Here is a 57,671-nt window from a genome sequence, read left to right as displayed (position 1 = left end):
CACCCCCGATAGGGGCAGGTCGCCGCGATACCTCTCACGGTTCATAGCGATGAGTCCTCTGTGTATGCCCGCTTCGGCAGGCAGATCTGTTGAACGGATTTATTATACCGTGCAGCACGGACGCAAATCGCCGCAGCACGCCGCGGTTTCGGTAAACGATGCCGGTAATAGCCTCGAAATATTCGAGCGTTTCTGACGCACGGACGCATGCGAGCGTCTAGCATATCCATTCAAAACGGATTCACGAGCAAAGGGAGTCGCAAGCGCATATGAAGCAATGGGTTGGACTGGGCAAATTTCTCGCGGGATACATGCAGGTCATCGTTCCGATTTGCGTGGCGCTCGGTGTGCTCTTTCCCCAGCAGATTGGCGTACTCAAGCCTATCGTTCCCGCCCTGTTTGCCTTTATGACGTTTCAGGGTGCGCTCAGCAACACCTTCCACCAGGTAACCGAGGTGTTCCGCCGTCCGCTGCACCTGGTCTTGGCGTTGCTCGTCTCGGCGGTGCTTATCCCTATCGCAGCCTATGCCATGGGATCGTTATTCTTTGGCTCCAATCCCAACCTTGTCTGCGGTATCGTGCTCGAGTACAGCGTACCTGTGGCAGTCACTGCCTTTATGTGGATTAGCATGTTCGGCGGCAACGGCCCGCTCGCGCTCACCATCATCCTGACGTCCTCGGTCATCTCACCTGTGACGATTCCTCTTACGCTCAAGCTCTTGCTGGGCGCCACCGTCTCGATCGATGTGCCGAGCATGATGCAGGACATGGCCTTTATGATCGCCATCCCCGCCGTGCTCGGCATCGTGATCAATGAACTCACGCGCGGCTGGGGTCATGAGAAACTCTCCCCCGCGCTCTCGCCCGCCTGCAAGTTCATGATGATGGGGGTCATCGCGTCCAACTCCACCGCCATGAGCGAGTACGTGCTGCACATGAACGCGGTGCGCCTGGAAGTCGCCCTCTTTATCCTTTCGTTCGCCATCAGTGGCTTTATCATCGGCATCCTGGTCGCACGTGCCCTGCATCTGCCGTATAGCGAGACGACCACCATGTGCTTTACCTGCGGCATGCGTAACATCTCTTCGGGCGCCGTCATCGCCACACAGTACTTTCCCGGCGAGGTCGTATTCCCCGTCATGTGCGGTACGCTGTTTCAACAGGTGCTGGCCTCGATTATCGGACATCTCTTTGAGCGCCTGACCGGCGAGGAGCGCGCCAAACAGCGCAAGCGGGTCAAGGCCGGCCGCGACGCGATGGCAAGCTAGGCAGCACGCTTTTCTCAGGCACTCGCCTTGCTACGCGAGCGTTTCCAGATGCGCGCGTAGGCGCTCGGCATCGACATCGAGCGTTGTCTCGGCATTGACCTGGGCCAAACGATAGCCCACAAAGTAGGGCGAAACCACCCAACGTGGCAGCGCCTTGGCAATGGTCCGGCCGTCCATGTGGTAGAAGAACAAGTTGTACGACTCCGCACGACCGCCGTGGTGCTCGTGCAGGATATAGCACAGAGCTACCTGGATCGCATCGGCAAACAGGCCCGCTTCGGCTTGGTCGCGGGCGTCGTCGCTGGCGGCGATTCCCTGTGGAGCCGAGACGTTGACCTCAAAGAATCCCATGATCGGCTCGGTTGAGATGTTGACCGCGACCCTCCCGTGTCGCCAAACATCGATGCCTTCAAAGTTGGCTGAGGTCAGCGCCGCATAGCCGTCCTCCTGTTCCAAGCCCACAATCTGCATGTGTGGATGGACGAGGCTGCCGCCCGAAAGCGGGCCTTTGTTCTTGTACATGAGCACACTGCGGTACTGTTGGGAATCGATCATCTGCTGCCAGCAGCCCAGGGCAAACCGCATCACATGATGCAGCTCATCCGGTTCATAGGTCACCAGGTCGGCGTCGTGATTGGCCGACTCGATCAATACGGTCTGACGGGTGGCCCGCAAGGTCTTGAACTTATTCTCGAGCCAGATGCAGTCACCATCGCGCTGGATGATGTTGGCGAGCCCCTCCGTGTCGCAAAAAGGGCACGCGGTGCCAAGGCGACGATTATCGTCGGGCTTGCCGCTCGCCTGCTGAACGTCAAATACCAGCGCCACGGGTTATACCTCCAGCGGCACGATCTTGGTGCCATGGAGCTCGGAGACGCCTAGCGCCGCCGCGACCGCGTCGCGATTTGCCGTAGTAATGCCGCCGCCGGGAAGGATGGTCAAACGATCGCCCGCATACTCGATTAAACGAGCCAGGTGATCGAAATTATCCTCGATCGACGTGCCGGCAGCGCCGCCATGCGTGAGGATGCGCGTAACGCCGCAGTCGGCAAGCGTATCAATCGCATCGAGCTGAGCCTCGGGCGAGAGCTGGTCAAATGCCATGTGGAAGGTGATGTCGATGGGCTCACGCTTGCACTCCTCGGTCGCGCAGCCCGCAGCCATCACGAGAGCGCCCAGCGTAAGATCGTCGAGCGCCCAGCCGCTGGCACAGGGCTTGCAGCAGCCAAAGACCAGGCCGTCAACGCCGGCGCTCACAGCAAGGCCCAGGTCCATCTCCATCATGCGCAGCTCGTCCTGGTCGTAGTGAAAGTCGCCGCCACGCGGGCGAATCATGCACATCACCCGTGCATCGTGCTCGTGGACATAGTTGGTCGTAGCGCTGATAACGCCGGCCGAAGGCGTGGTGCCACCAACGGCAAGGTTGTCGCACAGCTCGATACGCCTTGCACCGGCATCGATAGCCGCCGGCACCCGCTCAAAGTTCTCGGCACAAAACTCGTACACCATAGATAGACCCCCAGATGACATTTCTATTTCCACACGGCATTGTCGCACTTTAAAAACCAACCCGCATGACAGAGCAAAATGATTTGGTGGGGACGAAGGAAAACGTCCCCAACGACTACCTCCAACGCCGCAGGCAGAGGACGGACAGCGAGCGGGCACCAGAGCGAACAGATTGGCATGAAAAGAGGGCGGCATAGACCTTCTGGTCATGCCGCCCTCTTTGAATGACAAGCTGTCGCTCTGGTGCCCGCGCAGCGTCGACTGGTCCGCCGTTCGGTAGAACGGCGGAACCGCCTAACCGCCCAAGTAAGCTTTGCGGACGTTGTCGTCGTGCAGCAGCTCTTGACCAGTGCCGGTCATGGTGATCTTGCCGGTCTCGAGCACGTAACCGCGTGTGGCGATGGAAAGCGCCATCTGCGCGTTTTGCTCGACCAGAAGCACCGTGGTACCGGCCTTGTGCAAGTCCTCGACAATCTGGAAGATCTGTTCGATCAGAATCGGTGCCAGACCCATGGAAGGCTCGTCGAGCATGAGCAGTTTGGGGTTACTCATAAGGGCGCGCCCCATAACGAGCATCTGCTGCTCGCCGCCTGAAAGGGTGCCGGCGACCTGGCGACGACGTTCCTTCAGGCGCGGGAACTGCTCGTAGACGCGCTCCAGGCCCGGAGCCACCGTGGACTTGGGCTGCGTATAGGCACCCATCTCCAGGTTCTCCTCGACCGTCATCTGCAAAAAGGCGCGACGACCCTCGGGAACCTGAGCCAGGCCCTTACCAACCAGCTTATCAGCGGGCGTATGAGTAATGTCCTCGCCCATAAACTTGATGGAACCGGTCTTGGAACGCAGCAGGCCCGAGACGGTCTTGAGCGTTGTGGACTTGCCGGCACCGTTGGCACCAATCAAGGCCACGATCTCGCCCTCGTTAACGTTAAAGGAGATGTCCTTAATGGCGTGGATGGCGCCGTACCAGACGTTGATGTTGTAGACGGAAAGCATCAGCTCTGCCATTTAGTTCTCCCCCTTATCCTGCTTGCCCAGATATGCCTCAATAACAGCGTCGTTGTTCTGGATTTCCTCTGCCGTGCCCTTGGCGATGACCTTACCAAAGTTGAGCACGCAGATGCCCTCGCAGATGTTCATAACGAGCGACATATCATGCTCGATAAGCATGATGGCAATGCCGAAGGTGTCGCGAATCTTAACGATGTTCTCCATGAGCTCCGCGGTCTCGGACGGGTTCATGCCGGCGGCAGGCTCGTCGAGCAGCAGCAGCTTGGGGTTGGTGGCAAGCGCGCGGACGATCTCCAGACGACGCTGAGCGCCGTAAGGCAGCGATCCGGCCTGTTCATTTGCCAGGTGCTCCATGTCAAAAATGGACAGCAGCTCCATGGCACGCTCGTGGGCGGCCTTCTCGTGCTTCCAATACGTCGGCAGGCGCAGCACGCCCTCAAAGCCGGAGTAGCGCTCCTGGTTGTGCAGGCCGACCTTAACGTTGTCCTCCACCGTCATGGTGTTGAACAGGCGAATGTTCTGGAAGGTACGGGCGATGCCCATACGGTTGACCTGATAGACCGACTTGCCAGAGGTGTCCTCGCCGTCGAGCAGGATGGTGCCGTGCGTGGGCTGATACACCTTGGTGAGCAGGTTGAAGACCGTGGTCTTACCGGCACCGTTGGGGCCGATGAGACCGGCGATCTCGGTCTTGCCGATAGTCAGGCTAAAGTCGTCGACTGCCTTAAGGCCACCGAACTCAATGCCCAGGTGGATGCACTCGAGTGCCGGGCGCTCGCCCAGGTCGCGGTCGGGAACGATGGCGCCAGAAGGATACGGGACCATCTTGCCCTTGTTGAACTCAAACTTACTGGGCATCGGCTGCCACCTCCTTCTTGGAAGCAAAGCGGTCCTTGACGCGACCGAAGAACGCCTTGAGCTGCGGGTTGTTGGTAAAGATCATGACCAGGATCAGCACGATGGCGTAGATGAGCATGCGGTAGTCCGAGAACTGACGGAGCAGCTCGGGGAGCACCGTGAGCAACGCCGCCGCGATGACGGAGCCGCGCATATTGCCCAGACCGCCCAGGACCACGAACACCAGGATGAGGATGGACGTGTTGAAGTCGAACTTGGTGGCGGAGAGCTGCGAGAAGTTACCGCCGAAGAGAGCTCCGGCAGCACCGGCGAGGGCAGCGGAAACCACGAAGGCAATCATGCGGTACTCGGTGACGGAGATGCCTACGGACTCGGCTGCAATCTTGTTATCGCGCACGGCCATAATGGCACGGCCGGTACGGCTGCGAACCAGGTTGAGCACGATCACGAGTGCGACCATGACCAGGATGGCACCGGCGAGGAAGGTCGAATAGGTCGACACGCCCGATGCGCCCTGCGCGCCCTTGATGATGGCGGTGCCGTCCTCGAGCAGATGCAGGTCGTCGATCGTAGAGTTGCCCGTGATGTTAAAGATCACGTGCAGGCCGCGGGAGTCGACGCCCACAATAAGGCAGGTGACGATCTCTTTGATGATCTCGCCAAAAGCCAGGGTCACGATGGCCAGATAGTCGCCGCTCAGGCGCAGGACCGGGATACCGATCAAGAAGCCCAGGATGGCGGCAGCGATGGCGCCGACCACGATGCTGATGATAAGGCGCACAGGATCGGAGGGAACGGCGCTCTCGAGGGCGACCGCGGTGACGATGCCCGTGTAGGCACCGACACTCATAAAGCCCGCATGACCCAGCGACAGGTCGCCCGCGATGCCGACGACGAGGTTGAGGGAAATGGCCATGACGATATAGGCCGTGATGGGAACCAGCTGACCGGCGATCATGCGCGGAATCATGTGGTTCGACTGCATAAAGAACACGATGGCGAAGGCCACGATGCACATGGCGTACGTAACAAAGTCGTGACGCGTCTGCTTGTCTTTAAGAAACTTCATAACGCTCACCTACACCTTCTCGGGGACGTACTTGCCCAAGAGGCCGGCAGGCTTGACGAGCAGGACGATGATCAGAACACCAAAGACGATGGAGTTGGCAAGGCTCGTGGAAATGTAAGCCTGTGCCATCGCCTCGATGATGCCGATGAGAATGCCACCGACAAAGGCGCCGGGGATGGAGCCGATGCCACCGAAGACGGCGGCGTCGAAGGCTTTGATGCCAGGCATGGCACCCGTCGTGGGCTGCAGCACCGGCGAGTAGGAGCACAGGAGCACACCGGCGATGGCGGCAAGGGCAGAGCCGATGGCGAACGTCATCGAGATGGTACGGTTGACGTTGATGCCCATGAGCTGAGCGGCGGCCTTGTCCTCGGACACGGCGCGCATGGCTTTGCCCATCTTGGTCTTACCTGTAAAGAACATCAGGCCGGCCATGATAACCAGGCAGGCGACGATGGTGACGAGCGAGACGGCGCTTACGTTGAACTTGGCCAAGAACTCCGGCACCTGGAAGGTGACGAGCGAAGTAAAGTTCTTGGGCGTGGCGCCCCACAGAAGCTGCGCGGCGTTCTGCAGGAAGTAGGACACGCCGATAGCCGTGATCAGAACGGCCAGCGGGCCTGCTTGGCGCAGCGGCTTATAGGCCAGACCCTCAATGAGAACACCGAGAACCGTGCAGACCACACAAGAGAGAACTACAGATGCCCAGCCCGGGAGGCCGAGATACGACGTGGCACAGAACGAGACATAGGCACCGACCATGATGACGTCGCCGTGAGCGAAGTTGAGCATCTTGGCGATACCGTAGACCATGGTGTAGCCCAACGCGATGATGGCGTAGACGCTGCCCATGGACAGGCCGTTGACCAGGTATTGGATAAAGACCGTCATGTTCCACATCCCCCTTTCGAATAGGTTTCCAGTTGATGTATGAAACAGGGACGTTACATCGTCCCTAGATACCAAGCAAGCAGGGAAGGCCAAAACCTCCCCTGCTTGGGATCAAAACCGCTCTATGTAAGGCGGCCAATTAGGCCTGTACGTACTTGCCGTCGGTGATGACGTAAGCCGTGGGCTCCTTCTGGACCTGGCCCTTATCGTTCCAGGTGAGCTTGCCGGTCAGACCGTCAACGGTAATCTTGAGCATAGCCTTGGACAGCTTCTCGGCGGCCTCGGTCGGATCGGCGTCGACGCCAAGACCGGCCTCCTTGAGGGCCTCGGCCACCGCGTGCACGCCATCGTAGGCATCGGCGGCAAACTGGTCGGGGGTATCGCCGTACTTATCCTTGTAAGCGTTGACGAAGTCGGCGTTCTTCTCGTCGTCGGCGGAGAACGGGGTCATGAGCAGCAGACCCTCGGCAAGAGAGGTATCGAAGCCCTCAACGCCCAGGATGCCGTCCATGCCGTCGCAGCCCATCATCTTGACGTCGTAGCCCATGTCCTTGGCGTTCTTGAGCAGGACGGACGCCGGCGTGTAGTAGATCGGCGCAAAGATCATGGTGGCGCCGGCCTGCTTGGCCTTGGTCAGCTGGTTCGTAAAGCTCGTGGCGGAGTCGTCCTTAAAGGTCTCCTCGTCAACAATCTCGAGCTTGGACTCAGCGGCCTGGGCCTTAAAGGAATCTGCGATGCCCGAAGAATATGCGTCGCCGGAGTTATAGAACAGCACGAACTTCTCGTCCGCATACTTCTGCGCCAGGAACTTGGCAGCGTTGACACCCTGGTTGGGGTCGGTGAAGCAAACCTGGAAGACACAATCCTTGCCGTCGGTGACGTCCTCGGAGGACGCGGACGGGGTGATCATGAACGTCTTGGGGTCGTTACCACACTCGGCGGCAACGGCAACCGACGCACCCGTGGTGGTCGGGCCGACGAGGGCCTGCATGCCCCAGTCGAGCAGGGTGTTAAAGGCGTTGACGGCCTTCTCGCCATCGGCCTGGTCATCCTCGGCCTTGCTAGCAAGCGGCAGCTCCTTGGTCGAGAAATCCTTGCAGCCAAGCTCGACACCCTGGGTAACGGACTTGCCGTAGGACGCGTTGGCGCCGGTCAGCGGGCCGATGGTGCCGATCTTAAACGAAGCGTCGCCCGACGCGGAACCGCTGTCGCCGCCGTTGGAGGAGCAGCCAGCTAGAATGGACATCGCCCCCAGACCTGCTGCGCTCGCGATAACGCTCCTGCGATTCATAACAGGGTTCAATGACTTACCGGTGAGGCTCGACATGCGGCTCTCCTCTCAAATCTCGTCGGGTTTCGGTTACCCGACAGGCCATCCTTCGCCGTGTTCGGCGTTCGCAAAATAGTAGACGCTTTAGTTGAGAAAAGTGACGATTATTTCAACTTTTCTTTTGTTTTGTCCATTTATCCATAATTATGCGTATTTCTATCGATTTATGCAGTTTAGCCACTTTATTGTGTGAAAGTAATATTTCCATTCTGTTACAAGCGCCCCTGCCCTGATTAAAACACCCTCACCGGTCGCGTTTTGTACGCACCTAGGCGGCGATGTACTTGCCGTCCTGAATCACATAGGCCGTAGCGGGCTTTTCAACCTGGCCCTTGTCGTTCCACGTCAACTCGCCCGTCAGGCCCTCGATCTTGATCTTGCGCATGGCCTTGGCAAGGTCGCCGGCAATGTCGGCGCCGTCGGCCGTAATGTCAATGTCTGCCTTATCGATGGCCTCGACAATCGCGTGGACGCAGTCATAGGCATCGGCGGCAAACTGGTTGGGCGTCTCGTCGTAGGCATCCTTATAGGCCTTGACGAAGTCGGCATTCTTCTCATCGTCAGCCGAAAACGGGGTCATGAGCAGTACGCCCTCGGCAAGAGAGGTATCGAAGCCTTCCACAGAGAGCAGGCCGTCCATGCCGTCGGTACCCATGAGGGTCATGTCGTAGCCCATGTCCTTGGCGTTCTTGAGCAAAACGGACGCCGGCGTGTAGTAGATCGGCGCAAAGATGAGCGTGGCGCCGGACTCCTTGGCCTTGGTGAGCTGGTTGGTAAAGCTCGTGGAAGAGTCGTCCTTAAAGGTCTCGGTATCGACGATGTCGAGCTTGGACGCCTTGGCCTGCTCGGCAAAAGCGTCGGCAACGCCCGAGCTATACGTATCGCCGGAGTTGTAGAACAGGGCGATCTTGGCATCCGCGTACTTCTCGGCCAAGAACTTTGCGGCGCTGGCGCCCATGGTGGGATCGGTGAAGCAAACCTGGAAAACCGTGGTCTTGTCCTTGGTGACGTCGAGCGACGAGGCCGAGGGCGTGACCATGAGCATATCGTCGGCGATCTCGCCCGAGACGGCGACGGCAGCACCGGTCGTGACGGGGCCGACGAGCGCCTGCATGCCCCAGTCGCACAGGGTATTGAAGGCGTTGATGGCCTTCTCGCCGTCAGCGACGTCGTCCTCGGACTTAAGCGAGAGTTTGAGGTCCTTGGTCGAAAAATCCTTGGCGGCGAGCTTGGCACCCTTCTCGGCCGAAACGCCATAGGTTGCCGCGGCGCCGGTCAGAGGGCCGATGACACCAATCTTGAAGGTCTTGCCGTCATCGGCGGAGCCGCCGTCCGAGCCACCCGACGAGCAACCAGCGAGTGCCGCGGTGCTACCGAACGCCGCGGCACCAGCCAAGAAACTCCTGCGGTTAAGTACGTTATTGATGCTAAACATGGTATCCCCCTTTTCGCTGGCCGCGGTGCGGCCGTCTTGCGGTACAGGGCAAACCTTATGGTGCAAACGTTGACAGTTTGTTACGGAGTTCCGTTTGTAGCGAGCATGTTTCCAATGTTTCCGCAGCGTTTCGGGGGTGCCGTTTTGTGCGACTCCTGTTGCCTGGCGAGCACGCGCTCTCGGTTCACGCTAGAATGCACTCAACCTTTAAGCGGTTAATCCATCCATAAGATGCACCAAGGAGCTATCTATGAGCGAACCCCTGCGCACCGTGAACGTCGGTCTGATCGGTCTGGGAACCGTCGGCGGCGGCGTGGCCCGTCTGATCAAGAGCCACCACGATGAGTACCTGGCAGCCTACGGCATCGACCTTAAGCTGACCCGCGCCTGCGCGCTTGCCTGGGAGCAGGCCGAAGCAGCCGGTATTGAGCGCGAGGCCTTTACGAGTGACTGGCATGACGTCGTCGCCGACCCCGCCGTCGACATCGTCGTCGAGCTGATCGGCGGCGAGCATCCCGCAACCGAGATCTTCACCACTGCCTTCGAGAACGGCAAGCACGTCGTCTCTGCCAACAAGGCCCTGCTGGGCCGCCATGTCGAGACGCTCGCCGAGAAGGCGCGCGCGTGCGGCGTGCAGATTAAGTGCGAGGCCAGCTGCGGCGGCGGCATCCCCATCGTGAGCACGCTCGAGCACGACCTGGTGGGCAACAAGATCCTGACCATCGCCGGTATTCTCAACGGTACCACCAACTATATCCTGTCGCGCATGGATGCCGAAGGCGCCGATTACGCCGATGTGCTCGCCGACGCACAGGCCAAGGGCTATGCCGAGGCCGACCCGTCCGCCGACGTCGACGGCTTCGATGCCGCCAGCAAGACGGCGATCCTCGCTTCCATCGGTTTTGGCACCCGCGTTACCACCGACGATGTGTACCAGCAGGGTATCCGCACCATCGGCGCCGAGGACATCGCCCAGGCCCGCGAGCTCGGCTACACCATCAAGCTGCTCGGCATCGCCCGCAACACCGACGCCGGCGTCGACGTCCGCGTGCATCCCACGCTGATCCCCGCCGACCACATGCTCGCCAAGGTCAACGGTGCCATGAACGCCGTCTACGTAGTAGGCGACGCCGTGGGCGAAACCATGTTCTACGGTGCCGGCGCAGGCTCCTTCCCCACCGCGAGCGCCGTCGTGGGCGATATCCTGTCGCTCTCCGAGCAGATCAGCCGCGGCGTGGCTCCGCTGCCCGAGATTGAGCCCTATGGTCACAACCTCGCCTTTAAGCCTATGGACGAGCTCCAGACCAAGTACTATGTGCGCCTGAAGGTCGCCGACCGCGTGGGCGCCCTGTCCGAGACGGTCGACATCTTTGCCAAGCACAACATCTCGATCTCGCTCATCAACCAGGTCGAGGACGGCAAGCCGGGCGTCAGCGATGCCTGCTCGGTCATCTTCCTGACGCACCGCGCGCTCGAGAAGGACGTCCAGGCTGCCGCCGCCGAGCTTGCCAGCGTCGACTGCGTGGCCGAGGTCGCCAACGTCCTGCGCATCGAGGACGTTGAGGCCTGGACCGAAGGCGTCATGGCCAACTAGTCCACTACTTCGAACCTCAACGAAGCTCAACGCAAAAGGCGCGCTGCCTGCATCAACCACAGGCAGCGCGCCTTCTTCTGTTTGCAGGGGAAGCTGCGTCCCGGTATTTCAGCTCAGAACGGGGCGAAGCTTCCCTCAGGGCCTTTTTCGGAAACTATGTCCCATTCTGGGCGCGGATTCTGGGACACGCTTTCCGCAACGGGCCTCTCGCGGAAAGCACGTCCCACTCTGGACGCCAATTCCGGGATGCATTTTCCGCGGCGGCGTTGGCTACCTGCCGTCGTCGTCCTCGGCTTCTTCTCTTGCATAGAGCTCCAGCATGCGGCGGCGGTATTCGCGCACGGCGAGCTTGGCGCGCTCCAGACGGCGGCGCTCGCGTGGGGTCAGCTCGGACGGGTCGACCTCGTCTCCATAGGTCTTATCGGCAAGTAGGTGCGCCGCGTCCACGATGCGGGCATCGATGTGGCCGCTCGCCGCCTCGGCGGAAAGACGCTCGGCAATCGCATCGAGCGTAGGCAGGCCCTCGAATACGCGACCATGGCCATGCGAAGTCAGCAGCTCATGCTCGCGCGCGAGCAAGCTCGCTAAGTCGTGGTGGGCGCGCAGGATGTCGAGCGCATCGGATGGATGCTCGGCAACTTCTGCCACGGCGGCGACCGGCGCGGCATCCACCACGCGGTAGAAGAGCTGCGCGAGCAATGGCATCAAGAACACCGTGATGGCGCCGGCGGCAACCATAACCGACGCGATGTCTTGCGACAGCGCGCCCGCGTTGACGGCAACGCTCGTCACGGCAACGATGATCGGCAGCGCCGTGGTGCAGTACAGGGCCACGGTAATGCGACCATACGCCGACACATCGCGCGTCGCAGGGCAAATGCTCATAGAAATAAGAATGGGCACGGCACGAATAATCAGCAACGCCACGATAAAGCCCACGAGCAGACCCGGGCGCGACGCCACGGCCGTCAGGTCGATCTTTGCGCCCGATACGGTAAAGAACACCGGAATCAAAAAGCCGTAGGCCAGGCCGTCGAGCTTGGTCTCGAGCGTATGGTTGCCCTCGGGGATGATGTAGCGCAAGACAAAGCCGGCGGCAAAAGAACCCAACACAATGTCGAGATCAAAGACGGCCGAGAAAGCCACGAGTGTGACCAGGATGAGCACCGTCAGGCGCACGAAGGTCTGCGACGTGGTATCGGCGCGTTCCTCGACAAACGCAAAGAAGCGGCTGCCGACGCGCTTGGAGCGGCTTGGGACCACGGCAAGCAACACGCAGACCACCGCAAACAGGCCAAGGATTACGAGCGTTTGGATGCCAGTGCGGGCAGACAGCAGCACCGACATGGCGAGCACAGGGCCGAGCTCACCCCAGGTGCCATACGCGAGAATCGAGTCGCCCACACGCGTGCCAGTGAGCGAGCGCTCACGCATGATGGGCACGAGCGTGCCGAGCGCCGTCGAAGTGAGGGCAAGCGTCACGGCGATACCGTCGAAATGACTGACCGAGAACCACGGGGTAAAGCGCACGGCAAGCCAGGCGATACCAAACGTGACGGCCCACGTCGCCAAGCCGTAGCGCCCCTCGACGCCCGTGATGCTCTTGGGGTCGATCTCAAAGCCGGCAAGCAGGAACAAAAAGGCCAGGCCCAGCTCGGACACAAGCGAGACCTCGGCATCTACATGGATGACGCCGAGCATATGGGGTCCCAGCACCGCGCCGAGCACGAGCAAAAAGACCGTCTCGGGAACAGGTTTTCCGGGAATCGCCGAGGCGATGAAGGGACTCGCAAAGGCCACGAGTGCGATGATGGCGAGCGAAACGAATGCCATGTGATGCCTTTCTCTTGTTTGAGCCCCACTGTAGCACCCTCGCCGTCCTCAACGCGCCGCGAGCTGTCGTATCATAGTGAGGTTTACAAACATGTGGCTCAAGGCGACCGCGAGGCTTGCCCCGTAAACCGACCGCTGCCGCATACCGCACCGTACGCCCAACCGATCAGGAAGGCAGGAACCAATGGTCTCTCGTATCTACGTGGAGAAGAAACCCGGGTTCGACGTCGAGGCTCAGCAGCTCAAGGGCGAGCTGACCGAAATTCTCGGCATCAAGGGCATCGAGGCCCTGAGGATCATCAACCGCTACGACGTCGAGGGCATCGACGAGGAGCTTTTCCGCTCCTGCGTGCCGACCGTCTTTAGCGAGCCCCAGGTCGATGTGACCTACGACGAGCTCCCCGCAAGCGGTGGCGCCGTCTTTGCCGTCGAATTCCTGCCTGGCCAGTTTGACCAGCGCGCCGACTCCGCCAGCGAGTGCGCGCAGCTCATCAGCCAGGGCGAGCGCCCCGCCGTGCGCTCCGCCAAGGTCTATATGATCTCGGGCACTCTGGACGAGGCCGCCATCGATGCCATCAAGCACTACGTGGTGAACCCCGTCGAGGCGCGCATCGCCTCGCTCGACCTGCCCGAGACGCTGTACATGGAGACCCCCGAGCCTGCGCCCGTCGAGGTGCTCGACGGTTTCCGCGAGCTCGACGAGACCGGCCTTGCCGCCTTTATTTCCGAGCGCGGCCTTGCCATGGACGAGGCAGACATCGCCTTCTGCCAGCAGTACTTCCGCGATGAGGACCGCGACCCCACCATCACCGAAATCCGTGTGATCGACACCTATTGGTCCGACCACTGCCGCCACACCACCTTCGGCACCGTCCTGGATGACGTGACGATCGACGACGCCGTGGTGCAGCAGGCCTTCGACCGCTACATGGAGATGCGCCACGAACTCGGCCGCGACGCCAAACCCGTCTGCCTCATGGACATGGGCACCATCGGCGCTAAGTACCTTAAGAAGACCGGCGTCATGACCGATGTCGACGAGTCCGAGGAGATCAACGCCTGCACCGTCAAGGTGAAGGTCGATGTCGATGGCGAGGACCAGGACTGGCTGTTCCTCTTTAAGAACGAGACCCACAACCACCCGACCGAGATCGAGCCCTTCGGCGGTGCCGCCACCTGCGTGGGCGGCGCCATCCGCGACCCGCTCTCGGGCCGCAGCTACGTGTACCAGGCCATGCGCGTCACCGGCGCCGGCGACCCCACCGTCCCGGTCTCCGAGACGCTCGAGGGCAAGCTGCCGCAGCGCAAGCTCGTGACCACTGCCGCCGCCGGCTACTCCAGCTACGGCAACCAGATCGGCCTTGCCACCGGTCAGGTCAACGAGCTCTATCACCCCGGCTACGTGGCCAAGCGCATGGAGGTTGGCGCCGTCGTGGGCGCTACCCCGGCAAACCACGTTCGTCGCGAGTGCCCCGCCCCCACCGACAAGATCATCCTGCTGGGCGGCCGCACTGGCCGTGACGGCATCGGTGGCGCCACCGGCTCCTCCAAGACCCAGAACACCGAGTCCATCGAGACCTCGGGCGCCGAGGTCCAGAAGGGCAACGCCCCGGTCGAGCGCAAGCTGCAGCGCCTGTTCCGCCGCGGCGATGCCTGCCGTCTGATCAAGCGCTGCAACGACTTTGGCGCCGGCGGTGTCTCGGTCGCCGTGGGTGAGCTTGCCGACGGCCTGTATGTCGACCTTGATACCGTGACCAAGAAGTACGACGGCTTGGACGGCACCGAGCTCGCTATCTCTGAGTCCCAGGAGCGCATGGCCTGCGCCGTCGCCGACGGTGACGTCGAGGAGTTCATGGGCTACGCCGCCGAGGAGAACCTGGAGGCTACCGTTATCGCCGAGGTTACCGCCGAGCCGCGCATGCGCATGGCCTGGAACGGCGTCGCCATCGTCGACCTGTCCCGCGAGTTCCTCAACTCCAACGGCGCACCCAAGCACCAGGTCGCCCACGTGTGCGCCCGTAGCGTGTGGCAGCCCAGCTGGGCCGGCACCACGCTCGCCGAGCGCATGACCTCGCTCGTCACCGACCTCAACGTCGCTTCTAACAAGGGCCTTTCCGAGCGCTTCGACTCCACCATCGGCGCCGCGACCGTGCTCATGCCCTTTGGCGGCAAGACGCAGCTCACCCCCAGCTCGGCCATGGTCGCCAAGTTCCCCGTGGACGGCGAGACCACCACGGCGAGTGCCATGGCATGGGGCTTCAACCCCTATCTGATGGAGGCCGACCAGTTTGCGGGCGCCTACCTGTCCGTGGTCGAGTCCATCGCCAAGCTCGTGGCTGCCGGCTTTGAGCACAAGCGCGCCTATCTCTCCTTCCAGGAGTACTTCGAGCGCCTGCGCACCGAGGCCGAGCGCTGGGGCAAGCCCACGGCAGCCGTCCTGGGCGCCCTCATGGCCCAAGTCGACCTGGGTGCCGGCGCCATCGGCGGCAAGGACTCCATGAGCGGTTCGTTTGAGGACGAGACCGGCGAGCTCAACGTTCCGCCGACCCTGATCAGCTTCGCCGTCGCCGTGGGCAAGGCCGCCCGCGCCGTCTCACCCGAGTTCAAGGGCCTCACGCACCGCGTCGTCCGCATCGCCCCCGCCACCTATGGCGAGGACTACCGTCCCGACGCCCAGCAGCTGCTCGCCGCGTTTGACGCCGTCGAGGCGCTCACTGCTACCGGCAACGCCCTGGCCATCTCCACGCCCGGCTACGGCTGCGGCGCCGAGAGCCTCTTTAAGATGTGCGTCGGTAACCAGATCGGTATCGAGCTTGCCGAGGATGTAGACGTGGAGAGCCTCTTCACCCCGCTCTACGGCAGCTTTATCGTCGAGCTCGCCGAGGACGCCGAGCTGCCCGAGGTCGCCGACGGCGTTGTCGTCGAGCCCCTGGGCACCACCGTCGAGGGCTATGTCATCGACACCGGCTCCGAGGTCATCGAGCTCGCCGAGCTCCAGGAGGCCTGGGAGAGCGGCATCGAGGGCGTCTTCACCTACCGCAGCGCCGGCGAGACCCCCGAGGTCGAGACCATCGACTTCCGCGCCAAGGATATCCACGTGTACGGCGGCGCCAAGATCGCCCGCCCGCGCGTGATCATCCCCGTGTTCCCCGGCAACAACTGCGAGTACGACAGCGCCCGCGCCTTCCGTGCCGCCGGTGCCGAGGCCGACACCTTCGTGATCAACAACCTCACGCCCGAGGCCGTCGCCGAGAGCACCCACGAGCTTGCCCGCCGCATCCGTGCAAGCCAGATCGTTATGATCCCCGGCGGCTTCTCGGGCGGCGACGAGCCCGACGGCTCTGCCAAGTTCATCACGGCGTTCTTCCGCGCTCCCGAGGTCACCGAGGCAGTCCGCGACCTGCTCAAGGCCCGCGATGGCCTGATGCTGGGCATCTGCAACGGCTTCCAGGCCCTGATCAAGCTCGGCCTGGTGCCCTACGGCGACATCGTCGACGCCACGCCCGATGCGCCCACGTTGACGTTCAACACCATCGGTCGCCACCAGAGCCGTCTGGTGCGCACCCGCATCTCGTCCAACTTGTCCCCGTGGCTGTCGCAGTGCAGCCTGGACGACCCCTACACCGTCGCCATCAGCCACGGCGAGGGCCGCTTTGTCGCCAATGACGAAGTGCTCGCCCAGCTGATCGCCAACGGCCAGGTCGCCACGCAGTACGTGGGCGAGGACGGCAAGCCCAGCATGGATCTCTCCGTCAACCCCAACGGCTCCGCACTCGCCATCGAGGGCATCACGAGTCCCGACGGTCGCGTCCTGGGCAAGATGGGCCATGCCGAGCGTCGCGGCGACAACCTGTACCGCAACGTGCCCGAGCATGTCCCCGGCGATAAGTTCATGCCGATCTTTGAAAGCGGCGTGGCCTACTTCGCTTAAACCTTTCCCATCGGGTACAATCCCTTCGGGTAACAACACCCGCCACCGACACATCCGGTGGCGGGTTCTTTTTTGCTTCGCGCATGCAGGAAGGACATCATGGAAAGCCACAAGCCGTATCTCGCCACCCTGCCCGGACTTATCCTGGGCTGTCTTGTTTGCTGTGCACTCTGGGGATCGGCCTTTCCCTGCATCAAGATCGGCTACGCACTCTTTGGTATCCCGGCGCACGATAGCGCCTCGCAGCTGCTCTTTGCGGGCTTGCGCTTCACGCTTGCCGGCATGCTGGTCATTGTTGGCATGAGCGTGGCCCAGCGCCGACCGCTCGTTCCGCAAACGCGCGATATCAAGCCCATCTTTGTCTTGTCGCTCTTCCAGACCATCGGCCAGTACTTCTTTTTCTACCTTGGTCTCTCCCGTGCAAGCGCTATGTCGAGCTCCATCATCGAGGCCAGCGCCAACTTCTTGGCTATCCTCTTTGCCGCCCTGGCATTTCACACCGAGAAGCTCAATACGGCCAAGGTGCTTGGCTGTGCGCTGGGCTTTGCCGGCGTCGCGCTCGTCAACCTCTCGGGCGCAGATGGCACCTTTGGCTTCAGGCTCGATGGCGAGGGCTTTATCCTAGCCTCCACTGTCGCGGGTGCTCTTTCGACCTGCCTGATCGGCATCTTCTCGCGCAAGCACGACGGCGTCTTGCTTGCCGGGTGGCAGTTCTTGGTCGGCGGCCTGGTCCTCACCGCCATCGGCTTTTTGATGGGTGGCACGCTCTCCCCCACGACAATTGCCCCCGCCATCGCGCTCATCATCTACATGGCGCTTATCTCCGCGGTCGCCTACTCGCTGTGGTCGCGCCTGCTTGCCGTCAACCCCGTCAGCCGCGTCTCGGTCTTTGGGTTTATGAACCCGGTCTTTGGTGTGGTGCTGAGCGCGCTGCTGCTCGGCGAGGGCGCTGGCACGAGCCCCATTACCGTCATCGTTGCCCTGCTGTTGGTCTGCGGCGGCATAATCATCGTCAACAAACCCAAAAAAGCCTAGCGAGCTCACCTTTTTAGAGAGAGCCTTCACACACTTTAGCTTAATGGAATGCACTGGCTCTCGTTGATTTCGTACCGAGCCGCGGCGGCAGACGCTCGTCTTGCCGCACCGCGCCTGGGCGTTATGGCCGGTGGCCCCCGCAAACGCAAAAAGGGCGCACGACCATCGCAACGGTCGTGCGCCTTTTTTCTAGCGTATCTGGACGCCGGCTTTCTTTTTATCGGCCTTGACGCGGTAGAGCTCCGCATCGGCAGCGCGAAGCAAGTCTTGCCAGGTATCGACACTATCACCGACCCGTGCATAGCCGATGGACATCCGCAACAGATACGGCACCTCGGCATGCGCGAGCTCGTCGTTGATTGTCGCGCACAGGCTTATGATGTCCTGCTCCGCCGCTGCCTTTTGGAGCACCACGAACTCATCGCCACCATAACGCGCGATAAAGCCACCAGACGCCGAGCAGACTTCTTTGAGAGCAGCGGATATGACCTGAAGAGCATGGTCGCCCTCCACATGTCCATAACGATCGTTAATCTGCTTAAAGCCGTCAGCGTCCATCATAAGCAGATACACATCTTCGGCCTGATCCACATTTGAGAAGAGCGACAGGATATAGGTCTCAAAACGGTTGCGATTGTTGAGGCCAGTCAACGGGTCGGTCGAGACGAGCTGCTCCTGGCAGATAATGTAGAGCAGCAACATGCTAATCATTATGCCGACACAAAGGCCAGGCACCGAGTATACGATCTGAAAGGTACCGCCCACCAGGGCCGGAATGGCGAAAAATGCTAAGGTTCGATAGATAGCCTTCGTCTGCAGGCTCTCGACCCTGCGAGATTGCACAAACGCATGCAGGGACGTATGTATAACGTAACAGTAGCTGACAATGGGCTGGATCATATAGGCAAAGCCGCGACGATACACGCCCTGCGAATCGATATAGAACAAGGCGTGCGTCCAGTAACTGGTAAAAGCCAGCACGACCACCAGAGCCGTAGGCAACGTTACAAGCACCACCCTATAGCGCGAGGTCACAAGGCGAGAGCCCTGCATCGTCTCGGAATAGATAAACCAAATGAGACACGCGATGGCAAAGAGCGAAAACGAAACCGCGTTGGAAATCCAGTTGGCAGCAATACCCAACGTGCCGTCCGCACCATCCGAAAGCGTCCAGATCATATCGAATAATATGTACGCGGCAGAGGTGTAGCCAAGCATGCTAAACAATAGCTGCAGGGTGCTCGAGAACAAGGAGCGACGACTTCGCGCGGCAAGCCCGATAAGAACAATCATGCATAGCAGGAATATCTCAATCTTGAGTGCCTTAACCACTAGACGCCATCCCTTCAATATCCGAATGGTCAGAATCGCCCAATTCGAATCAGGGCAATAAACACCCCTTTACTCCGCAGGGGTAAAGGGAATCATAGCAAAGCGCCCGAACATCACTGCAAAACAGTTTCTGTTCGGGCGCTCAGACGGCGCGAATTGCACGCCGGAATCATTGATGGGTATCGATTGCTACTCGCCATCGATGTCGGTCGCGACGGCCTCTTCGATGGCCTCGACACCGGCAGGCGACAGGTCTTCCTTGCCCTGGCAGAACTTCTTATCGACCCAGCCGGTCAGAATCGGGGCCATGATTGCCGTGATGATGACGGCAGTGGCGATCTGCGCATACGCGGTGGGCGCAAGCTCGGCATAGCGCGGAGCGACCTCGGCGAGGGCGACCGGCGTGGTCATAGCCGTGCCGGCGATAGTGGAGCAGGCAACGGCCGCCTTGCCGTTACCACCGCACAGGCGCTCGAACGCAAAGGTGATGGGGCCGACGATAAAGAGCGTGACAAGGCCCAGCAAGATGCCGGAAATACCGCCGGTGATAAAGCTCGAAAGGCTCATGGACGCACCGAGCTGAAATCCGATAACAGCGATCGCGGGATTGGCGCCGGGAACCAGCAGGTTCTTGATAAACGGGAACAAGTTGCCCAGGACCATGCCGATAACAAGCGGCAGGATGGATCCGATGATGGTGCCGACGGGGATGTTGGCGAGACCCGAAACACCAAGGATGATCATCGTGACGGCGGGGCCGGCCGTAAAGAACAGGATACCGACGGCGCCCTGCTCGGACTCATCGCCGAACTCGCCCATGATGCCCGTATAGAGCGCCATGTTGCAAAACGTAATGCCGCCGATGATGGAAACCGAGCTCAGGCCTAAAAAGTTATCGTTAAAGAAGTACGCGACGCCCAGACCCAGCGCGGCTGCCACTACAAGCTTAGGAATCAGCACGACGATGCCGGTCTTGATGGCGCCCGGCGTGGACTTAAAGCTGATGCCGGCGCCCACAAACAGCAGGATCGCGGCGACGATGGTATTGGAGCCACCGCGGCAGGCAGCCGTAAAGAAGCCGCCGATCTCAAAAACCTGCGGGCAGAAGGTGTTGAGCAAAAGACCGACGATCATCGGATAGATCATGATGTCGCCCGGGATGCGCGGAACCTTGAATTTCTTTTGCTCGTTGGCGGTCGCTTCCTGTGCCATGAAACCCCCATTTCCGCTGACGCGGAACAAAAGCCCACGTCATGCTTTGCTACAGTAAAGTTTGACCATGGTACCAGAAGAAATAGACCAGCTCGGTGAAAAATTCGACAAGTTGGGATGGAACGAGATTCGGCGCCCGCGACGTCACCCCTATATAAGGCTCAAGACAATATAGAGTACGATGCCCGAGACGCAGCACCACAGCATCGATTTTGTCTTGACCGCCACGACCACGACGCCGACGGCCGCAATCCAGGGAACCAGGGCAGGCCAGAGTCCCGCGTCGAACGCGCCGGGACTCACCAAGTCGTTGGCGACCAGCGCGGCAAAGGCAGCGGGCGGGATATAGCTCAGGGCCTCGGTAATGCGGGGCGACAGGGTCCGCCCGCGCAAGGCGAACGCCGGCGCAATGCGAAAGAACGCGATAGCAGCCCACGACGACAGCCACAGAACCAAGAACTCGTTAACGGGCATCGCGGGCACCTCTTCCGTCAAATACAGCATCGCACGCCAACGCAATGGCAATGCCGGCCACGACGCTTGCCGGCACGGCAATATTCGCGAGGCCCAAGAACTTGCATACGGCGACGGACACCGCGCCCGAAACCGCCGCGACAACGTTGCCGCGCGACAGCCGCTGCGAAAAGAGCAGGCAGATAAAGAGCGAGGTGCAGACAAAGGCTGCAATGGCGGTGGGAACATCGACAACGGCGCCGACGATGGCGCCCATCGTACACGAAACGCCCCATGTTGCGATGAGGATCACGTTGAGCACAAAGGACTCGCGCGGGCCCCAATCCTCCCCTTCAACCAACTTGGCAAGCGAGATGCCATATGCCTCCTCGGTAAGTGTCGCGGCAACAGCCAGCGTCTGACGCTTCGAGGCACCCGTCAGATGCGGCGCGATCGATGCCGAGTAAAGCGCAAAACGCGAGGAGATGGCGGCAACGCTCGCGATAATCGAAGGTGCCGGTACGCCCGCCAGCCAAAGATTGCAGATCATAAACTGGCCGCTGCCCGTCACAAACGTGCTGCTCAGGGCAAAGACCATCCAGGGCTCCATTCCCGTCTGCCCCATGATCATTCCGCACGGCGCGCCTATTGCAACATAGGTAAGCATCACCGGCCAGACGGTTCTAACGATTTTGAACACCATACGCTTCTCATCCTGACAAGGTCTCCGAGCCGCATGTAGCGATACGGCAGAATCATCATCCGACAGCAACCGAGTTCACCTACAATTGCCACCGGATCGAAAGACACAACTTTTTAGGAAGTCATTATGACAGCTATCGATCGAGACCGGGCGCGCGCGGCCTTCAAAAGCTACACCGATGCCTACGACGCCACCAACCCACGCATCGCGCTCAAAATCGAGCATACGTACCACGTGGCCGAGGCATGCGATGCCGTAGCGCGCGAGCAGGGCTGGTCGTCAGAAGATATTGACCTGGCATGGCTTTGCGGCCTGCTACACGATATGGGCCGCTTTGAGCAGCTGCGACGCTGGGACACCTTTAAGGACGCCGAGAGCATGAGCCATGCGGCGCTGGGCATCGAGGTCCTCTTTGGCGAGAATCCCGCCGATGCACCCGCCACGACAAACATCCGTGACTTTATCGAAACCGGTGCGCATGACGAGCTCATCCGAGCGAGCATCGCCTATCACAGCGACTTTCGCCTGCCGGCACAACTCGACGAGCGTACACGGTGCTTCTGCGATATCGTGCGCGATGGCGACAAGATCGACATTATGCGCACCATCGCCGACAGCACCGTCGATACCATCCTCAAGGTGGATGAGGACGCGTTTCTAGCCAGTCGCTTCTCGGTACCGACGCTTGCCGCCTTTGACGAGCATCGGTGCGTCGCGCGCGACGAGCGCAACGAGCCGGCGGACTACCTGGTGGGACTCATCTGCTTTATGTTTGAGCTCGTCTATCCAGCGAGCCGCACGCTGGCGCGCGAGCAGGGCGATATCTACCGCCTGCTCGACGCGCCCTTTGGCATTACGCGGCCCTTTACCGACCCCGCCACGCAGGCGACTTGGAGCCGCCTTAAGGACGAGATGCGCGACTGGCTGGCGCGCGCCTAGCGCTCAAGCTGGGCCAGCAGTTCCTCGACGACCTCGACGGCATCGCCGACAACCTTGTACTGGGCAGCACCAAAGATGGGGGCATCCGGGTCCTCGTTGATGGCGATAATGCACTCTGCCCCACCGATGCCGGCAAGATGCTGGATGGCGCCCGAAACACCGATACTCACGAGAAGCTTGGGCGAAACCGATACGCCGGTCTGGCCAATCTGATGGCGACACTCCAACCAGCCGGCCTCCACGACAGGTCGCGTGCAACCAAGCTCGGCTCCCAGAGCCTCGGCGAGCCTTCGCATCAGGGGCAGATTCTTCTTGGAGCCAATGCCGCGGCCCACCACGACCAAGCGCTCGGCATCGGCGATCGAGGCCTGCTGCCTCCACTCCTCGGCGGGAATCGAGATCTCGACACGAGCCTTAGCATCATCCGCAAGCGATATCTGGGTGATCGTGCCGGAGCGGTCGTAGTCAAAGTCGGGCGCCTTAAAGATGCCGGGACGAACCGTTGCCATCTGGGGACGATGATTGGGGCAGACGATGGTGGCCATCAGGTTGCCGCCAAACGCCGGACGCGTCTGTTGCAGCAGCCCCGTCTCCGTATCCATCGAAAGTACGGTGCAGTCAGCCGTAAGGCCCGTCTGCAAGCGCACGGCAACGCCGGGTGCCAGTTCGCGGCCAAAAGCGGTCGCACCGTATAGGATGGCCTCGGGTTTGCGTTCGGCTACCAAATCGCAGATCAAGCGGGCGTAGACCTCCGCATCGTTTTGGCGCAGGCGCTCGTCGCGACAGGCCAGGACTTCGTCGGCGCCCGCGCAAACCAGATGCTCCAGGTCGCCGAGAGAACCCTCGGGACCCATACCGATCAGTGCCACCAGACGGCAGTCGCGAGCATCGGCAAGCTCGCGGCCCTTGCCCATAAGCTCATAGGCAACGGGAGTCACCGTATCGTGCTCGTCGGTCTGCGCGAATACCCAAATGTCTCGATATGCATCAAGGTCCACCGCACCAGCGGCCTCGTCACGCTCGATCGAGATAGCGTTGACAGGGCAGGCGTCGACGCACCCACCGCATAGGATGCAGCCGTCGGTTACGCGGGCGCATCGGCTGGGTCGCTCGCCTTCCACTACGATGCCGCCCGAGGCACAGGCGCGAACGCAGCGACCGCAGCCGATACAGGCTTCGCTATCGATAATCAGTCCGCTCATCTATGCCATCCCCTCGATAATCTTGGCAAGCTTTGCCGCCTGCTCGGACGCCGTCCCCTCAACGGCCTCGCACGTTTGGTCACGGTCGGGCACAAACGAGCGCACGACCTGTGTCGGCGACCCGGCAAGACCGCAACGCGCGGGGTCGGCGTTCACGTCGGCGGCACTGACCACGCGCACGTCCGCCTCCTCCGCCGCGCGAATACCGGCAATACTCGGCATACGCAACTGGCCAATCTCCTTGGCAGTCGTCATCGCGCACGGCATCTCAAGGTACACCGTCTCCTCGCCGGCATCGCATCCGTGAACGAGCGCCAGCGAGCCACAGGTCGTAAAGCCCGCGCTCTGCACGCAGCTCACGTCGGTCACGCAGGGAATATCAAAGGCACCGGCAAGCTCGGGACCAATCTGGGCCGTATCGCCATCCACCGCCATCTTGCCGCAGATGAGCAGGTCGAAGTCCTCGTCGAGCGCCTCGATGCCGCACTTGAGGGCATAGGTGGTTGCCAGGGTATCGGCACCTGCAAAGGCGCGATCGGTCAGCAGCAGCGCATCGTCGGCGCCTCGAGCGATGCAGTCGCGCAGCAGCGACTCGGTCGCGGGGATGCCCATCGACACCACCGTCACGCGCACATCCATGCCAAAGCCGATAAAGTCGTCCTTCAGCGCCAGCGCGCATTCCAAAGCGCTCGCATCAAAGGGATTAATGACCGCCTGCTTGCCATCGCGCACGATGGTATTGGTCTTGGGGTCCATCTTGACCTCGGTGCTGCCCGGCACGGCCTTGACGCACACCACCATATGGAAATCGCTCATCTTCACGCGCCCCCTTTCTGGACGAGCTCATCCAAGAGCTTCTCCGAAAACAGGTTACCGCGACCCAGCTGCCCGGCAGGATCGAGCTGGAGCTTGAGCCGCGCCGACTCGACCATGGCCTCGTGACCGTACATCGTCTCCAAGAAGCCCGCCTTGATCTTGCCGACGCCGTGTTCTGCGGAGACGGCACCGCCCATGGCCGTGACCTCGGAAGCCCACTGGGCAAAGAGTTCTGCGCCGCGGCGATAATCCTGTGCATCGCGCGGCAGAATGTTCACATGCAGATGGTTGTTACCGATATGCCCCCAGGCGGCAGATTCAAGCCCACTTTCCGCCAGCGTGCGGCGATAGAGGGCGATAACATCGGCCAAGTGCGCGTTGGGCACCGACATGTCCGAACCCAGTTTGGTGATGGTGGGATCCATGCGGCGGCGCTCGTCGATGAGCATGTTGACGCTCTCGGGCACCGCATGGCGGAAGAATCGCTGACACTCGCGATCGACCTCGGTGCGCGCGACCCATGTCGCATCGTCACTGCCGCCCGCAAGCTCCAGTACCCACCCCAAGTGATACAGCTCCTCAGTCGCCTGGGCTTCGTCGTCGCAGTCGAGCTCCACGTAGACACAGACCTTGGCGTCTTTGTCGAGCGCAGGCAGCGAGGCAAACGCCGTCGACTGCTCGCGCTGGCGACGTAGAATATCCAGGGCGCCAGCATCGAAGTACTCGATGGCAGCCGCATGGGACAGGACGGGACGCACAGAATCGGTGAAGGACACGGCCTTGTCTTCGCTGTCGAAGAAGCAGCTCACGCCCCAAACGACCGCGGGTGCCACCTGCAGGGCAATCTCGAGTTCGGTGATGACACCGATTGTGCCACACGCACCGATAAACAGATCGATGGCATCCATATCGTCAGCAACGAAATAGCCCGAAGCATTTTTTGTCTTGGGCATGGTATAGCCGGGAAGATCGAGCTCGAGTGTACGGCCCGCTGCCGTCACGAGCGACAGGTGGCGGCCCTGGGCAAAAGCCTCGCCGCGCCGAAGCTCAAGCAAATCGCCATCAGCCAGCACGACGTGGAGTCCCGTGATATGTGGGCGCATGGGGCCGTAGGCGTAGCTGCGGGCACCGGAGGCGTTACATGCCGCCATGCCGCCCAGACAGGCAGACGCCTCGGTGGGATCGGTGGGAAAAAACTGCTCGGGAGCCTCTTGGAACTCCTCGTAGGCCTCAAGCGATGCCTGGTCCCAACCAGCGGTCGGCAGCACCTTCTTGCTCAGCTGCTTGCGCAGCTCCGAGAGCACAACGCCCGGCTCCACGCGCAGCAGAAATTGGCCTTGTTCATCGCGGCGAAGGCCCAAATAGCGATTCATACGGGAAGTATTGAGGATATGCCCGCCGTGGGGCACGGCGCCGGCGGCAAGGCCGGTTCGGGCGCCCTGAACCGTTACCGGAACACGCTCGGCATGGAGCTTTTCCAAAATGGCACGGACCTCGTTTTCCGTTGTCGGAAACGAGATGCTCGAGGCCTCGCCCGATGCGCGAGATTCATCGCGGCCATACTCTTCGAACTCGTCGGTGAAGGGTTTGATGGTTGCAGACACGCGAACTCCCCCTTTAGCTAACTACAGTGTTTGCAGGGAGATGTTACCGCATCGTTTCGTCGACGTGTTCGAGACCGTCTCCATAATTGGCGTTTTTTACGTTCGTGCAATTCGGCGAGCGGCTTGATTTCCTCGGCAGACGATGCTTTTGACACATATGGCCCCGCCGTCGCCGACCGCGCGATTGTCGCTCGAAAAAAGTTGGAGTATTTTTTGCCGCCTTTTACCTGCGGAGACGCCAATCCGTCAAGCATTTGGTCAGAAATTGGTCAAGTAGCGGCTGATAAGGTCGGCGTCGACAGCCAAAACCGATAGAAGTTTTGGCCCAGAAGCAGGGAGGTTCCCATGGCATATTACTGGCCCCAGTACGGCATCGCCATCGAAGTCGACGACGATCCCCATCTCCTGCCTTTCGACGAAGAGGCATTCCCCGATACGACGGTCTACCACGTTACCACCGATGTGATCTGCGACCCCGAGTCGTTCTCGGCGCTCGCCCACCACATCGCGCATATCCACGACATCGAGCTCCCTCCCGACTTCGACGAGCTCGTCTACTCGCGCCGTCTGATGCTTCACATGCTCTTTGGAGCGGACCCGTCCACCTTTGCGCGCGTCTATACCGCCAAGGATGCCGCATGAGCGCGAAGAAGCCGCCCCACTTTGCAGGTCTGGGGCATCGCAGGAAGCTCATCGTTGCCTGCTTGGCCATCGTCTGTGCCCTTGTCGCCGTAGGACTATACGCTTGGCAGTCGCAGCCCGTACCCGAGACGGGCGCTTCGGTTACGACGGCCGAGGGCAAAACGCGTCAGGAAATCCAAGATGAGCTCGACGCCATCGTCCGCGACAACATGATGACGATTTCGGTCGCACCGGTCGCTCAGCTGCAGGAGGACGGCAAGCTGCGCGTCAACGTGCAAAACGTCCAAGACAATAAATTTCCCCAGCGATTCCGCGTCATCCAAAACGACGAGACCATGTACGAATCCGGTGTGGTCGAGACCGGCAAGACAATCGAAACGTGCCCCGCCGGCGACATCAAAGAAGGCGAGGCGTACATCGAGATCCAGGCACTCGATGCAAAGACCCTCGACAGCCACGGCAATCCGACACGTGTCAAGGTACGGGTTGAGCAAGCCGAGAACTAGCTTTCCGGCCGACGCGGCACCGCACGTAATTCACCAGCATTCGTCCAATCATCGCGGGGACGGTCCGCGGCGAATAGAAAGGAACAACCATGGACATCATCAGGAACATGAACGGAGCCAGAGCGCTCGTCGTGGGCGCAGGGCTCGCGCTCGCGCTCGCAATGGGCGCGGCCCCGACGCCAGCTATGGCAGCCGGGCGCGTTGGAACCACGAAAGTAATGGTCAGGACCGAGATCGACAACGTTGAGTTCAAAGTTCCGACGGTTATTCCCTTCGTCGCCAAGGCCGACGGCACGCTTCAGGGCCCCTCAGAAGACGCGACCACCATCGACAATCATTCGGCCTACGGCATCCATGTCACCAACATGAAGATCGACGCCATGAACACCTGGACCATTGCTGCCGACGCCAAGGCCGGAACCGCACAGAACTCCATCGACTTTAAGGTCGGCCCCGACGGCGCACTCCAGAACGCCAGCGCCGCAATGCAGAAGACAGGCCTCGATCTTTCCAAGAACGCAGCCTTCGACATGGGCTACCAGGGCATTGCCGGCGGCACGGACAAAATTAAGCTCAAGACAAGCGGAAACGTCGCCCGCGTCACGCGCGACATCTTCCGCGTAACCGGCGAAGGTGATCAGGTTGCAACGATCACCTGGACGGTCGAGCCCGGTGCGCACACGGCATAAGGCCGTCGCCCTGGCCGCCGCCGTCAGCATCCTAGCGTTTGGGCCAGCCATGGCCTTTGCCCAGCAAGAACAGGCGCAGGCCGCCACGCAAGTGACGGTCGACCTCTCGGAGCTCGACCGCGGCGACCGCGAAGAACCGTTGGCGCAGACAGGCGACAGACGATGGCTCTTGGCAGCAGGCGCCACAGCAGCAGGCGCGGGAACCGCCGGCCTCGGTCTGCACATCAAACGTAGCCAGAAACAAAACACGGACAGGCCGCACTAAATTAGCTAAGGAGACCCCATGGCATCGAAGAACCTTTTGCCCGTCGTCGCACTCTGTGGCGCGCTCGCAACCGGAACGCCTGTCGCCGCTTGGGCGACTCCCGTCATGGCAGACTCCTTACCAGCAGCCCTAAGTTCCGCACCAAATCCGTCGAGCGCCATTGCGTGCAAGCGTTTTTCGATCGCACAGGCCGCGATCTCAACCTCGGGATGCCTTCGTCGTAATACGGACGGCTCGATAGTCGTGGATATCAAGCGTTCGAACAAGGCAAACGGCTCCCAGGCGGGGTGCGCCGTCTGCACGTGGCGCTCGGTTGTGCTCGATGCAGATGGCGATCCATGCAATTTAGAGCTGCGCATCGACATCGCTTCGGTCGATGACTCGGCGAACGGAGCGAAGGTCGCCTTCGACGGTACGTTTTTCGAGAAAGGAGGCGGTATATGTCTGGGCTGCGCCGCCGCGAATGCAGACGATGCGCAGCCCACCCTCTCATTCACGGCATCGTTGCGGCTGACCAAAGCCGGCACCGATGCCATCGCGGCGGGAGAAGCGTCCCTGCTGTTCTACGCCGTCAGCGCCAAGGACACAAACGCTCATTTCGAGAAGCCAGCCGGATCACTCAGTCTTACACGAGGGATAGAGGCAGGCCCTATTGAAATCGATGCCCACGCGCAAAGCAGGCAACGCATTCTTGCCGACCCGGCGCTTCTCGAAATGGAGTGGAACGGATCCGGAGCCATCGGAATTCTCCCCTCCGCGCTTGACGCCAAGACGCTCCCCCCAAACGACGAACCCATCAACACAACCATACAAGAGGAGAGCGCGGTCAAAGAAGCAGGTGCGGGCGACACGCCGTCGCCGACAAACGGCGTCCCAGCTTCTTTCGAAGCACCGAATGAGCCCGCTGCCGATCCAAACAATCCCGAGCTCGCGGACAGCCTGGGGCTTGCTGATCCTCAAGAGATCGATGAAGGTAACTGCTGCGTGCTTGCCGCGCTCGACCACACAGAGGTCATCGACGCTGCGAACATCGAAGTTGCCGCCGCCAATCAGCCCGTCCGCAAGTCGGCTATCATCGCATTTCCTGAATCCATCGAAGTCGTCTTTTTGCCATCGGGCGAGGTCGTGGCCCCAACACTGCTCACCTTGTTGGGCGCCAAGAATACTCGAAACGAAATTAAAAAGGTCACAGTTGTCGACCCTGCAACCACCGCCAAGCTGCGTCTATACGCCGTTGCCGCAAACGGAAGCAAGACCCTGGAATTCGATGGCGACACACTTCTAGCCTGGCGACGTCTGGACATTATGCAAGACGTCTCGTATCAGATCGAACTCGAAGGGTTTGATCGTGCCCGCGATGCCAATATCATCGCCGCGGCTATTGAATTCCCGCAGCGGCTTATGACACTGCGCTTTGAATACTATCCCTATGTCCCGACAACCACCTGAGGCTTAAATGCTGCGCATCATTCCTAACACCACTTATATAACGTATTAGATGAGTCGCGATGTGCCTCGCATTTCGTTCTGCTACGATTGCCACGTTGGCATCAATACAGGAGGGCTCATGCCGGGCTTGGGAACAATCATCAACGTTGTGCTTTTAGTTGCGGGCGGTCTTTTGGGATTAGCGGGCGGTCGCTTCATTACACCGCGCATCCAAGACACGCTCATGAAAGCATCGGGGCTGTGCGTCCTGTTTATCGGCCTGGGCGGCACCATGCAAAAGATGCTCATCATCGATGGAAAGGCGCTAGCGACCACCGGTACCACCATGCTCATCGTCTCATTTGCGCTCGGTTCGCTCATCGGCGAGGCCATCAACTTGGAGGCCGCCATTGAGAACCTTGGCGAATGGCTCAAGCGTAAAACCGGCAGCGAGGGCGATAACGAGTTCACCAACGCTTTTGTCTCGACTTCACTCACCGTGTGTATCGGCGCTATGGCCATTGTGGGATCGATCCAGGACGGCCTGCTCGGCGACTGGTCCACGCTTGCCCTCAAGGGCGCGCTGGACTGCATCATCGTCTGCACCATGACGGCGTCGCTTGGCCGCGGCTGCATTTTCTCCGCCCTGCCCGTCGCCGTGTTCCAGGGGACGATCACGCTGTTTGCCGGCGCACTCTCCCCCATCATGACTACGGCAGCCCTCGACAGCCTTTCGCTCGTAGGCTCCATGCTCATCTTCTGCGTCGGCGTCAACCTCATCCGTCCTCAGACCTTCCGCACGGCCAATATGCTCCCCTCCGTCGTCATCGCCGTCATCTACGCCCTCCTGTTCTAAATCTATCTACGCAGCAGTATCTCGAACACCTGTTTGATGCTGTGCTATGATATGAGGTCACCGAAGCTGCGTTAGGAGAGGAGAAGCGGTGGCCGACCAGGACATCAAGATGCTCATCGAGCGCATTATGGCCGAGGCCCGGACCCATCAGTCCGCCCGCTTCTCAAACGAAATCTACGCAGACGAGCCGATTCTCAAAACCGGCCGACAGATGCAGAATTTCCTCCCCGACCAATACCGCAAGATGCGCGAGATATCGCGCTGGCAGGATGACCCCAAGGGCGGCGCGGGCCGCTGGCTATCGGAGGCCGAGCTTTTCTACCGCCAAGGCTTGCTGATGGCCGACTTTGAGGACGACTGTCCCTACAACGGCACCTTTAAGTCGTACTTTCCCACCTACAACGCCATGAGCGACCGGCAGTTGCGCGGCTACTTTACCTGGCGTGCCCAAGTGCGCCGCGGAACCGTCGAGGAAACGTCTACGTCCTTTGCCTTTCTGTATCTCTATGAGCTGATTTGCAGCATTGGCGTAGATGACCCGCTCGATGGTTTTAACAAGATCAAGGCTTTTTGGGATGTCTATCGCGCCTTCGAGCCCGGCATCGACCGATTTGCACGCGTGTGGCTGCAGGATTACGCCGTATTCCACGGGCTCGACCCCAAGCTGCTTCGTGACTCTAAAACCGTCATGTTCGATAACGCCCTTATCGAGCTGCGACGCGCGGCACGAGACCTTGTCCCAGCACCGGCACCGTCCGGCCAGACCCCTAAGCGTCGCAAAACCTCCGAGCCCACGCTCCCCCTTCCGCCCGATGAGGTGCGCGAGGAGCGACTCATGGCTGCCATCGACGCACTCTCCACGTACAACCTAAGTAACTCGCGGCTCGACCGCAGCCACCACCGCGATCTGCGCCACGTGGCATGCGCCGTGTATGTCCGTATGGCGCGCTACTATGACACGCACCGAAAGACCGGCATCGTGGTGAGTTTATTTGGGGAGGAGACGGCCATGCCCTACACCATGTTTGCCTCGGCCGTATTCTTTGCGCCCGAGCGCCACGAGGACTGCGAATACCGCCTGGATCCTATCCATATCTACCGTTGCCAAAACGGCTTTTGGGAATGCATGCGTATCCACGGTAGTAGGCAAAAGAGCAGCAAGCTCGGTGAAATGATGCGCGCCTGCGACCAACGCCTGCGCCTGGCGCTGGACCCCGCCCATCCCCTTAAGGAAGAAAAGGTCCCCAAATATCTGGCCAAGATTATCGATGACGAGATTGTGGCATGGCTTTCGTGGGACGCCGCACACCAGCCCGTCAAGATCGATATCGATCTGAGTCAGCTGGGGCACATTCGGAGCGCCGCTGCGCAAACGCGCGAAGCGCTTTTGATCGACGAAGAGCGCGAGGACGACGCATCCGCAGAAGCCGAGGCAGCGGGCTCAGGGCAACCGGAAGCCGAGCCCGTAGCCGACTCGACGGTCGAGGCGGTCGCGGCACCCATTCGGCAGGACTTGACCGACGAGCCGAGCATATCCACCGAACAGTTTGGTGTCGTGGCACCGCTTCTTGCGCCGACGCCCGCGTTCGCAGCTGCTGCGCCCGCTGACGCCACAAACGAACTCGCGCCTGCCGCAAACGCCTATCTCAGCGCACTGCTCGAGCACAACGCAGTACAGGCGGAATCGGCGGTAGTGCAATCGGGGCAGAGCGAGGACATGCTCGTCGATACCATCAACGAGGCGCTCTTTGACCTGGTGGGCGACACCGTAATTGAATTTAGCGCGGCAGGGCCGCAGATTATTGAGGACTACGAAGCAGACGTGAGAGGATACCTAGACCATGAGTGATACCGCATCCGCAGCACCCCGCGTGCCCAAGCGCGTCGCTGCCGTCATTCTCAACTCGCTCAAGGGCGGCGTGGTCCCGCGCATCGGCCTTCCTTACATCACCGTAGGGCGCGAGGTCGAGATCCGCGCCCTGCTCACCGATCTGAGTCTCATTGCCGACGGTGGCGCAAGCTTCCGCTTTCTGGTCGGTCGCTACGGAGCCGGCAAGAGCTTTTTGCTCCAGACCATCCGCACGCACGCCATGGGCGAGGGATTCGTCGTCGCCGATGCCGACCTATCCCCTGAGCGCCGCCTGCAGGGCGGCCAGGGACAGGGCCTTGCCACCTACCGTGAGCTCATCCGTAACATATCGACTAAAACGCGCCCCGAGGGCGGTGCGCTCAACCTAATCCTCGATCGCTGGGTCGCCTCCTGTGCCGACGCCGACGAGTCTGCCGTCAATGCCCAACTGGCCCCGCTCGAGGAAATGGTCCACGGCTTCGACTTCACCCGCATGCTCCACCGCTACCGCGCGGCCGTATCCGAGGGCGACGAAGAAGCTATGAGCCGCGTGACCAAATGGATTCGCGGCGAATACCGCACCAAGAGTGAGGCACGCGCTGAGCTGGGCTCCTCGACCATCATCAGCGATGACGACTGGTACGACTACGTTAAGCTCATTGCACGCTTTTTGGTCTGCAGCGGCTACAAGGGTATGTTGGTGCTCATCGACGAGCTCGTGAATCTGTATAAGATTCCCAACGCCATCACGCGCCAGTACAACTACGAGAAGATCCTGACCATGTACAACGACACACTCCAGGGCAAGGCGCAGTACCTGGGCATGATCATGGGCGGCACGCCAACCTCCATCGAAGACCGCCGCCGCGGCGTGTTCTCCTACGAGGCCCTGCGCAGCCGACTCGCTCAAGGCCGCTTTGCACGCGAGGACCTTAAGGACATGCTCGCGCCCATCATCCGTCTGCAGCCACTCACCTACGAGGAGCTGCTGGTGCTGATCGAAAAACTCATGCAAATTCACGCCGGCTACTTTGGCTGGACGCCCACGCTTACCGAGAACGACTTGGTGGACTTCCTCAAGATCGAGTTCGGTCGTGTGGGAGCCGACACACATCTGACGCCGCGTGAAGTCATTCGCGACTTTATCGAGCTGCTCGACATCCTATGCCAGAACCCCGACGCCAACGTAGCCGAGCTGCTGCAAAGCGTCGGCGGCGACGCGCTGGCGCCGGCAGCAGCAACAGGCGACACCGGCACCGCAGGCGGTGACCGTAACTTCGCCGAATTCACCATCTAACCTGCCAAAAAGGGATAGGTTTATTTTGGCAGGTTTTATCTGGGCAAACGTTGAAGCGGTAATGCAGCAAGCCACTGCCCGCCGCGTTGAGAGATTCGCTTTTGAAAGGAGGCCTCGTGAACGCCTTTGACCGCTACGCCCCGTTTATCCAAGACTTCATCTACTCCCACGATTGGGAGAGCCTGCGCTCCATCCAGGTTGCGGCGGCAGATGCCATCTTCAACACGCAAGACAATGTGCTCCTGACGGCCTCCACGGCATCTGGCAAAACCGAGGCAGCCTTCTTTCCCATCCTGACCGAGTTTTGGGAGAACCCGCCCGCAAGCGTGGGCGCCCTCTACATTGGCCCCCTCAAGGCGCTCATCAATGACCAATTCGTCCGCCTCAACGATCTGTGCGAAGAAGCCGATATCCCTGTCTGGCACTGGCATGGCGATGTCTCGCAGTCGCACAAGGCTAAGCTCATCAAAAAACCGAGCGGCATCTTGCAGATTACGCCCGAGTCACTCGAGGCGCTCCTGATCCATAAGCACATGGCGATCCCTCGTATGTTCTGCGACCTGCGCTATGTGGTTATCGACGAAGTCCATTCGCTCATGCGCGGCGACCGCGGCGGGCAGACGCTCTGCCTTATCGAGCGGCTCTCGCGCATGGCAGGCGTGCAGCCCCGCCGCATCGGTCTGTCGGCAACCATCGGCGACCCCGAGCGCACGGGCGCCTTCCTGTCGCAGGGGACGGGACGCAACTGCGTCATCCCACGTTTTGAGGAGCCGCGCCGCGTGTGGCGCATCTCCATGGAGCACTTCTACAACTCGGGTCCCCAGGCGCAGCAGCGAGGATTCGCGAGTACAGGTCCGCAGGAAGCCGAAGTGCTCGCATGCGAGCGCATCGAGGCGGTGGCGCCCACGGCACTGCCCGCCGGCGCCCAAGACATGCGTCACAGCGGGCAGCTCACACAAGAGGAGCGCCGTCAACGTCGTGAGCGGGCACGGGGCAAGGCTGCCCCCAAGGACCGTCGCACTTCCTCAGCCCCCGAGGGCGAAGTCGACATCCCGCAGGCAACCGAACAGGCACTGCTCAACCCCACCGACACCGCACCCGACAACGCCGACCCCGGCATGGGCTACATCTTTGAGCATACCCGCGGCCGCAAGTGCCTGGTCTTTGCCAACTCGCGCGAGGAGGCAGAGGCCGTGTGCTCCATGTTGCGCAGCTACTGCGAGAGCCGGCACGAGCCAGACCGCTTTCTAATCCATCACGGCAACCTTTCGGCATCGCTGCGCGAGACGGCCGAGGAGCTCATGCGCGACGAAGAGCAGGCGCAGACGACCGTCACCACCTCCACGCTGGAGCTCGGCATTGATATCGGTCGCCTGGAGCGCGCGTTCCAGATTGACGCGCCGTTTACCGTCAGCTCCTTTTTGCAGCGCATGGGGCGCACAGGCCGTCGCGACCTTCCGCCCGAGATGTGGTTTGTCATGCGCGAGGAAGAACCCGAGCCGCGCACGATGATGCCCGAAACGATACCCTGGAAGCTCCTGCAGGGCATCGCACTCGTACAACTCTATCGCGAGGAAAAGTGGGTCGAGCCGCCCGAGCTCGATCGACTCCCCTACAGCCTGCTCTACCACCAGACCATGTCGACGCTCGCCAGCACCGGCGAGCTCACGCCGGCCGAGCTTGCTCAGCGCGTGCTCACGCTCAGCTATTTCCACCGCGTCTCGGCCGATGACTATCGCGTACTGCTGCGCCACCTCATCAAGATCGACCACATCCAGGTCACCGAGGGCGGTGAGCTCATCGTGGGTCTCGCGGGCGAGCGCATCATTAACAACTTTAAGTTCTACGCTGTGTTCCAGGAAAACGAGGAGTTCACCGTTCGCAGCGAGTCGGCCGAGTTGGGCACGATCGTCAATCCGCCACCGCCCGGTGAGCGCATCGCCATAGCCGGGCACTGCTGGATAGTCGAGGAAGTGGACTGGAAGCGACACACCGTCTTTGCCACGCAAGTCAAAGGTCGTGTGCCGGCATACTTTGGCGACTGCCCCGGCGACATTAACACGCATGTACTCGAGCGCATGCGCAAGGCGCTCAACGAGCACGCGGCATATCCGTACCTCATGGGCAACGCACGGGCACGCCTTGCACAGGCTCGTCATACCGCCGAGATTTCGGGTGCGGGGACCAAACCGCTCATCAACCTGGGTGGCGACACCTGGGTGCTCTTCCCCTGGTTGGGCAGCTACGCCTTTCTGGCGCTCGAACGTATGCTCAAGATTAAGTGTGCCGCGGAGCTGGGCCTTCGCGGGCTCGATCCGTCGCGTCCATACTTTATGCAGTTTAAGATGAAGGCCGACGAGGAGACGTTCTTTGAGGTGCTCGCAGCCGAGGCCGAAAAGGACTTCGACCCCATCGAGCTCGTCTATCCCGGCGAGGTGCCTTACTTTGATCGTTACGATGAGTTCGTTCCCGAAGAGCTCGTGCGCAAGGGCTTTGCCGAAGGCGTGCTCGACATCGAAGACATGAAGCAGCGCGTTCTCGGCTGGCGCGACCACGCCTAAGACCAGTCTTTTTTGGGACGGGGCTTGTTGAGCTACTTTGGGCATGACCAAGAAGTAGCTAAAAGAGCCCCACCACAAACAGACTGGTCGCAGGGAGACGTGCTAGTCGTGGAGAGCAGTGCCGAGGAAGTCGGTGTCGAAGGGCACAGCTTCGGCAAAGACATAGTCGCCGTCGCTGGCGATGAGCAGGTAGTTTTCCTCGCCGCCGAACTTCGCATCGCCACATGGGACCACCCAGGCATGGGCGAATACCTCGAGTGCCGTGGCAGCGCAGTCGCGCAGGAACGTCACGTCGCTCCCCTCGTTTGCGCTCACGATATTGGCGACGTAGACGCCACCAACATTTAGGCTGCCCCGCACTAAACGCAACGCCTCAACCGTCGCCAACTCGCGTACGGGCTCGGCACCGCCAAAGCAATCGCTCACGACCGCGTCATAGCGACGATGGCCCACGCTCGTCACACCCAGATACGAGCGAGCCTCAGCGGTTATCACCCGCAGGCGATCGCCCGCCGCGCGCTCCAGCTCGTCTAGGTAGAACCAGCGGCGCGCCAGGCGCGTAATCTCTCCGTCATACTCGATGACGTCCATGCGCAAGCCCTCGTGCGACATCAGGGCGAATTTAGGATAGGCAAACCCGCCGCCGCCCAGCATAAGAATGCGGTCGATACCGTGACCATAAGCGTCGCGCATCGCATCCTCGGCCTCAAACACGTCGTTAAACGCGCGATAGTACGCAAAGACGGGCTCCGCCCAGCGCTCACCAACGTAACTCGCGCTTTGGTAGACGCCGCCTTGCACCAATACGCGGACTTCGTCGCCGCCCTCGTCGTGCACGCGTTTCACACGCGCCAAGCCATTGCGGGTTCGCGCAACCTGCAGACAGGCAGCACGAACAGCGACGGCGGCCGCACCAAGCGCCGCGGCTCCCAGAGCAACGCCGGCAACGACGCCGGCAGAAACACTCGGCTTGTTCATCTAGAGCTCCTTTTGCAGATAAAGGCCATGGTCATAAAATCCAAGATGGCGATAGTACTCGCGCGTGCCAATCGCGCTAATCACGTTGATACGCGCATAACCCGCATCCCGGGCAATCTCGCACGCACGCTCTACGAGCAAACGCCCCAACCCGTGATGTTGCGCCGCCTGGCCCTGATCGCCCACGCGCGCCGCCATGCCATACACGTGCACCTCGCGAATCATCGCCTCGTCCGGCGTCGTCGGCAACTCGTCCGCATGTGCGGCAACAAACGAATGGTCGGGCAGCGACAACCGCAAAAAGCCCGCGATCTTGCCCCGCGGCGTCACCCACTGCAAAAAGCGCTCGTGAGTCACCGGCGTCTCGTACGCCACTTCCTCATCAAGAGAAAGCTCATCCAAGTCGGCACCCGCGGTACTGATCTCGCGATAGCGAATCTCGCGCACCACTGTGCCTTCTCCACGAGCCGCCAAGCGATTCTCGACGAGCTGACGCAGGTTGGGCTTCTTGTTGCCCACCATGATGTCATCGGAGCTAAAGTCGCGGATCATGCGACTGATGCGGCAGAACGCCGGCGTCACCACGATGTCATCGGCCAGTACATCGAGCAGCTCCTCCTCGGTATAGGGACGCCACTTGCCACGCTCATAGCAGCCCACCAGACGCGAGCCCTCGATGAGTGCACACGGATAGACTTTGACCTCGTCGGGCATAAAGGCCCCCTCGGTCACAAAGCGCTCGTAGTCGCGCTTGTCCCCTTCGGGCGTGGCGCCCAGCAAGTTGAGCATAAAATGCGCGTGAATCTTAAAGCCAAACAGGCGCGCAAGCGAAAACGCCCGCTCGATCTGCGCCACCGAAATGCGCCGCTCGTTGATATCGAGCAGGTGCTGGTCGAGGCTCTGGATGCCCATCTGGATCTTGGTGCAGCCCAGGCGGCGGATAAGCGTGAGGGCCTTCGGCGTTACGGCATCGGGGCGCGTCTCGATAACGAGTCCCACCACGCGATGCTTCGCCGTCTCGTTGATGCGCTGTTGACGTTCAAGCTCCTCCATCGTTGCCGTCTGCCACTCGGCGACTTCGCCCCACGGCGTACCGGGGCCGTACAGACGACGCACCGCACGGTTGTAGCCGCCCACGGCAGCATCCACACGCCCCTGGTCGTCGGCAACGCCGGCAGCAAGCTCGACCTCGTCTGTCGCAATGCCGGCTGCCCGATAGCGCTCGCGACGCTCCGCTACCACCGGCGGCAGGGCATCGGCGGGAGCGTCATCGAGCAGGCGCCCCGCCTCGGCACGACTGATGCCCGGACGCGCCAACATGGGGTTTGCCGCCACGCCGGCGACGGCATCGTCATTGAGCGCACGGAAAAGCTCCGACATAAACCACGTCTGATACCCTTCCGGATAGTCGCTCCAGGTGCCACCGAGCACGATGAGCTCTATCTTATCGGTCGCATGCCCCATCTGCGAAAGCGCCGTCAAACGGGCGCTCACCTGCAGATATGGATCGAAGCAGTTTTGCTCTGCACGGGCGCACGCCGGCTCGGCGTGCAGATAGCTTTTGGGCATGCGCAGGTCGTTGGGGCAAAACAGGCAATCGCCCGAGCACGGCCACGGCTTGGTGATGACGGTAATGGTCGCTACGCCCGAAGCCGTGCGACGAGGCTTCATGCGTAGCACCTGCAGCAGTTGACGCTCTAGCTCGGCGTCGACATTCCATACCGTCCAACGAGCCGGCTCCTCGCGCTTCACCCGCTGGTAAAACGGCAGCAGGCGACGCTTGGCCAGATCGCGCTTGTCGGCACCCTCACGGCGTGCCTCGGCATGTATCAGTTTGACGAGCGCTTTGTCGTCCACGGTCTCGCCGCGACGCAGAGCCTCGAGTATGTTCAAGATAATCTGTTCCATGCCCCCATTGTAAAGGCAAAGGCGCCGAAGCCAATCTCGGCTTCGACGCCTTCACCAAACAGCGCGTCTATATCTTCGCCTAGGCTTTCGTCTGCCTCACTACTCCGAATCAAACGACATGTCGCCCGAACCGACCTCAAAACGATACGTGGCAGACTTATCGCCGTTATCGAATTCAAGATTCAAAACGGTCTCGCCGTCGTAGCCAAGCGGAAGGAAATCGCTCTCGAAGTCGCCGCTGCCCAAGGTGAGGCTCGCCTTAAAGCCCGTCGAGTTCGGAACCGTCATCTCCACATCGCCCGAGCCCACGCTCACGTCCATCGACTTCGCGGGGGCCTGGTAGAGCTCGAACGTCACATCGCCCGAACCGACCTCGGCATTCAGGGTATCGGTCACGGTACCCGTAAACTCGACGTCTCCCGAGTCCAAAGTCAGGTTGAGGTCATGACACGCAATGCCCGCGACCGTCAGATCACCCGATCCCACATTCGCTGTGATGCCCACCATGTTATCGGCAACATCGCGCGGCAGTTCGACGGTAACCGTGCGGTCAATGGCGCGCTCGTCATCGCAATCGAACTGGCGAATCTTGAGCGTAGAACCCTTGATTTCGGCCAGGTTCTGGGTTGCCGCATCGAAGGCAACGGTCCCCGTTGCCACGCGACCGCTTTCAATTACGCGCACTGGCCCGCCGGAGACGTGTTTGACCTCGACCGTGCCCGACGTCACGTCCAAATCAAGCGATGTGAACGCGTCGGCATCAAACGTTTCGCTCGAAAGCTGTTGAGGCCGAGCGGAATAGTTACCGCTATCCAAAAGATCGTCCTCGTCAAGCGCATCGTCCATACCAGACAAGCCGGATACAACATCGTCGAGATCCCACGGGCCATCAAAATGAATCAATGTCCGCGAAACGCCAAAGACAAGCCCAACAATGAGCACAAACGCTCCGATGCCAACACCCAGGCGTACCTTGGATTCATGCGAAAGCTTCATCATTCGTCACCCTCTTTGGCACATGGCTCAGCGGTGGTCGTGGTAGCCACGTCAGCATCGGGTTCCGCAGAAGCATCCTTCCCCTGGGCCTTGATCGCCACCGACGCCGGACCAACCTGAATATCCCCGCGCGCCCAATCACCATCGAGCGCACGCGCCACCCAGTGATAGATGGGAATCGTAAAGAAGATCAGCGCGGCAAAGGGGCCGGCACCAAACAGGAACATCAGCAAAAAGAACAGCAGCCAGCACACGGCCCAATACGGGAACGACTGGAACGGGCCCTTCACCGGAGTCGAGCCAACCGCGGTGCCACTCGTCGCCTGCGCCGTAGCGGCATTGGCGGCCTGCGCACTCCAGCTTGCCGCCTGCGCCGCCTTGGCTGCGGCATCACTTGCCTGCGTAGCTGCCTCCGTGGCGCGTGCCGCCGCCTCATGGGTGCGAGCACGCTCTGCCGCCTCGGCCTCGCGCTGACGGGCGCGGTCCTCGTTCTCAAACTCGATATCGTCCTCGATCTCGTCGCTCGGATTGAGCAGCTCGTCCAGGCTCACGCCATAGAGTTTGGCGAGCGAGATCAGGTTCTCGGTATCGGGCGAGCTCTCCGCGCGCTCCCATTTACTGACTGCCTGGCGCGACAGCCCCAGCTTTCGCGCCAGCCCTTCTTGGCTAAAACCCTTGCTGCGACGAAGGTCGGCGAGCCGCTGCGCAGTTTCTACATTCATGGTTCCTCCTATGTGATGCCAGCCGTGCCGCCGGACCGTTTTTGTTCTTAAGGCGCCTTGCACAGTTAAAAATCTATCCGCCACCGCCAAGAGCATGCCACCTATTCTAGTGAGATTTTTGACAACCGGCGGTTGCGGGCACATATGAGCTGCGGAAATGTGTCCAAACAAAGCAATGACCCGTAGCTTGGTTGTCCCCGTTGCGGCGTTAACGGTAGTATGGTCGTACTGTTTATTCCGCACCGCCAACGGAGGGAGTCCCGCGCCGTGAACCGCGATTTCGCCTCATCGCTCATCCAGCTCAACAACACGTTCTATCGCGAGCACTCCGCCTCCTTCTCCGATACGCGCCAGGCCCCGTGGCCCGGCTGGGTACGCACCATGGACATCGCGCTCGGGCAGCTCGACGTCGCCACGATCGAGCATCCCGTCCGCGTCTTCGATCTCGCCTGCGGCAATATGCGATTCGAGAACTTTGCAGCCGGCGGCGCACTTGCCGCCAAGGGTGTCGACGGCGCAAACCCCTCGGCAGATGCCAGCTGCCCGTTTGAGTTCTATGGCGTCGACTCGTGCCAAGACCTGGCCATCGATGCACATGGCCACGCGCTTCGCATTCCCAACCTGCACTTCCAGGAACTCGACGTGCTCGACGCCCTCATGAAGCTCAACCCCGCCGAAACACCCGACGTGCTTTTCGACGCCCCGCTCGCCGACATCTCGGTCTGCTTTGGCTTTATGCACCACGTGCCGTCGTGCGAGTACCGCGTACGCGTGCTCGACGCCCTGGTGCGGCAGACGCGCCCGGGCGGCATCATCGCCATCAGCTTTTGGGAGTTTATGAACGATGAGCGCATGGCGCGCAAGGCCGTTCGAGCCGAAGCCCGTGCCGAGCTCACCCCGCCGTTTGAGGGTTACGATTCCGCGCAGTTTGAAGCCGGCGACCACCTCATTGGCTGGCAAAACGACCGCCACGCCTACCGCTATTGCCATCACTTTGACGATCAGCAGATCACCGACCTGGTGCGCGGCGTCCGTACGTTCTACAAGAGCGGCGAGGTCCCCGTGCGTGAGCTTGAGCGCTTCCATGCCGACGGTCGTAGCGGCGAGCTCAACCGCTATGTGATTCTCAAGCGCCTGTAGGCATCGACGACTCGCCGCCGAGCCGCACCGCATCTTCCGGGCAAACTATGCCCGCCCTTTTTCAATCCATTGACGGAACGTGCAGCTATGCGTTCCATACTTATGACCAAGGAGCCTCATGGGAGCCGTCCACGTTCGCACGCCTAAGAACTTTGTGCTCGAGGAGCGCCTGGAACGCTACGCCGATGCGATTGAGACAAACCCCGAGGCTTATGCCGGAGATTGGCGCAAGGCCTGTGCGCCCGCAGGCAGCAAGCCCTTCGAGCACCTTCACCTGGATCTTGGCTGTGGCAAGGGAACGTACCTTGTAGAGCGCGCCCACCGCGAGCCCGATGCCCTCTTTATCGGCATGGACCAGGAGCCCATCTGCATCGCCTATGCCGCGCAGAAAATCTGCGAACAGGGGCTATCCAACGCACTCGTCCTGCCCCGAGGCACCGCATCGCTGCCACGGCTGTTTGCCGCAGGCGAGCTCGATGCCATCACCATTAACTTTCCCACGCCGCAGCCCAAGGCCAAGTACGCTAAAAAACGACTCGTCCATGTCGACCATCTGATGCTCTACCGCCCGCTCTTTGCAGCCGGCGCTACCGTCACACTGCGCACCGATAGCAAGCCGTTGCGCGATTACGCCCTGGGACAGTTTGCCGCGGCCGGCTACGATACGCTTTGGGTAAGCGACGACGTCCGCCGCGACCATCCCGAGCATCCCGAGACCGAGTACGAGCGCCGCACGCGCGAGATGGGTGCCGCCGTCTATGGCATTTGCGCTACGCCCGGCGCGGAACCCATCGAAGAGCAGCTCGCGGCGGGCCGCGCGCAGGAGCAAAGCCTTACCTGCTACCTGCCCGAAAACCTCGATGAGCTCACCTATGTACCCCTGGGCATGGAAGAAGCCGTCGAGAACTTTAGAAACCGTGCTCGCAAAGGCAAAAAACGCCTGCCGCAGGGGTCCTAGGGGCTTCTGATGGTCGCGGCGTCGGCAAACAAGTGAAAATAGGCGCCAGCGAACGACCCTCAAACCTAAGTGAGTAGACTTTTTTGCAATAGCCAAGCACAACCCGCATAACGAAAACTAAAACCGCAGGTAGAACCCTTGCGCAAAAGCCATGTGCTCGCGACATTGAAAAAAGTCTACTCACTTAGCTGGCGACTGCACCAAACGGCTGGGCAGAACGCCCATTTCCTGCATTTTCTCGCGCGCTGGCACCCCACGCCGCTGCTACGCCATAATAGTTGGCGGACAATCGCGAGAGAAAGCAAACACATGACACAGACCACGACAGATACCGCCGCCAGTACCGTCTCCGGCGCCGGGGCCGCCAGCTCATTCTCGGGCGGCACGGGAACCGAAGCCGAGTTCGGCTCGCTCGGCGCGCTCTCCCCCACCTGGTGGGAGCCCGAGGACGGCAGTGAGCCCGAACCGTGGCTCACGCCCGATCAGGCCTTCGAACGCTTCTTTGAATGGACGAGCAGCCGCGGCATCGAGCTGTGGGGTCACCAAGAAGAGGCCCTCATGGACCTGGCCGCCGGCGATCACGTCATTTTGGGCACACCGACCGGATCGGGTAAATCGCTCGTCGCGCTGGGCATGCTCTTTATGGGCATGGCGCAGGGCAAGCGCTGCTATTACACGGCCCCCATCAAGGCCCTGGTCAGCGAAAAGTTCTTCGATCTGGTACAGGTACTCGGCCGCGATAACGTTGGCATGATCACCGGCGATACGCACATCAACACTAAGGCGCCCGTCATCTGCTGCACGGCCGAAATCCTTGCCAACGATGCACTGCGCGAGGGCGAGGGCGCCGACGTGGGCTGCGTGGCCATGGACGAGTTCCACTACTTTGCCGACCCCGACCGCGGCTGGGCATGGCAGGTGCCGCTGCTCACCCTGCCCCACACGCAGTTTATGCTCATGAGCGCCACGCTCGGCGATGTCACCGCGATCGCCGCCTCGCTCGAGGAACACACCGGCGCTGCTTGCGACTTGGTTGTCGACGCCCCGCGTCCTGTTCCGCTGAACTACGACTATGTGACGACCTCCCTCGAGGGCACCGTCGAGCTCGCTATGCGCCGCGGCGAGGCCCCGCTCTATATCGTGCACTTTAGCCAGGATGCCGCCCTTGCGACGGCACAGTCGCTCGCCAATTTTGGCATCGCCAGCAAGGAGCAGCGCGAGGCCATCAAAGAGGCGGCCAAGGGCACGAGCTTCTCGACGGCCTTTGGTAAGATTCTCAAACGCCTGCTTGGATGCGGCGTCGGCGTGCACCATGCTGGCATGTTGCCGCGCTATCGCCTGCTGGTCGAGCGCTTGGCGCAGCAGGGCCTGCTGCCCGTCATCTGCGGTACCGATACGCTCGGCGTCGGCATCAACGTGCCCATCCACACCGTGGTGCTCACCGCGCTCACCAAGTTCGACGGCTACAAGATGCGTCGCCTGCGCGCCCGTGAGTTCCATCAGATCGCTGGTCGCGCCGGCCGTTCGGGCTTCGATACCGAGGGCATGGTCATCGCCGAGGCCCCGGAGCACGAGATCGAGAACGCTAAGCTCATGGCCAAGGCGGGCGACGACCCCAAGAAGCTCCGCAAGATTAAAAAGAAAAAGGCCCCCGAGGGCTTTGTCACCTGGAACAAGCAGACCTTTGAGCGCCTGATCGAGACGCAGCCCGAGACGCTCAAGCCGCGCCTTCGCATCACACACTCCATGGTGATTAGCGTGGTCGAGCAGGGCGGCGATGCCCGAGCCCGCGTACACGACCTCATCGAAACGAGCCTGCAGACTCCCGAGGAAAAGGCCAAGCTCGAGGTTCGCGCCGACGAAATCTTCGCCACACTCATCGATTCCGGCGTCGTCGTTCGCACCGAGGTGCCGCCCGCGCCCGACGCTCCGGCTGACGCCGCGCCGGACATCGACTACGCGCTGACGGTCGATCTGCCCGAGGACTTCGCACTCGATCAGCCGCTCTCGCCGTTCTTGCTTGCCGCGTTGGAGCTGCTCGACCCCGAGAGCGAGACCTATACCATGGATCTGATCTCAATGGTCGAGGCAACGCTCGAGGATCCCAAGCAGGTATTGCGCGCACAGGAGCGCGCCGCGCGCGACCGCGCGATGGCCGAAATGAAGGCTGACGGCGTCGATTATGAGGAACGCCTGGAGCGCATCCAGGATGTCACCTACGAAAAGCCGCTCGAGGACTTGCTCGATGCCGCCTTCGACAAGTACTGCCAGGAAGTACCCTGGGCCAACGACTACCAGCTCTCTCCCAAGAGCGTCCTGCGCGATATGCTGGAAAGCGCGAGCGATTTTAAGGGCTATATCCAAAAGCTCGGCATCGCCCGCTCCGAGGGCATTTTGCTGCGTTACCTGGCAGAGGCCTACCGTTCACTCGACCGCACCGTGCCCATCGAGAAGCGCGACGAGCGCCTGCGCGACATTATCTCGTGGCTGGGCTTTGTGGTGCGCTCGGTGGACTCGAGCCTGGTGGATGAGTGGGAGAACGCCGGCAACCCGACAGCCCTCGATGCTGCGCCGCCGCAGGGCATCGACGAGGTCGTGGCGGACCGTCGCGGCTGCACGCTATTGGTGCGCAACGCGCTCTTCCGCCGCGTGACCCTTGCCGCCCGCGAGCACGTTCGCGACCTGGGCGAGCTCGACGACGACTGGGGCATGAGCGAGATCCGCTGGCAAAAAGCACTCGACGCTTACCACGAGCAGCACGAGGAAATCCTCACCGACGGAGATGCCCGCAGCGCCGCGATGTTTTCCATTGACGAGTCCGACGAGAAGACCGCGCACATATGGCACGTGCACCAGATCTTTGCCGACGAGGATGGCGACCACGATTTTGGCATCATGGGCGATGTCGATCTGGACGCCACGCAAGACGGCGGCGAGGTCATCTTCAAAAACTACCGCGTCGGCTTTATCGAGGACCTGCTCGAGGACTAGCCGAACATGCTGGAACGAAACAAGCGGGGCCGTTGGCAATATCGCCAGCGGCCCCGTTTTTTGCGCGATACGCTATCCCCTACTCGGTATCCTCGACCTCATACGAATCCGCCTCGGCTGGCTCATCGTTTGTCTCTGTCGCAGCCCCGCGCGCCTCGTCAAACGCGGCCTTCATGGTCTTGTTGCCCCACGTGAGCTTGCGAATGGTAAGATCGTCGGCCTTCTTGTTGGCTAGGCGCAGATTGTTCTCGGAGGACAGCAACGCCTCCTTGGTTTTCTGCAGATGGCTAATCGTCTTGTCGATCTCATCAATCGCCGTTTGGAACTTGCGGCTCGCGATCTCGTAGTTGCGACCGAAATCATTCTTGAACTTTTCCATCTTGGCTTCGAAGTTCGTGACGTCGATATTCTGCTGTTTGTACTCCGCCAGTTCCTGCTTATAGCGCAGCGAACCCATGGCGGCGTTGCGAAGAAGCGTGATCATGGGAATAAAGAACTGTGGGCGAATCACGTACATCTTCTCGTAGCGATAGCTCACGTCCACGATGCCGGCGTTGTAAAGCTCGCTCTCGGGTTCGAGCAACGTGCAGAGCACCGCGTACTCGCAGCCTTTTTGGCGGCGATCGTGATCGAGCTTCTTAAAGAAGTCCTCGTTTTTGTGCTTGGTCGCAGTCTCGTCGTTCTCGTTTTTCATCTCGAACATAATCGAAATGACCTCGTTGCCGCTCGCGTCGCACTCGCGGAAGATAAAGTCGCCCTTGGTACCCTCGGACGCATCGTTATCCTTCTCGAAGTACGCGTTAGGAAACGCCGTCATGCGCAGACGGTTAAACTCGGTCTCACAGTGCTGCTCGAGCGACTCGCCCACCATCTTGGTGGACAGGCGGACCTTCATGTCCTTAAGGCGCTCGATCTCTTCATCCTTGTAGCGAATCAGGTCATCGCTCGCACGCTTGGCCTGCGCAAGCTCGAGCTCGTGTGCCGCCTTGGCCTGCTCCTCGCGAGAATCGCGCACTGCCAGCTCGCTCGTCAGTTTGGCACGTGCCTCATCGCGCTCACGCTCCGCCGCGGCGACCGCCTCTGACAGGTTCATTTTTGCCATCAGTTCCTGCTCGCGCAGCTGGGCACGCAGGCCCTCGGCCTCTTGCTCGGACTGAGCCTTTGCGGCGGAGAACTTCTCTTGCACCTTCGCGCGATAGTCAGTAAGCGCGCGCTCGGCCTCGCTGCGAGCGGCATCGAGCTCACGCTGCGACTCTGCCGCGGCAGCGGCAAGCGCCATCTCCTGGGCTTTGTCCGCCGCGGCGAGCCTGGCCTGCAGCTCGGCAATCTGAGCGTCGCGCGCAGCTAAATCGTTTTGAGCAGCGTTGCGCGCCGCCGACTCGGCAAGCTTTGCTTCGTCATCTTTGCGCCCAAGCTGCGCACGCAGGCTATCAATCTCACGCTGGAGTTCGGCATTTTCCTTTTGAGCATTGGCTCGTGCCTCTACCGCCGCGCGCTGGCTTGCACTCTCGCGCTCTGCGGCAGCGCCCTCGAGCTTAGCGCGCAGCTCGGCAAGCTCAGCATCGCGCTTGGCAACCTCTTGCGCCAGTTTCTGATCCGCAGTGTTCTTCTGCTCGACAAGCTGAGCGTTGCGCTGAGACTCTGCCTTTTGCAAGGCAGCCGTCGAACGCGAGCGCTCAAGCTCCAGCGCTTGCTCGCCCTCGCGCTGGACTGCCTTCACACGCTCGTCCAGGTCGCGCGAAAACTCGGCATCGCGTACTTGCTTGACGATATCCGCATAGCCGGACGCATCGACCTTAAAAACTTCGCCGCAATGCGGGCACTTAATCTCGTTCATAGCAGCTCCTCGATGGACGCAAATTTCGACCGCCTACACTCTACCGCGCCGCACGGACAAAAAAGGCGCCGCCGCCATAATGGCAACGGCGCCAGAACCACCACAAAGGTGCCTGTCCCCTTTGTGGTGGTTTGAGTGACAGTTTGAAAATTACAGTCCAAAATAGCCGAGGATTTGATCACGACTTACGGGCTTGTAGTCATTGGCGTCGAGGCCCACATCGTAGCGGTAAATGGGGCGCTCGCGATCGCGGTTGCGTGCGTTGGTGCGGTCACCCCTGCTGTGGATATGCCCATGCAGCATAATGGCGCCACGTGCCTTGCCGTTCCAGCTGAGCATGGGGTAGTGGCTCATCACCAGACGATGACCCTTGGCATAGCCGGGAGCAATCTCCAGGTAATCGCGCACGTCTTCCCAAATTTGCGGGGCGTCGGGATCTTCCCAGTCGCCGTCATGGTTACCGCGGATGAGCGTCGCATTCTTGCATTCGATACGCTCGCGCAGGCGCACCGCCTCCGCCATGGGCAAGCGATACGTAAAGTCTCCCAGGATATAGAGGCGGTCGTCCGCAGCCACGCACTCATTGATGGCATCGATGACCTTGCGGTTCATCTCCTCGACCGAATCAAACGGTCGATCCATGTCGTGCAAGATATTCGTATCGCCCAGGTGCAGGTCGGCGGTAAACCACATCATCGTCTATGCCCTCATTTCGCAATGCATCCAACTCGTGCTAAGTATACAGACACAGCGATGCGGCGGTTAGCCAAAGAGCCCGCCGAACAGTCCGCGGCGGCACTCGTCCTTTTTATTCGAACCTTTGCCCTGGGCGTTCTTATCCTTTTGCTTTTTGCGATCCTGCTCCAGCTCATCGTCATCGAGTAGCATATCCCACTCAAACGGATCATCCGTCAAATCGAACAGGTCATCGTCGTCAAGCATGGCAGCCTCCCTTACCGATTAGCGGGCATCCACCACATAGAGGCCAACGCGCACCTGGTGCCACGGGCTGCGCTCGGGGGCAACCTGTTGCACGCGGGCCTCAAACACGTCCTCGTGGCCGTAATACATCATCAAGGACAGTGGACCGACCTCGTTTCCCGGAACGCAGCCAAGTTTGGTCTTGCCATAGTAGATCGCAACTGCCTCGGGATCATGGGGATTATCGCGCTCGGCACACAGTGTCAGTTTATCGCCCGCTTTAAGATCGCCTAGGACCAAAGCGCCGTCGGCATATTGAAATCCTGCGATATGAAACGACAGAAGAACACGCGAAGGCTCGTACATAGCAGCTCCTCTAACGGCCGGATAAACCGGTGTGTAACCTTATTGAGAAGTCTACGGTCCCGTGCGGACACAAATACATCCTGTCTGCGTCCTTCAATCGTTTGCCTCAACGCTTGCGCGACAGAACGCTTGCAGATAAGATAGGAACACGGATGGCACCCGTTGCCGCGGGTCTTGCCAACTCCGATACACGTTTTCATCGTGAGAAGTGGCCGTCTTCGCTTACGCGGGGGCGGCTATTTCATTCGGCCGATAAACAGACCGAGTTCGATAGCCGCAATCAACAACGCCAATAACGAAATAACATCGCTTACGTTCATACCAAATCCCTTCTAAAGGGAGTTGGCCCATCCGTGCTCCATAACAGTAGTCTAACGCAAAATGCAGGTAATAGGAACACTTGTTCGTATTACCTGCGCCCTTTTCTAATGCACAAACATGCGCACGAACTTGTGCTTCCAGCTTGCGTAGGGCGCATACCGAAACGGCACGTCCAGCCAAGTTGCCTTGTTCACGATACTCTTCTTGTGGCTAAACGTATCGAAGCTCTCGCGTCCATGGTACTGCCCCATACCGCTCGCGCCCATGCCGCCAAAGCCCATATGGCTCGTAGCCAAGTGCATGATCGTGTCGTTGACACAGCCACCGCCAAAGGGCACGTAACGCACGAAGCGCTGCTGAACTGCGCGGTCCTGACTAAAGATATACAGGGCCAGCGGCGTCGGACGATCCGTAATAAACGCTTCGGCCTCGTCTAGGCTCTCAAACGTCAGCACCGGCAAGATGGGACCGAAGATCTCCTCCTGCATCACGGCGTCATCGGGGGTCACGCCGTCTAGGATCGTCGGCTCAATCTTGAGCGACGACTCGCGCGCCGTGCCTCCCAGCACGACCTTATCGGGATCGATCAGCCCGCGCACGCGCGCAAAATGCTTAGCATTGACGATATGCCCGTAATCCTCGTTATCGAGCGGATGCTCGCCAAACATACGGCGGACCTCTTCCTTGATGAGGCCCAGCAGCTCGTCGTGCACGCGCGTATCGACCAGCAGGTAGTCGGGCGCCACGCAGGTCTGCCCTACGTTGAGCCATTTGCCAAAGGCGATACGCCGTGCCGCGACCTTCAAGTTTGCCGTCGCATCCACGATGCAGGGGCTCTTGCCGCCCAGCTCAAGCGTCACGGGCGTGAGGTTTTTACTCGCGCGCTCCATGACGAGCTTGCCGACCGGAACGCTACCGGTAAAGAAGATCTTGTCCCAGCACTCATCGAGCAACGCTTCGTTCTCGGCGCGCCCGCCCTCGACAACCGTCACCAGGCGCGGATCAAATGCCTCTTCACAGATTTGCTTGAGCACCGCGCTCGATGCCGGAGCATAGGCACTCGGCTTGATGACCACGGTATTGCCCGCGGCAAGGGCGCCGGCGAGCGGCTCGAGTGTTAGCAAAAACGGGTAGTTCCACGGAGCCATGATGAGCGTGACGCCATAGGGCACGGCTTGCGTTTTGCACGCGCTCACGGCGTTGGCAAGGTCACACGGACGCAGGCGCGGACGACTCCATCGAGCCACGTGAGCGATCTGATGACGAATCTCGGAAAGCGACGTGCCGATCTCGCACATATATGCCTCGTCATGCGACTTTCCCAAATCGGTCTTGAGTGCATGGGCGATATCGGCCTCGTGCGCCCGTACCGCATCGCGTAAACTCACGAGCGCGCGACGTCGGGCATCAACATCAAACGTAGCGTGCGTTTTAAAGTAAGTGCGCTGATCGCCGACGATGCGCGCAATTTCCTCGGTGTTCATGGCACCCTCCTAGTTCTCGTCCTCAAACATACCACCCGCGACGACCTCGTACATACGCTCGAGCTCCAAGCGGTCCATCAAAAGCGGAACGGGGTACAGCGGATTGGCCTCGGCATCGGCATGCGCCGCCATCTCGGGAATGTCGGAGCGGCGAATGCCCGAGACATATTTGGGGATTCCCAGGATCTCGTTCATGCGGTCGACCCAATCGATAAAGGCCTCGGCCGCAAGACTATCCTGCGCGGTAGCCGGCGCAATGCCCGCCATGCGAGCAAGATCGGCAAGCTTGGGGGCGGCGGCGTCACCATAAGCGCGAAGCATGTGCGGCAGGATGATCGCGTTGGCCAAACCGTGCGGAATTCCGTATCGGCCGCCCAGACTGTGCGCGATGGCATGCACATATCCGACATAGGAGCGGGTAAACGCAACGCCCGCCTTATACGCCGCCGAAAGCATATTGCGACGAGCGCGCATGTCGTCACCATGTTCATAGGCCTCGAGCAAATTGTCGTGGATAAGCTGCACCGCCTGTCGCGCCATCTTGCGCGTATAGGGCGTGGTGCTTCGCCCGATAAAGGCCTCAACGGCATGCGTCAGGGCGTCCATGCCCGTCTGCCCCGTAATGGAAGCGGGCAAGCCGCACGTAAACTCGGGGTCGTGGACTGCAAAACGCGGGATGAGCACAAAGTCGTTAATGGGGTATTTGTAGTGCGTCCCGTCATCGGTAATTACCGCCGCAAGCGTGACTTCGCTTCCCGTACCGGCGGTAGTGGGAACGGCGATGAGCAGCGGCAGGCGACGATGAATCCGCAGCAGGCCACGCATCTTGTTGATGGGCTTGTTTGGCTGCGCAATGCGTGCGCCCACGCCCTTGGCACAGTCCATGGCCGAGCCACCGCCAAAGCCGATAATGGCCTGGCAGGCGCTCTCTCGATACAGGGACGCCGCTTCTTCCACGTTTGAAACCGTGGGGTTTGCACGCGTTTCGGCATAGACCGTAACGCCAATCCCCCTGCATGCGAGCGCCGTCTCGAGCGGTGCCGTGAGCCCCAGACGGGCAATGCCGGGATCCGTCACGATAAGGACCTTCTGGATCGAGCGCTTTTGAAGCACCGCGGGCACATCCTCGGCATGCTCTAAAATGCGCGGCTCGGTATAGGGCAGGATCGGCAATGCAATGCGAAAAACCGTCTGATATGTTCGGCACCAGGCACGACGGGCTAGATGCATAAAGGAAACTCCTTCATTTGTTGATAGGTCAACATTTGCTCGCCCGATTGTACTCAGCGGCGGTCAAAGACGGCCTGCCAATCGTTAATCAATCAACATCTTCATATCTCAAAATTGTTTTATTAAAAATCATTCCTAATAGGCTTCACATTTGGTTGCATTTATGGATAATAGAACTCGTCAAGACGCACGTCCGGAGAGGGCCCTTACGGGACCGGACGAGCGCACAATCGCCATCGATCGAAAGGATCGAATCATGAAGTTTGTTTGCCCCGTTTGCGGTTATGTGGAAGAGTTCGACGGCGACCAGCTGCCCGAGGATTTTAAGTGCCCCCAGTGCGGCGTTCCCGGTTCTCGTTTCCTGAAGCAGGAGGAGGGTCAGCTCGAGTGGGCTGCCGAGCACGTCGTGGGCGTCGCCAAGATGGAGGGCGTCTCCGAGGACATCGTTGCCGACCTGCGCGCCAACTTTGAGGGCGAGTGCTCCGAGGTCGGTATGTACCTGGCCATGGCTCGCGTCGCTCATCGCGAGGGTTATCCCGAGATCGGCCTGTACTGGGAGAAGGCTGCCCACGAGGAGGCCGAGCATGCCGCCAAGTTCGCCGAGCTCCTGGGCGAGGTCGTGACCGACTCCACCAAGAAGAACCTCGAGATGCGCGTTGAGGCCGAGAACGGCGCCACCGCCGGCAAGACCGATCTTGCTAAGCGCGCCAAGGCCGCTGGCCTCGATGCCATCCACGACACCGTGCACGAGATGGCTCGCGACGAGGCTCGCCACGGCAAGGCTTTCGCCGGCCTGCTCAAGCGCTACTTCGGCTAAGCCAGCAACCTGAGACATAACCTCTAGCTCGATGAGGCCCGGACCGCATGGTTCGGGCCTTTTTCGTGCCTCATAAACTTGTTAACTACCTGAAATAGGACCGCCTTCGGCATCGGCTTCTCGTCAAAAACTAAGTGAGTAGACTTTTTGGAACTTGCCGAGCAGACCATCCATATCACTTTATAAAGCCGCAGGTAAATGCCTTGTTGCAAAACGACCTAGTCGCCAAAGTGCCAAAAGTCTACTCACTTAGATTCGCAGCCGTCCACGATCGAGCCATTTTGTGTCTAACGGGCATCTTTCCGTCGATTACTCCCAATTTTGTCCAGTCAACGAATAGTTCAGACCTGAGTAATGTCTCAGCCCTTTGCTCATCTGAGCTTTTATCACGATATTCAGCATCGAGCATCCTGCATACGGCCTTAACGATCGCGCGGAATCTATCCTCATCCGATATCTGTCTGTGTGTCAGGAGAAGCACATCGTAGCCCATGGCCTGAAGGGCCGTCATGCGGTCAGCGTCACGCAAGCCATCCCCTGCGCGTCCGTGCGAGGCCTTTCCCTGACATTCAATGGCCACCTGTCGCCTGCCGTCCGGCGAAGACAGAAGTATGTCGATATATACACGGGACTTTCCCACAATCGCTCGAGCACTTGTGCTTAGCATCACTTCAACATTAAGCTCTATGTCGCAAAAGCCTACGCCTCCCAGGGATCGCGGCAGTGCAAGTAGCAAATACGCCTCGACCTCAAAAGGCGACGCGGCACCCAATGGAACAAGTTGCGACACCGTCCTAAATCTATTGCCGTAACGTATCCCGCAAACATCTGAACAAAAACGGTCAAGGTCTCCGCCCAAAACCAAAGCGTCTCGACGCCATAAATTTGAAGCGGCGCCGCTCTCGGACGGGCAGCGCACCCAACCGAACGTTGTCGAAATCGCACCCGAATCAATTGCACGCGAAAGCTCCGCCTCGAGTGCCGTCGGCAGGGCGCACACCGCAAACAAGCCGCACATCTCCGCCAATACAAAAAGAAGTTGGAGATCCGTCAGATGCCGCGACATGATAAATGCCGTCAGTAGAGGAGACGTAACCAAAAATCCATGCTCCGTTTCCAGCACGGATTCCCTGGGGAGCTCACCAAGAAACAGCCGCTGCTTAATGCTGGCAGGGCAAGTCCGTTTGTTTCTCGTCCGAACCAATGTATACAACGGAAAACCGAGCGCAACCGCAGCTGTCGGGTTGCGGGCGAGATCATATCGCTGCCGGTCTTCTTCCGGTCGTGGAAGCGGCGGGCACAAAGCGCGGACTTGAGGAGGCAAACGCCAGTACCTAAAAGCCGATATGTCACAAAGTAGATCCTTCATAGGCACAGGAAAACACGGATTTCAACCCAGTCGGTCTCCCATTGGCGCAAACGCAACAAAAATGGCACCGAACGGACTGCTAAGTTTTCAACAGCCCTCCCCAACTGGCCAAAAGCTTGCCAAGAGCTGGACGAAGCCCTGTTGAAAACTCATTTTTTCTCATGCGGAAGCTTTGCACGGCAAGTGAGTAGACTTTTTGGAACATCCCGATCAGACCGGTCATCCTGCTTCTCAAAACCACAGGTAGATAGCTTGTGGCAAAACGGCCTGGTCGCCAAAGTACCAAAAGTCTACTCACTTAGATTGCAGAGCTCCCCCATTAGCTGCAATTCCAAGGTATTAAGCACTTTCGGACTCAGGTCGTCATACTGGACAAGAATTTGAGTTGAGTTTTCAGGAACAAATGCGCCATCGGCGCACCAATAACAGTCACTGATATCGATGAACGGAATGCCCGAGCGCGTGAGAGCCCGCGCAAAAGAGCTTCCGCCCGTTCCGCGCTCCGCAAATACAGTGCAGTAAAGACCCGCGTCTGCATGCTCAATCGAGACCTCCCCTGCCGGAAACGCTTTCCGCACAAGCGACGCCAGGCCATCACGCGCCTCGCGAGCACGAACGCGTACGCGGTTCGCATGTCGCTCGTAATCACCCGATTCCAGCAAACGAGCCAAAGCGACCTGGTCAACAGAACTCACCGACGAGGCGTAAAAACCAAGGTTGCGCCTAAACCGCTCAATTAGCTCATCAGGCAACACCATGTACGCTAGACGCAACGCCGATGAAAGGCTCTTCGAAAACGTGTTGGTGTAGATGACCGATTGAGCGGCATCGATCGACGCGAGCGCGGGAATCGGCTTGCCGGCTAGACGAAACTCGCAATCAAAGTCATCCTCAATGAGATACCGACCTGGTCGCTCGGCGGCCCAGCTCAGCAGCGCATATCGGCGCGCAATGCTCGTCACAAGGCCGGTCGGATACTGATGGGACGGCATCAGGTGAAGGACATCGGTCCCGCTTTTCTGCAGAGTGTTCAAGTCCACGCCCTCATCATCCAACGGGATATGTCGAACTTTGCAGCCCATAGCCTGGTAGATGCGCGTCAGACGCAAATAGCCCGGGTCCTCAACGGCATACACCTTGTCAGCGCCAAGCAACTGAACCAACATGGTATCGAGCAGCTGGGCGCCCGCGCCGATAACAATGTTATTAGGATCGATATTCATGCCCCTTGTCCCGCGCAGATGGTGAGCAATTGCGCGTCGTAGCCGAGCGGTGCCCTGTGCCGGTGCGGGCGAAAAGATCTCGCGTTCGTCTTCGGATGCCAGCGTCGCCCGTAGCGCGCTTTGCCAAAGTCGCGCCGCCTCCAAAGCGGAAGGAGAAAGTGCGTCGAATCGCTCGACCTGTCTGTTGACATCATGCGCGCTGGGGCCCACAGAGACGGCATCTCGGTCGATACTCCCCGTAGCCAAAGGCAAAACTGGTGCATCCGGAAGCTCGCAAGCGTAGTAGCCACGACGCGGCATTGAGCAAATATAGCCCTCGGCAAGTAGCTGGCTATATGCATTCTCGATGGTAATGACACTGATTCCCAGATGGCTGGCAAAGGCGCGCTTAGACGGAAGATGCTCCCCCGCCGCAATGCGCCCAGCAACAATATCGTCTCGAATTTGCTGGTAAACATATTCATAGAGCGATGCTTCGCCGCGTTTTTCCAAATTGTAGTCAAGCATGAGCATATCACCTGACCTTATTAAGCCATTCAATCTGGTATTAGTCTGACCTTGTTATTATCTCGAAAACTGAGTATTTCGCCATACCCAGCTCCCCGATAGGATGTTCCGTCAAGCAATGCACATGCCAACCAAGGGAGCAACCATGGCAGAACAGACCAGCAAGGCCGATCGCGTCAAACTCAATCGAGAGCTCGCGCAGATGCTCAAGGGCGGCGTCATCATGGACGTCACCACGCCCGAGCAGGCACGCATCGCCGAGGAGGCAGGCGCCTGCGCCGTCATGGCACTCGAGCGTATCCCGGCCGACATCCGTGCCGCAGGCGGCGTCTCGCGCATGAGCGACCCCAAGATGATCAAGGGCATCCAGGAGGCCGTCTCCATCCCCGTTATGGCCAAGTGCCGCATCGGCCACATTGTCGAGGCGCAGGTCCTTCAGGCCATCGAGATCGATTACATCGACGAGTCCGAGGTTCTCTCCCCTGCTGATGACGTCTATCACATCGACAAGACCCAGTTTGACGTGCCGTTTGTCTGCGGCGCCCGCAATCTGGGCGAGGCGCTACGCCGTGTTGCCGAGGGCGCCACGATGATTCGCACCAAGGGCGAGCCGGGCACGGGCGACGTCGTTCAGGCTGTGCGTCACATGCGCAAGATCCAAAAGCAGATCCGCGACGTTGTCGCTCTGCGCAATGATGAGCTCTTTGAGGCAGCCAAGCAACTGCAGGTTCCGGTCGAGCTGGTACGCGAGGTTCATGCCACGGGCAAGCTTCCCGTGGTGAACTTTGCCGCCGGCGGCGTAGCGACCCCCGCCGACGCCGCGCTGATGATGCAGCTGGGCGCCGAGGGCGTCTTTGTCGGCTCGGGCATCTTTAAGAGCGGCGACCCTGCCAAGCGCGCCGCCGCCATCGTCAAGGCCGTGGCGAACTTCACCGATGCCAAGCTCATCGCCGAGCTTTCGGAGGACCTGGGCGAGGCCATGGTGGGCATCAACGCCGACGAGATTGAAATCATCATGGAGGAGCGCGGGCGCTAGTCCAGCAGAAAGGATCGCACATGAGCGATTATGCAGACCAAACGGTCGCCGTGCTGGCGGTCCAAGGCGCTTTTGCCGAGCACGAGGCAAGACTATCCGAGCTGGGCGCACACTATATTGAGCTGAGGCAGGCGGCCGATTTGCGGCAGAACTTTGATCGCCTGGTCCTCCCTGGCGGCGAGTCCACCGTTCAGGGCAAGCTGCTTGACGAACTGGGGATGCTCGAGGAGCTTCGTGCCCGTATCGCTGAAGGCACGCCGGTCCTGGGCACCTGCGCCGGCCTGATTCTACTGGCTCACGACCTTGCCGCCCACGATGACAAGGGAACACCGCGCCTGGCAACCATGGATGTGCTCGTTGAGCGTAATGCCTATGGCAGACAGCTCGGCAGCTTTCGCACCAAGGGGTGGGTAGGAGGTATCGAAGGTGAAGTGCCGTTAACGTTTATCCGTGCACCCCGCATCGTCAAGGTGCACGGCAATGCCAAGGCCTTGGCCGAAGTCGATGGCCGTATCGTCGCCGCCCGTCAAGACAAACAGCTCGGTGTCACCTTCCACCCCGAGCTCGACGACGACACGCGCCTCCACGAGTTCTTCCTCCAAATGTAGGCAGAAAACAAACGAGCGTTGATTTTCGGACGCATAGCGATAGACGACCACATTTGCCCAGATAAAGCCGACCAAAATAAACCTGTCCCTTTTTGGCAGGTTTGGACTATGGGAACGCCGATGTTTTTGTACCGACAGCGA

General features: G+C 60.3%; 49 protein-coding genes. 20 read left to right on the top strand and 29 right to left on the bottom strand.

Annotated elements, in window-relative coordinates; genetic code table 11:
• Nucleotides 1–269 precede the first annotated feature (269 nt).
• Nucleotides 270–1,268, top strand: coding sequence for a bile acid:sodium symporter family protein (locus DW870_RS07220; protein ID WP_117758811.1), 999 nt, complete (start codon nt 270–272; stop codon nt 1,266–1,268).
• Nucleotides 1,269–1,298: 30 nt separating this feature from the next.
• On the opposite strand, the gene DW870_RS07215 is transcribed toward DW870_RS07220, so the two are convergent.
• The 8 genes from DW870_RS07215 to DW870_RS07180 all read right to left on the bottom strand — a co-directional run bounded on the left by DW870_RS07215 (nt 1,299) and on the right by DW870_RS07180 (nt 9,371).
• Nucleotides 1,299–2,096 (bottom strand): DUF4931 domain-containing protein, encoded by a 798-nt coding sequence (locus DW870_RS07215; RefSeq protein WP_117758810.1) that lies wholly within the window; start codon nt 2,094–2,096, stop codon nt 1,299–1,301.
• Between the two features lie 3 nt (nt 2,097–2,099).
• Nucleotides 2,100–2,777: a copper homeostasis protein CutC gene (locus DW870_RS07210; RefSeq protein WP_117758809.1), complete on the bottom strand. Its 678-nt coding sequence runs from the start codon at nt 2,775–2,777 to the stop codon at nt 2,100–2,102.
• Between the two features lie 294 nt (nt 2,778–3,071).
• Nucleotides 3,072–3,785 carry an ABC transporter ATP-binding protein gene (locus DW870_RS07205; protein WP_199411351.1) on the bottom strand — a complete coding sequence of 238 codons (714 nt, stop codon included), beginning with the start codon at nt 3,783–3,785 and terminating at the stop codon, nt 3,072–3,074.
• Nucleotides 3,786–4,646 (bottom strand): ABC transporter ATP-binding protein, encoded by an 861-nt coding sequence (locus tag DW870_RS07200; protein WP_055287178.1) that lies wholly within the window; start codon nt 4,644–4,646, stop codon nt 3,786–3,788.
• The gene (locus DW870_RS07195) at nt 4,636–5,715 is read right to left on the bottom strand and encodes a branched-chain amino acid ABC transporter permease (RefSeq protein WP_117758808.1); all 1,080 of its coding nucleotides are present in this window, start codon (nt 5,713–5,715) and stop codon (nt 4,636–4,638) included. Before DW870_RS07195 ends, DW870_RS07200 begins: the two co-directional genes overlap by 11 nt.
• Nucleotides 5,716–5,724: 9 nt before the next feature.
• Nucleotides 5,725–6,606, bottom strand: coding sequence for a branched-chain amino acid ABC transporter permease (locus DW870_RS07190; protein WP_099432746.1), 882 nt, complete (start codon nt 6,604–6,606; stop codon nt 5,725–5,727).
• A gap of 139 nt (nt 6,607–6,745) precedes the next feature.
• Complete coding sequence (locus DW870_RS07185) at nt 6,746–7,933, bottom strand: ABC transporter substrate-binding protein (protein WP_117758807.1); 1,188 nt, start codon at nt 7,931–7,933, stop codon at nt 6,746–6,748.
• Nucleotides 7,934–8,204: 271 nt separating this feature from the next.
• Nucleotides 8,205–9,371 (bottom strand): ABC transporter substrate-binding protein, encoded by a 1,167-nt coding sequence (locus DW870_RS07180; protein WP_117769794.1) that lies wholly within the window; start codon nt 9,369–9,371, stop codon nt 8,205–8,207.
• 250 nt (nt 9,372–9,621) lie between these two features.
• Between DW870_RS07180 and DW870_RS07175 the strand changes: the two genes are divergently transcribed.
• Nucleotides 9,622–10,965, top strand: coding sequence for a homoserine dehydrogenase (locus DW870_RS07175; protein WP_117758805.1), 1,344 nt, complete (start codon nt 9,622–9,624; stop codon nt 10,963–10,965).
• Nucleotides 10,966–11,235: 270 nt separating this feature from the next.
• Here DW870_RS07175 and DW870_RS07170 read toward each other — a convergent pair whose 3' ends face one another.
• Nucleotides 11,236–12,798 (bottom strand): cation:proton antiporter, encoded by a 1,563-nt coding sequence (locus DW870_RS07170; RefSeq protein ID WP_117769795.1) that lies wholly within the window; start codon nt 12,796–12,798, stop codon nt 11,236–11,238.
• A gap of 184 nt (nt 12,799–12,982) precedes the next feature.
• On the opposite strand from DW870_RS07170, the gene DW870_RS07165 reads away from it, so the two are divergent.
• The gene (locus DW870_RS07165) at nt 12,983–16,729 is read left to right on the top strand and encodes a phosphoribosylformylglycinamidine synthase (RefSeq protein WP_117877281.1); all 3,747 of its coding nucleotides are present in this window, start codon (nt 12,983–12,985) and stop codon (nt 16,727–16,729) included.
• 99 nt (nt 16,730–16,828) lie between these two features.
• Nucleotides 16,829–17,764 carry a DMT family transporter gene (locus tag DW870_RS07160; RefSeq protein ID WP_117877279.1) on the top strand — a complete coding sequence of 312 codons (936 nt, stop codon included), beginning with the start codon at nt 16,829–16,831 and terminating at the stop codon, nt 17,762–17,764.
• A gap of 189 nt (nt 17,765–17,953) precedes the next feature.
• Here the strand turns inward: DW870_RS07160 and DW870_RS07155 are convergent, their stop codons facing one another.
• The 4 genes from DW870_RS07155 to DW870_RS07140 form a co-directional block, all read right to left on the bottom strand.
• On the bottom strand, nt 17,954–19,096 hold the full coding sequence (locus tag DW870_RS07155) for a diguanylate cyclase (protein ID WP_117877277.1): 1,143 nt from the start codon (nt 19,094–19,096) through the stop codon (nt 17,954–17,956).
• Between the two features lie 189 nt (nt 19,097–19,285).
• Entirely contained in the window at nt 19,286–20,308 is a 1,023-nt protein-coding gene (locus DW870_RS07150) for a 2-keto-3-deoxygluconate permease (protein WP_117769799.1), read from the bottom strand.
• A gap of 150 nt (nt 20,309–20,458) precedes the next feature.
• Nucleotides 20,459–20,782, bottom strand: a complete 324-nt coding sequence (locus tag DW870_RS07145) for an AzlD domain-containing protein (protein ID WP_117769800.1) — start codon at nt 20,780–20,782, stop codon at nt 20,459–20,461.
• The gene (locus tag DW870_RS07140; protein WP_255413486.1) at nt 20,772–21,428 is read right to left on the bottom strand and encodes an AzlC family ABC transporter permease; all 657 of its coding nucleotides are present in this window, start codon (nt 21,426–21,428) and stop codon (nt 20,772–20,774) included. Before DW870_RS07140 ends, DW870_RS07145 begins: the two co-directional genes overlap by 11 nt.
• Before the next feature lie 162 nt (nt 21,429–21,590).
• Between DW870_RS07140 and DW870_RS07135 the strand changes: the two genes are divergently transcribed.
• A complete protein-coding gene (locus tag DW870_RS07135; RefSeq protein ID WP_117769802.1) occupies nt 21,591–22,403 on the top strand; it encodes an HD domain-containing protein in 813 nt (270 codons plus the stop codon).
• Here the strand turns inward: DW870_RS07135 and DW870_RS07130 are convergent.
• From DW870_RS07130 to DW870_RS07120, 3 genes are read right to left on the bottom strand one after another with little or no spacing between them, the layout of a single operon-like run.
• A complete protein-coding gene (locus DW870_RS07130; protein ID WP_117769803.1) occupies nt 22,400–23,605 on the bottom strand; it encodes an electron transfer flavoprotein subunit alpha in 1,206 nt (401 codons plus the stop codon). The genes DW870_RS07135 and DW870_RS07130 overlap by 4 nt on opposite strands.
• Nucleotides 23,606–24,421 carry an electron transfer flavoprotein subunit beta/FixA family protein gene (locus DW870_RS07125; protein ID WP_117769804.1) on the bottom strand — a complete coding sequence of 272 codons (816 nt, stop codon included), beginning with the start codon at nt 24,419–24,421 and terminating at the stop codon, nt 23,606–23,608.
• Between the two features lie 2 nt (nt 24,422–24,423).
• The gene (locus tag DW870_RS07120; RefSeq protein ID WP_117769805.1) at nt 24,424–26,025 is read right to left on the bottom strand and encodes an FAD-binding oxidoreductase; all 1,602 of its coding nucleotides are present in this window, start codon (nt 26,023–26,025) and stop codon (nt 24,424–24,426) included.
• 345 nt (nt 26,026–26,370) lie between these two features.
• Here DW870_RS07120 and DW870_RS07115 point away from each other — a divergent pair, with 345 nt between their 5' ends.
• From DW870_RS07115 to DW870_RS07075, 9 genes are all read left to right on the top strand, one after another.
• Entirely contained in the window at nt 26,371–26,667 is a 297-nt protein-coding gene (locus DW870_RS07115; protein ID WP_035137058.1) for a hypothetical protein, read from the top strand.
• Complete coding sequence (locus DW870_RS07110; protein ID WP_117769806.1) at nt 26,664–27,173, top strand: hypothetical protein; 510 nt, start codon at nt 26,664–26,666, stop codon at nt 27,171–27,173. Before DW870_RS07115 ends, DW870_RS07110 begins: the two co-directional genes overlap by 4 nt.
• Before the next feature lie 89 nt (nt 27,174–27,262).
• On the top strand, nt 27,263–27,862 hold the full coding sequence (locus tag DW870_RS07105; RefSeq protein WP_117769807.1) for a hypothetical protein: 600 nt from the start codon (nt 27,263–27,265) through the stop codon (nt 27,860–27,862).
• Complete coding sequence (locus tag DW870_RS07100; protein ID WP_035137055.1) at nt 27,846–28,127, top strand: hypothetical protein; 282 nt, start codon at nt 27,846–27,848, stop codon at nt 28,125–28,127. Before DW870_RS07105 ends, DW870_RS07100 begins: the two co-directional genes overlap by 17 nt.
• Before the next feature lie 18 nt (nt 28,128–28,145).
• Nucleotides 28,146–29,576 (top strand): hypothetical protein, encoded by a 1,431-nt coding sequence (locus tag DW870_RS07095; RefSeq protein WP_117769808.1) that lies wholly within the window; start codon nt 28,146–28,148, stop codon nt 29,574–29,576.
• A gap of 118 nt (nt 29,577–29,694) precedes the next feature.
• A complete protein-coding gene (locus DW870_RS07090) occupies nt 29,695–30,411 on the top strand; it encodes a DUF554 domain-containing protein (protein ID WP_195363187.1) in 717 nt (238 codons plus the stop codon).
• Between the two features lie 88 nt (nt 30,412–30,499).
• A complete protein-coding gene (locus tag DW870_RS07085) occupies nt 30,500–32,260 on the top strand; it encodes a TerB N-terminal domain-containing protein (protein ID WP_233547404.1) in 1,761 nt (586 codons plus the stop codon).
• Entirely contained in the window at nt 32,253–33,557 is a 1,305-nt protein-coding gene (locus DW870_RS07080; RefSeq protein ID WP_117769809.1) for an ATP-binding protein, read from the top strand. Before DW870_RS07085 ends, DW870_RS07080 begins: the two co-directional genes overlap by 8 nt.
• A 116-nt stretch (nt 33,558–33,673) precedes the next feature.
• The gene (locus DW870_RS07075) at nt 33,674–36,118 is read left to right on the top strand and encodes a DEAD/DEAH box helicase (protein ID WP_117769810.1); all 2,445 of its coding nucleotides are present in this window, start codon (nt 33,674–33,676) and stop codon (nt 36,116–36,118) included.
• Nucleotides 36,119–36,220: 102 nt separating this feature from the next.
• On the opposite strand, the gene DW870_RS07070 is transcribed toward DW870_RS07075, so the two are convergent.
• The 4 genes from DW870_RS07070 to DW870_RS07055 all read right to left on the bottom strand — a co-directional run bounded on the left by DW870_RS07070 (nt 36,221) and on the right by DW870_RS07055 (nt 40,722).
• On the bottom strand, nt 36,221–37,096 hold the full coding sequence (locus DW870_RS07070) for a spermidine synthase (protein WP_117769811.1): 876 nt from the start codon (nt 37,094–37,096) through the stop codon (nt 36,221–36,223).
• Nucleotides 37,097–39,004, bottom strand: a complete 1,908-nt coding sequence (locus DW870_RS07065) for an elongator complex protein 3 (RefSeq protein WP_117769812.1) — start codon at nt 39,002–39,004, stop codon at nt 37,097–37,099.
• 99 nt (nt 39,005–39,103) lie between these two features.
• The gene (locus DW870_RS07060; RefSeq protein ID WP_158556895.1) at nt 39,104–40,000 is read right to left on the bottom strand and encodes a DUF4097 family beta strand repeat-containing protein; all 897 of its coding nucleotides are present in this window, start codon (nt 39,998–40,000) and stop codon (nt 39,104–39,106) included.
• Entirely contained in the window at nt 40,000–40,722 is a 723-nt protein-coding gene (locus DW870_RS07055) for a helix-turn-helix domain-containing protein (protein WP_117769814.1), read from the bottom strand. Before DW870_RS07055 ends, DW870_RS07060 begins: the two co-directional genes overlap by 1 nt.
• 267 nt (nt 40,723–40,989) lie before the next feature.
• Here DW870_RS07055 and DW870_RS07050 point away from each other — a divergent pair, with 267 nt between their 5' ends.
• The 3 genes from DW870_RS07050 to DW870_RS07040 all read left to right on the top strand — a co-directional run bounded on the left by DW870_RS07050 (nt 40,990) and on the right by DW870_RS07040 (nt 45,811).
• A complete protein-coding gene (locus DW870_RS07050) occupies nt 40,990–41,862 on the top strand; it encodes a hypothetical protein (protein ID WP_055250686.1) in 873 nt (290 codons plus the stop codon).
• Nucleotides 41,863–41,980: 118 nt separating this feature from the next.
• Complete coding sequence (locus DW870_RS07045) at nt 41,981–42,820, top strand: tRNA (guanosine(46)-N(7))-methyltransferase TrmB (protein ID WP_117769815.1); 840 nt, start codon at nt 41,981–41,983, stop codon at nt 42,818–42,820.
• 309 nt (nt 42,821–43,129) lie between these two features.
• On the top strand, nt 43,130–45,811 hold the full coding sequence (locus DW870_RS07040) for an RNA helicase (RefSeq protein ID WP_117769816.1): 2,682 nt from the start codon (nt 43,130–43,132) through the stop codon (nt 45,809–45,811).
• A gap of 79 nt (nt 45,812–45,890) precedes the next feature.
• Here DW870_RS07040 and DW870_RS07035 read toward each other — a convergent pair whose 3' ends face one another.
• The 6 genes from DW870_RS07035 to DW870_RS07010 all read right to left on the bottom strand — a co-directional run bounded on the left by DW870_RS07035 (nt 45,891) and on the right by DW870_RS07010 (nt 51,970).
• Nucleotides 45,891–47,648, bottom strand: a complete 1,758-nt coding sequence (locus DW870_RS07035) for a DUF2130 domain-containing protein (RefSeq protein ID WP_117769817.1) — start codon at nt 47,646–47,648, stop codon at nt 45,891–45,893.
• A 150-nt stretch (nt 47,649–47,798) separates the two neighbouring features.
• The gene (locus tag DW870_RS07030) at nt 47,799–48,344 is read right to left on the bottom strand and encodes a metallophosphoesterase (RefSeq protein WP_117769818.1); all 546 of its coding nucleotides are present in this window, start codon (nt 48,342–48,344) and stop codon (nt 47,799–47,801) included.
• Nucleotides 48,345–48,410: 66 nt separating this feature from the next.
• Complete coding sequence (locus tag DW870_RS07025) at nt 48,411–48,590, bottom strand: hypothetical protein (RefSeq protein ID WP_117769819.1); 180 nt, start codon at nt 48,588–48,590, stop codon at nt 48,411–48,413.
• An 18-nt stretch (nt 48,591–48,608) separates the two neighbouring features.
• Nucleotides 48,609–48,935, bottom strand: coding sequence for an HIRAN domain-containing protein (locus DW870_RS07020; RefSeq protein WP_117769820.1), 327 nt, complete (start codon nt 48,933–48,935; stop codon nt 48,609–48,611).
• A gap of 425 nt (nt 48,936–49,360) precedes the next feature.
• Complete coding sequence (locus DW870_RS07015; RefSeq protein WP_117769821.1) at nt 49,361–50,740, bottom strand: aldehyde dehydrogenase; 1,380 nt, start codon at nt 50,738–50,740, stop codon at nt 49,361–49,363.
• A gap of 9 nt (nt 50,741–50,749) precedes the next feature.
• Entirely contained in the window at nt 50,750–51,970 is a 1,221-nt protein-coding gene (locus DW870_RS07010) for an iron-containing alcohol dehydrogenase (protein ID WP_117769822.1), read from the bottom strand.
• 253 nt (nt 51,971–52,223) lie between these two features.
• On the opposite strand from DW870_RS07010, the gene DW870_RS07005 reads away from it, so the two are divergent.
• Complete coding sequence (locus DW870_RS07005; RefSeq protein WP_070097113.1) at nt 52,224–52,787, top strand: ferritin family protein; 564 nt, start codon at nt 52,224–52,226, stop codon at nt 52,785–52,787.
• Between the two features lie 241 nt (nt 52,788–53,028).
• Here DW870_RS07005 and DW870_RS07000 read toward each other — a convergent pair whose 3' ends face one another.
• The 3 genes from DW870_RS07000 to DW870_RS06995 all read right to left on the bottom strand — a co-directional run bounded on the left by DW870_RS07000 (nt 53,029) and on the right by DW870_RS06995 (nt 55,892).
• Entirely contained in the window at nt 53,029–53,910 is an 882-nt protein-coding gene (locus DW870_RS07000; RefSeq protein ID WP_117769823.1) for a hypothetical protein, read from the bottom strand.
• Between the two features lie 325 nt (nt 53,911–54,235).
• Nucleotides 54,236–54,379, bottom strand: a complete 144-nt coding sequence (locus tag DW870_RS09330) for a hypothetical protein (protein ID WP_158556896.1) — start codon at nt 54,377–54,379, stop codon at nt 54,236–54,238.
• Nucleotides 54,380–54,446: 67 nt separating this feature from the next.
• Nucleotides 54,447–55,892 (bottom strand): PLP-dependent aminotransferase family protein, encoded by a 1,446-nt coding sequence (locus DW870_RS06995; RefSeq protein ID WP_117769824.1) that lies wholly within the window; start codon nt 55,890–55,892, stop codon nt 54,447–54,449.
• A 139-nt stretch (nt 55,893–56,031) separates the two neighbouring features.
• Here DW870_RS06995 and pdxS point away from each other — a divergent pair, with 139 nt between their 5' ends.
• Nucleotides 56,032–56,922 carry a pyridoxal 5'-phosphate synthase lyase subunit PdxS gene (gene pdxS, locus DW870_RS06990; protein WP_117769825.1) on the top strand — a complete coding sequence of 297 codons (891 nt, stop codon included), beginning with the start codon at nt 56,032–56,034 and terminating at the stop codon, nt 56,920–56,922.
• Nucleotides 56,923–56,942: 20 nt separating this feature from the next.
• Nucleotides 56,943–57,530 carry a pyridoxal 5'-phosphate synthase glutaminase subunit PdxT gene (gene pdxT, locus DW870_RS06985; RefSeq protein ID WP_117769826.1) on the top strand — a complete coding sequence of 196 codons (588 nt, stop codon included), beginning with the start codon at nt 56,943–56,945 and terminating at the stop codon, nt 57,528–57,530.
• Nucleotides 57,531–57,671: the final 141 nt, after the last annotated feature.

Source organism: Collinsella sp. AM38-1BH (genome assembly GCF_003467545.1).
Classification (GTDB): domain Bacteria; phylum Actinomycetota; class Coriobacteriia; order Coriobacteriales; family Coriobacteriaceae; genus Collinsella.
Note: the sequence above shows the minus strand (reverse complement) of the source record. Positions and strands in the feature narration are given on the sequence as shown.

Excerpts from the sequence above, each read along its gene's own strand:
- DW870_RS07030 (WP_117769818.1), bottom strand. The coding sequence starts at position 48,344 with ATGATGTGGTTTACCGCCGACCTGCACCTGGGCGATACGAATATCTTG.
- DW870_RS07095 (WP_117769808.1), top strand. The coding sequence starts at position 28,146 with ATGGCATCGAAGAACCTTTTGCCCGTCGTCGCACTCTGTGGCGCGCTC.
- DW870_RS07175 (WP_117758805.1), top strand. The coding sequence starts at position 9,622 with ATGAGCGAACCCCTGCGCACCGTGAACGTCGGTCTGATCGGTCTGGGA.
- pdxT (WP_117769826.1), top strand. The coding sequence starts at position 56,943 with ATGAGCGATTATGCAGACCAAACGGTCGCCGTGCTGGCGGTCCAAGGC.
- DW870_RS07125 (WP_117769804.1), bottom strand. The coding sequence starts at position 24,421 with ATGAGCGATTTCCATATGGTGGTGTGCGTCAAGGCCGTGCCGGGCAGC.
- DW870_RS07135 (WP_117769802.1), top strand. The coding sequence starts at position 21,591 with ATGACAGCTATCGATCGAGACCGGGCGCGCGCGGCCTTCAAAAGCTAC.
- DW870_RS07200 (WP_055287178.1), bottom strand. The coding sequence starts at position 4,646 with ATGCCCAGTAAGTTTGAGTTCAACAAGGGCAAGATGGTCCCGTATCCT.
- DW870_RS07165 (WP_117877281.1), top strand. The coding sequence starts at position 12,983 with ATGGTCTCTCGTATCTACGTGGAGAAGAAACCCGGGTTCGACGTCGAG.
- DW870_RS07180 (WP_117769794.1), bottom strand. The coding sequence starts at position 9,371 with ATGTTTAGCATCAATAACGTACTTAACCGCAGGAGTTTCTTGGCTGGT.
- DW870_RS07010 (WP_117769822.1), bottom strand. The coding sequence starts at position 51,970 with ATGCATCTAGCCCGTCGTGCCTGGTGCCGAACATATCAGACGGTTTTT.
- DW870_RS07065 (WP_117769812.1), bottom strand. The coding sequence starts at position 39,004 with ATGGAACAGATTATCTTGAACATACTCGAGGCTCTGCGTCGCGGCGAG.
- DW870_RS07190 (WP_099432746.1), bottom strand. The coding sequence starts at position 6,606 with ATGACGGTCTTTATCCAATACCTGGTCAACGGCCTGTCCATGGGCAGC.
- DW870_RS06995 (WP_117769824.1), bottom strand. The coding sequence starts at position 55,892 with ATGCTCATGCTTGACTACAATTTGGAAAAACGCGGCGAAGCATCGCTC.
- DW870_RS07025 (WP_117769819.1), bottom strand. The coding sequence starts at position 48,590 with ATGCTTGACGACGATGACCTGTTCGATTTGACGGATGATCCGTTTGAG.
- DW870_RS07160 (WP_117877279.1), top strand. The coding sequence starts at position 16,829 with ATGGAAAGCCACAAGCCGTATCTCGCCACCCTGCCCGGACTTATCCTG.
- DW870_RS07055 (WP_117769814.1), bottom strand. The coding sequence starts at position 40,722 with ATGAATGTAGAAACTGCGCAGCGGCTCGCCGACCTTCGTCGCAGCAAG.
- pdxS (WP_117769825.1), top strand. The coding sequence starts at position 56,032 with ATGGCAGAACAGACCAGCAAGGCCGATCGCGTCAAACTCAATCGAGAG.
- DW870_RS07185 (WP_117758807.1), bottom strand. The coding sequence starts at position 7,933 with ATGTCGAGCCTCACCGGTAAGTCATTGAACCCTGTTATGAATCGCAGG.
- DW870_RS07070 (WP_117769811.1), bottom strand. The coding sequence starts at position 37,096 with ATGAACAAGCCGAGTGTTTCTGCCGGCGTCGTTGCCGGCGTTGCTCTG.
- DW870_RS07205 (WP_199411351.1), bottom strand. The coding sequence starts at position 3,785 with ATGGCAGAGCTGATGCTTTCCGTCTACAACATCAACGTCTGGTACGGC.
- DW870_RS07090 (WP_195363187.1), top strand. The coding sequence starts at position 29,695 with ATGCCGGGCTTGGGAACAATCATCAACGTTGTGCTTTTAGTTGCGGGC.
- DW870_RS07060 (WP_158556895.1), bottom strand. The coding sequence starts at position 40,000 with ATGAAGCTTTCGCATGAATCCAAGGTACGCCTGGGTGTTGGCATCGGA.
- DW870_RS07035 (WP_117769817.1), bottom strand. The coding sequence starts at position 47,648 with ATGAACGAGATTAAGTGCCCGCATTGCGGCGAAGTTTTTAAGGTCGAT.
- DW870_RS07045 (WP_117769815.1), top strand. The coding sequence starts at position 41,981 with ATGGGAGCCGTCCACGTTCGCACGCCTAAGAACTTTGTGCTCGAGGAG.
- DW870_RS07015 (WP_117769821.1), bottom strand. The coding sequence starts at position 50,740 with ATGAACACCGAGGAAATTGCGCGCATCGTCGGCGATCAGCGCACTTAC.
- DW870_RS07020 (WP_117769820.1), bottom strand. The coding sequence starts at position 48,935 with ATGTACGAGCCTTCGCGTGTTCTTCTGTCGTTTCATATCGCAGGATTT.
- DW870_RS09330 (WP_158556896.1), bottom strand. The coding sequence starts at position 54,379 with ATGACCGGTCTGATCGGGATGTTCCAAAAAGTCTACTCACTTGCCGTG.
- DW870_RS07105 (WP_117769807.1), top strand. The coding sequence starts at position 27,263 with ATGGACATCATCAGGAACATGAACGGAGCCAGAGCGCTCGTCGTGGGC.
- DW870_RS07115 (WP_035137058.1), top strand. The coding sequence starts at position 26,371 with ATGGCATATTACTGGCCCCAGTACGGCATCGCCATCGAAGTCGACGAC.
- DW870_RS07040 (WP_117769816.1), top strand. The coding sequence starts at position 43,130 with ATGACACAGACCACGACAGATACCGCCGCCAGTACCGTCTCCGGCGCC.
- DW870_RS07130 (WP_117769803.1), bottom strand. The coding sequence starts at position 23,605 with ATGAGCGGACTGATTATCGATAGCGAAGCCTGTATCGGCTGCGGTCGC.
- DW870_RS07210 (WP_117758809.1), bottom strand. The coding sequence starts at position 2,777 with ATGGTGTACGAGTTTTGTGCCGAGAACTTTGAGCGGGTGCCGGCGGCT.
- DW870_RS07145 (WP_117769800.1), bottom strand. The coding sequence starts at position 20,782 with ATGCCCGTTAACGAGTTCTTGGTTCTGTGGCTGTCGTCGTGGGCTGCT.
- DW870_RS07110 (WP_117769806.1), top strand. The coding sequence starts at position 26,664 with ATGAGCGCGAAGAAGCCGCCCCACTTTGCAGGTCTGGGGCATCGCAGG.
- DW870_RS07140 (WP_255413486.1), bottom strand. The coding sequence starts at position 21,428 with ATGCTTACCTATGTTGCAATAGGCGCGCCGTGCGGAATGATCATGGGG.
- DW870_RS07170 (WP_117769795.1), bottom strand. The coding sequence starts at position 12,798 with ATGGCATTCGTTTCGCTCGCCATCATCGCACTCGTGGCCTTTGCGAGT.
- DW870_RS07220 (WP_117758811.1), top strand. The coding sequence starts at position 270 with ATGAAGCAATGGGTTGGACTGGGCAAATTTCTCGCGGGATACATGCAG.
- DW870_RS07150 (WP_117769799.1), bottom strand. The coding sequence starts at position 20,308 with ATGGCACAGGAAGCGACCGCCAACGAGCAAAAGAAATTCAAGGTTCCG.
- DW870_RS07195 (WP_117758808.1), bottom strand. The coding sequence starts at position 5,715 with ATGAAGTTTCTTAAAGACAAGCAGACGCGTCACGACTTTGTTACGTAC.
- DW870_RS07080 (WP_117769809.1), top strand. The coding sequence starts at position 32,253 with ATGAGTGATACCGCATCCGCAGCACCCCGCGTGCCCAAGCGCGTCGCT.